Origin of the sequence: Nonomuraea sp. NPDC059007 (genome assembly GCF_042740555.1) — a bacterium.
Classification (GTDB): Bacteria; Actinomycetota; Actinomycetes; order Streptosporangiales; family Streptosporangiaceae; genus Nonomuraea.
On record NZ_JBHYJD010000012.1, the window covers coordinates 187565 to 245235 of the forward strand.

48 protein-coding genes and 1 riboswitch (2 of these 49 running past the window's edge) are annotated in these 57671 nt (G+C 70.4%); of the genes, 27 read left to right on the plus strand and 21 right to left on the minus strand.

The features are described 5' to 3' along the window. From ACFWY5_RS22065 to ACFWY5_RS22075, 3 genes are all read left to right on the plus strand, one after another. Positions 1-648 carry the 3' portion of an alpha-L-fucosidase gene (locus ACFWY5_RS22065; RefSeq protein ID WP_379633936.1) on the plus strand. The gene continues 771 nt to the left of window position 1, outside the view, so the window shows 648 of its 1419 coding nt (coding positions 772-1419); the start codon falls outside the window, past its left edge; its stop codon occupies positions 646-648. Next, the gene (locus ACFWY5_RS22070; protein WP_379633937.1) at positions 645-2045 is read left to right on the plus strand and encodes an alpha-L-fucosidase; all 1401 of its coding nucleotides are present in this window, start codon (positions 645-647) and stop codon (positions 2043-2045) included. Before ACFWY5_RS22065 ends, ACFWY5_RS22070 begins: the two co-directional genes overlap by 4 nt. Positions 2046-2111: 66 nt before the next feature. Next, positions 2112-2453 (plus strand): hypothetical protein, encoded by a 342-nt coding sequence (locus ACFWY5_RS22075; protein ID WP_379633939.1) that lies wholly within the window; start codon positions 2112-2114, stop codon positions 2451-2453. A 415-nt stretch (positions 2454-2868) separates the two neighbouring features. Here the strand turns inward: ACFWY5_RS22075 and ACFWY5_RS22080 are convergent, their stop codons facing one another. The 5 genes from ACFWY5_RS22080 to ACFWY5_RS22100 form a co-directional block, all read right to left on the minus strand. Continuing rightward, positions 2869-3798, minus strand: coding sequence for an RNA polymerase sigma factor RpoD/SigA (locus tag ACFWY5_RS22080; RefSeq protein WP_379609264.1), 930 nt, complete (start codon positions 3796-3798; stop codon positions 2869-2871). A gap of 109 nt (positions 3799-3907) precedes the next feature. Next, positions 3908-5038, minus strand: coding sequence for an imidazolonepropionase (gene hutI, locus ACFWY5_RS22085; RefSeq protein ID WP_379633941.1), 1131 nt, complete (start codon positions 5036-5038; stop codon positions 3908-3910). Continuing rightward, entirely contained in the window at positions 5035-6360 is a 1326-nt protein-coding gene (locus tag ACFWY5_RS22090; protein WP_379633943.1) for a formimidoylglutamate deiminase, read from the minus strand. Before ACFWY5_RS22090 ends, hutI begins: the two co-directional genes overlap by 4 nt. Next, the gene (locus ACFWY5_RS22095; RefSeq protein ID WP_379633945.1) at positions 6351-7505 is read right to left on the minus strand and encodes an allantoate amidohydrolase; all 1155 of its coding nucleotides are present in this window, start codon (positions 7503-7505) and stop codon (positions 6351-6353) included. Before ACFWY5_RS22095 ends, ACFWY5_RS22090 begins: the two co-directional genes overlap by 10 nt. Before the next feature lie 26 nt (positions 7506-7531). Then, positions 7532-8218, minus strand: a complete 687-nt coding sequence (locus ACFWY5_RS22100; RefSeq protein ID WP_379633947.1) for an SDR family oxidoreductase — start codon at positions 8216-8218, stop codon at positions 7532-7534. A 55-nt stretch (positions 8219-8273) separates the two neighbouring features. Between ACFWY5_RS22100 and ACFWY5_RS22105 the strand changes: the two genes are divergently transcribed. From ACFWY5_RS22105 to ACFWY5_RS22115, 3 genes are read left to right on the plus strand one after another with little or no spacing between them, the layout of a single operon-like run. Further along, a complete protein-coding gene (locus ACFWY5_RS22105; RefSeq protein ID WP_379633949.1) occupies positions 8274-8804 on the plus strand; it encodes a PadR family transcriptional regulator in 531 nt (176 codons plus the stop codon). Between the two features lie 8 nt (positions 8805-8812). Beyond that, positions 8813-9766 carry an ATP-binding cassette domain-containing protein gene (locus ACFWY5_RS22110; RefSeq protein WP_379633951.1) on the plus strand — a complete coding sequence of 318 codons (954 nt, stop codon included), beginning with the start codon at positions 8813-8815 and terminating at the stop codon, positions 9764-9766. Next, positions 9763-10512: an ABC transporter permease gene (locus tag ACFWY5_RS22115; RefSeq protein ID WP_379633953.1), complete on the plus strand. Its 750-nt coding sequence runs from the start codon at positions 9763-9765 to the stop codon at positions 10510-10512. The genes ACFWY5_RS22110 and ACFWY5_RS22115 overlap by 4 nt, the downstream gene beginning before the upstream one ends. Here ACFWY5_RS22115 and ACFWY5_RS22120 read toward each other — a convergent pair whose 3' ends face one another. From ACFWY5_RS22120 to ACFWY5_RS22135, 4 genes are all read right to left on the minus strand, one after another. Next, positions 10513-11328, minus strand: a complete 816-nt coding sequence (locus ACFWY5_RS22120) for a MurR/RpiR family transcriptional regulator (protein WP_379609256.1) — start codon at positions 11326-11328, stop codon at positions 10513-10515. A gap of 244 nt (positions 11329-11572) precedes the next feature. After that, complete coding sequence (gene hutU / locus ACFWY5_RS22125; protein ID WP_379633955.1) at positions 11573-13222, minus strand: urocanate hydratase; 1650 nt, start codon at positions 13220-13222, stop codon at positions 11573-11575. Between the two features lie 62 nt (positions 13223-13284). Continuing rightward, a complete protein-coding gene (locus ACFWY5_RS22130; RefSeq protein WP_379609254.1) occupies positions 13285-13710 on the minus strand; it encodes a hypothetical protein in 426 nt (141 codons plus the stop codon). Positions 13711-13756: 46 nt separating this feature from the next. Next, positions 13757-15490: an ABC transporter ATP-binding protein gene (locus tag ACFWY5_RS22135; RefSeq protein WP_379633956.1), complete on the minus strand. Its 1734-nt coding sequence runs from the start codon at positions 15488-15490 to the stop codon at positions 13757-13759. A 189-nt stretch (positions 15491-15679) separates the two neighbouring features. Between ACFWY5_RS22135 and ACFWY5_RS22140 the strand changes: the two genes are divergently transcribed. The 3 genes from ACFWY5_RS22140 to ACFWY5_RS22150 all read left to right on the plus strand — a co-directional run bounded on the left by ACFWY5_RS22140 (position 15680) and on the right by ACFWY5_RS22150 (position 19965). Further along, positions 15680-17053, plus strand: coding sequence for a DUF4331 domain-containing protein (locus ACFWY5_RS22140; RefSeq protein ID WP_379609252.1), 1374 nt, complete (start codon positions 15680-15682; stop codon positions 17051-17053). Positions 17054-17197: 144 nt separating this feature from the next. Beyond that, complete coding sequence (locus tag ACFWY5_RS22145) at positions 17198-18406, plus strand: tetratricopeptide repeat protein (RefSeq protein ID WP_379633958.1); 1209 nt, start codon at positions 17198-17200, stop codon at positions 18404-18406. Positions 18407-18408: 2 nt separating this feature from the next. After that, positions 18409-19965, plus strand: a complete 1557-nt coding sequence (locus ACFWY5_RS22150) for a High-affinity nickel-transporter (RefSeq protein WP_379634031.1) — start codon at positions 18409-18411, stop codon at positions 19963-19965. A 25-nt stretch (positions 19966-19990) separates the two neighbouring features. Here ACFWY5_RS22150 and ACFWY5_RS22155 read toward each other — a convergent pair whose 3' ends face one another. Continuing rightward, positions 19991-20575, minus strand: a complete 585-nt coding sequence (locus tag ACFWY5_RS22155; protein WP_379633960.1) for a TetR/AcrR family transcriptional regulator — start codon at positions 20573-20575, stop codon at positions 19991-19993. Positions 20576-20649: 74 nt separating this feature from the next. Between ACFWY5_RS22155 and ACFWY5_RS22160 the strand changes: the two genes are divergently transcribed. Continuing rightward, entirely contained in the window at positions 20650-22149 is a 1500-nt protein-coding gene (locus ACFWY5_RS22160) for an ABC-F family ATP-binding cassette domain-containing protein (protein ID WP_379634033.1), read from the plus strand. After that, positions 22143-23015 (plus strand): virginiamycin B lyase, encoded by an 873-nt coding sequence (locus ACFWY5_RS22165; protein WP_379633962.1) that lies wholly within the window; start codon positions 22143-22145, stop codon positions 23013-23015. Before ACFWY5_RS22160 ends, ACFWY5_RS22165 begins: the two co-directional genes overlap by 7 nt. On the opposite strand, the gene ACFWY5_RS22170 is transcribed toward ACFWY5_RS22165, so the two are convergent. Then, complete coding sequence (locus tag ACFWY5_RS22170; RefSeq protein ID WP_379633964.1) at positions 23012-25297, minus strand: hypothetical protein; 2286 nt, start codon at positions 25295-25297, stop codon at positions 23012-23014. The genes ACFWY5_RS22165 and ACFWY5_RS22170 overlap by 4 nt on opposite strands. A gap of 139 nt (positions 25298-25436) precedes the next feature. Between ACFWY5_RS22170 and ACFWY5_RS22175 the strand changes: the two genes are divergently transcribed. From ACFWY5_RS22175 to ACFWY5_RS22205, 7 genes are read left to right on the plus strand one after another with little or no spacing between them, the layout of a single operon-like run. After that, positions 25437-26804: an ABC transporter substrate-binding protein gene (locus ACFWY5_RS22175; protein ID WP_379633966.1), complete on the plus strand. Its 1368-nt coding sequence runs from the start codon at positions 25437-25439 to the stop codon at positions 26802-26804. Continuing rightward, the gene (locus ACFWY5_RS22180) at positions 26801-27667 is read left to right on the plus strand and encodes a carbohydrate ABC transporter permease (RefSeq protein ID WP_379633968.1); all 867 of its coding nucleotides are present in this window, start codon (positions 26801-26803) and stop codon (positions 27665-27667) included. The genes ACFWY5_RS22175 and ACFWY5_RS22180 overlap by 4 nt, the downstream gene beginning before the upstream one ends. After that, a complete protein-coding gene (locus ACFWY5_RS22185; RefSeq protein WP_379609245.1) occupies positions 27664-28503 on the plus strand; it encodes a carbohydrate ABC transporter permease in 840 nt (279 codons plus the stop codon). Before ACFWY5_RS22180 ends, ACFWY5_RS22185 begins: the two co-directional genes overlap by 4 nt. Next, positions 28500-29327: an NAD-dependent epimerase/dehydratase family protein gene (locus tag ACFWY5_RS22190; protein WP_379633970.1), complete on the plus strand. Its 828-nt coding sequence runs from the start codon at positions 28500-28502 to the stop codon at positions 29325-29327. The genes ACFWY5_RS22185 and ACFWY5_RS22190 overlap by 4 nt, the downstream gene beginning before the upstream one ends. Next, positions 29324-30580 (plus strand): enolase C-terminal domain-like protein, encoded by a 1257-nt coding sequence (locus ACFWY5_RS22195; RefSeq protein ID WP_379633972.1) that lies wholly within the window; start codon positions 29324-29326, stop codon positions 30578-30580. The genes ACFWY5_RS22190 and ACFWY5_RS22195 overlap by 4 nt, the downstream gene beginning before the upstream one ends. A gap of 25 nt (positions 30581-30605) precedes the next feature. Beyond that, positions 30606-31631 carry a LacI family DNA-binding transcriptional regulator gene (locus ACFWY5_RS22200; RefSeq protein ID WP_379633974.1) on the plus strand — a complete coding sequence of 342 codons (1026 nt, stop codon included), beginning with the start codon at positions 30606-30608 and terminating at the stop codon, positions 31629-31631. A 31-nt stretch (positions 31632-31662) separates the two neighbouring features. Beyond that, positions 31663-33276, plus strand: a complete 1614-nt coding sequence (locus ACFWY5_RS22205) for an FAD-dependent oxidoreductase (RefSeq protein WP_379609240.1) — start codon at positions 31663-31665, stop codon at positions 33274-33276. A 6-nt stretch (positions 33277-33282) separates the two neighbouring features. On the opposite strand, the gene ACFWY5_RS22210 is transcribed toward ACFWY5_RS22205, so the two are convergent. The 8 genes from ACFWY5_RS22210 to ACFWY5_RS22245 form a co-directional block, all read right to left on the minus strand. Further along, positions 33283-34038: a hypothetical protein gene (locus ACFWY5_RS22210; protein ID WP_379609238.1), complete on the minus strand. Its 756-nt coding sequence runs from the start codon at positions 34036-34038 to the stop codon at positions 33283-33285. Between the two features lie 27 nt (positions 34039-34065). Further along, positions 34066-34662, minus strand: a complete 597-nt coding sequence (locus tag ACFWY5_RS22215; protein WP_379633975.1) for a hypothetical protein — start codon at positions 34660-34662, stop codon at positions 34066-34068. 142 nt (positions 34663-34804) lie between these two features. Beyond that, positions 34805-36883, minus strand: coding sequence for a right-handed parallel beta-helix repeat-containing protein (locus tag ACFWY5_RS22220; RefSeq protein WP_379633977.1), 2079 nt, complete (start codon positions 36881-36883; stop codon positions 34805-34807). A gap of 24 nt (positions 36884-36907) precedes the next feature. After that, positions 36908-37891, minus strand: coding sequence for a hydroxyacid dehydrogenase (locus ACFWY5_RS22225; protein ID WP_379633979.1), 984 nt, complete (start codon positions 37889-37891; stop codon positions 36908-36910). 20 nt (positions 37892-37911) lie between these two features. After that, positions 37912-38745 (minus strand): carbohydrate ABC transporter permease, encoded by an 834-nt coding sequence (locus ACFWY5_RS22230; RefSeq protein WP_379609234.1) that lies wholly within the window; start codon positions 38743-38745, stop codon positions 37912-37914. After that, positions 38742-39614 (minus strand): carbohydrate ABC transporter permease, encoded by an 873-nt coding sequence (locus tag ACFWY5_RS22235; RefSeq protein ID WP_379609233.1) that lies wholly within the window; start codon positions 39612-39614, stop codon positions 38742-38744. Before ACFWY5_RS22235 ends, ACFWY5_RS22230 begins: the two co-directional genes overlap by 4 nt. Positions 39615-39968: 354 nt before the next feature. Continuing rightward, on the minus strand, positions 39969-41282 hold the full coding sequence (locus ACFWY5_RS22240; RefSeq protein WP_379633981.1) for an ABC transporter substrate-binding protein: 1314 nt from the start codon (positions 41280-41282) through the stop codon (positions 39969-39971). 748 nt (positions 41283-42030) lie between these two features. Next, positions 42031-43101, minus strand: a complete 1071-nt coding sequence (locus tag ACFWY5_RS22245) for a substrate-binding domain-containing protein (RefSeq protein WP_379633983.1) — start codon at positions 43099-43101, stop codon at positions 42031-42033. Between the two features lie 95 nt (positions 43102-43196). On the opposite strand from ACFWY5_RS22245, the gene ACFWY5_RS22250 reads away from it, so the two are divergent. Continuing rightward, complete coding sequence (locus tag ACFWY5_RS22250) at positions 43197-45005, plus strand: DUF2264 domain-containing protein (protein ID WP_379633984.1); 1809 nt, start codon at positions 43197-43199, stop codon at positions 45003-45005. Here the strand turns inward: ACFWY5_RS22250 and ACFWY5_RS22255 are convergent. Beyond that, a complete protein-coding gene (locus ACFWY5_RS22255; RefSeq protein WP_379609229.1) occupies positions 44968-45831 on the minus strand; it encodes a bifunctional 5,10-methylenetetrahydrofolate dehydrogenase/5,10-methenyltetrahydrofolate cyclohydrolase in 864 nt (287 codons plus the stop codon). The two genes, ACFWY5_RS22250 and ACFWY5_RS22255, sit on opposite strands and share 38 nt — an antisense overlap. A gap of 14 nt (positions 45832-45845) precedes the next feature. Beyond that, positions 45846-45929: riboswitch (ZMP/ZTP riboswitch) on the minus strand. Between the two features lie 14 nt (positions 45930-45943). Beyond that, positions 45944-46648, minus strand: a complete 705-nt coding sequence (locus tag ACFWY5_RS22260) for a FadR/GntR family transcriptional regulator (protein WP_379609354.1) — start codon at positions 46646-46648, stop codon at positions 45944-45946. Positions 46649-46773: 125 nt separating this feature from the next. Between ACFWY5_RS22260 and ACFWY5_RS22265 the strand changes: the two genes are divergently transcribed. The 8 genes from ACFWY5_RS22265 to ACFWY5_RS22300 all read left to right on the plus strand — a co-directional run. Then, complete coding sequence (locus tag ACFWY5_RS22265; RefSeq protein WP_379609228.1) at positions 46774-48132, plus strand: glutamine synthetase family protein; 1359 nt, start codon at positions 46774-46776, stop codon at positions 48130-48132. A gap of 9 nt (positions 48133-48141) precedes the next feature. Beyond that, positions 48142-49485 carry an aldehyde dehydrogenase family protein gene (locus ACFWY5_RS22270; RefSeq protein ID WP_379633986.1) on the plus strand — a complete coding sequence of 448 codons (1344 nt, stop codon included), beginning with the start codon at positions 48142-48144 and terminating at the stop codon, positions 49483-49485. 2 nt (positions 49486-49487) lie between these two features. Next, positions 49488-50252: a 3-oxoacyl-ACP reductase gene (locus tag ACFWY5_RS22275; protein WP_379609353.1), complete on the plus strand. Its 765-nt coding sequence runs from the start codon at positions 49488-49490 to the stop codon at positions 50250-50252. 574 nt (positions 50253-50826) lie between these two features. After that, complete coding sequence (locus ACFWY5_RS22280; RefSeq protein ID WP_379609226.1) at positions 50827-51534, plus strand: gamma-glutamyl-gamma-aminobutyrate hydrolase family protein; 708 nt, start codon at positions 50827-50829, stop codon at positions 51532-51534. Positions 51535-52079: 545 nt separating this feature from the next. Further along, positions 52080-53036, plus strand: coding sequence for a LysR family transcriptional regulator (locus ACFWY5_RS22285; RefSeq protein ID WP_379609224.1), 957 nt, complete (start codon positions 52080-52082; stop codon positions 53034-53036). 87 nt (positions 53037-53123) lie between these two features. Continuing rightward, positions 53124-55403, plus strand: coding sequence for a M4 family metallopeptidase (locus ACFWY5_RS22290; RefSeq protein WP_379633988.1), 2280 nt, complete (start codon positions 53124-53126; stop codon positions 55401-55403). Then, positions 55400-57070, plus strand: a complete 1671-nt coding sequence (locus ACFWY5_RS22295) for a M28 family peptidase (protein ID WP_379633990.1) — start codon at positions 55400-55402, stop codon at positions 57068-57070. Before ACFWY5_RS22290 ends, ACFWY5_RS22295 begins: the two co-directional genes overlap by 4 nt. 324 nt (positions 57071-57394) lie before the next feature. Next, a protein-coding gene (locus ACFWY5_RS22300; protein WP_379633992.1) for a cation:proton antiporter crosses the window boundary here: on the plus strand, positions 57395-57671 show its 5' end (the start). It continues 1157 nt past the right edge of the window; only the first 277 of its 1434 coding nucleotides appear in the window; the start codon lies at positions 57395-57397; its stop codon lies off the right edge, out of view.

The window sequence follows — 57671 nt, forward strand, 5'->3', positions numbered from 1 at the left end:
ACGCCGGCCGGCTCGGAGGAGGAACTCGCCGACTTCGCCACCCTGGAGTACCAGCGGGACTACGCCACCGACGCACCCGAGGGCCGCAAGTGGGAATCCTGCCGCGGGCTCGGCTCCTCCTTCGGCTACAACCGGCAGGAAACCGACGCCAGCATGCCCGACGCTGCCGAGCTGATCCACGAGTTCGTCGACTGCGTCGCGCACGGCGGCAACTTCCTGCCCGCCGTCGGCCCGACCGCCGCCGGGCAGGTGCCGTGGATCCAGGCCCAGCGACTGCTCGCACTGGGCTGGTGGCTCAAGACCAACGGGCCCGCCGTGTACGGCACGCGTCCCTGGACCCGCGTCACCGGCACCACCGGCGACGGCCTTGACATCCGCTACACCCAATCACCGGACGCGGTGCACGCCATCGTGCTGGGCGTCACCAACCGGCCGGAAGTGGAGTTGGACGTGCGCGCCGAACCCCGCGCCGAGATCACCCTGCTGGGCGGCGGCTCGGACCCGCTCACCTGGGAACCGGCCGCGCACGGCATCCGGGTCCGCCTGCCCGAGACACCCGACGCCCAGCCCGCTCTGACCTTGCGCATCAGCCCCGCCACCTCCGTCCAGCCTGCCTCTGTCCAGCCCGCCGTTCAGGAGGCCGAATGAACAGCCACCACACCGCCGCCCGCACCACCCCAGCCTGGTTCGACGAGGCCAAACTCGGCATCTTCATCCACTGGAACCCCGCCGTCGTACCCGCCTACGCGCCGGTCCCGTCGGTGCACCCGGTCGATGAGATGATGGCCTACGACGAGTCCGGCGTGCAGGCCATGCGCCGCAACCCGTACGCGGACATGTACTGGAACAGCATGAATATCCCGGGCAGCCCCACCGCCCGCCACCACGCCGAGCACTACCCCGGCCTCGACTACGACGACTTCGTCCGCGTCTTCCGCGAGCAGGTCCTGACCGCCTTCGACCCCCGGCCGTGGGCCGAGCTGTTCGCCCGCGCCGGCGCCCGCTACGTGGTGCTCACCACCAAGATGGACGACGGCTTCCTGCTGTGGCCCAGCGCCACCCCCAACCCGCACAGGAAGGACTGGCAGTCCACCCGCGACGTCGTCGGCGACCTCGCCGAGGCGGTACGCGAGCGCGGCCTGCGCTTCGCCACCTACTACTGCGGCGGCCAGGACTGGACCTTCACCGGCCTGCCCCTGGCCGACATCGAGGCGTTCATGAACGGCTGCCCACCCGGCCCCGCCTACGCCGCCTACGCCGACGCCCACATCCGCGAACTCACCGACCGCTACCAGCCCTCGGTGCTGTGGAACGACTACAGCTACCCCGCCGACTCCGACGTACCCGCCCTGTTCCGGCACTACTGGGACACCGTGCCCGACGGCCTGGTCAACAACCGCTTCGCCCCACCCGGCACCGACCCCGGCAACGACACCTCCGGCATCCACTACGACTTCCTCACCCCCGAACAGACCACCGCAGGCCACTTCCCCGGCAAATGGGAGGCGTGCATGACGCTCGGCACCGCATGGGGCTACAACCGGATGGAACCCGCCTCCACCCACCTGAGCGGTGAGCAACTCATCCGCACCTTCATCGACGTCGTCGCCCGCGGCGGCAACCTGCTCATCAACGTCGGCCCCACCGCCGCCGCGACCATTCCCTGGATGCAGGCCGAACCCCTCCTGGCCCTCGGCTGGTGGCTGGAAACCAACGGTGAGGCCATCTACGCCACCCGCCCCTGGACCAAGCCCAAGGGCTTGACCGGCGAAGCCCTCGACATCCGCTACACCCAATCCAACGACCCGTCCGGCGGCGCCGTACACGCCATCGTGCTCGGCACACCCACGCGACGCGACGTCGAACTCGACGTCCGCCTGGACGGCGGCGCCCGCGTCAGCCTGACCGGCCACGGCGCCGCCCTACCCTGGGAAGAGACCCCGATGGGCGTGCGCATCCAGCTACCCGACCAACTCGACCCAAGGCCCGCCCACAGCCTGCGCCTCGAGCCAGCCAACCACGTCCACCCCCACACCGAAACCTGACCCGGCCCCAACCTTGCTGTCGCGCCAAGCCGCGTCACCGACGGCCTCACCCACACCAGCCCCGCCGTGTTGCCGCTTGAGATCAACCGCGCGCTGCCGGACGCGGTGATCACCGTCTCCGGTACGGCGATCATCGAGGCGATGGCGGCCTGCTTCACCTATCCGAAGACCGTGGTCGAGCCGGGCGGCGCGTGCCGCGCTTGCAGCCTGCACACCGGACGGTTCATGACGCCATCGCGACCTGCACTCGGAGCGGATCGCCGCGATCGTCTAACAGGGGGCCGTCCCCGCCGGCGATCCGCTCCGGCGCGCTTCCGGCGCTCCCGTGAACAACCCTTCCGGCAGTCCGATCGCCTTGACCCGTTCCAGCTTGACGATCCCGGCCAGCAGCGTGTTTTCCTCCGGTGACATCTACCCGAGCGGTGCGCCGAATAGCTTGAGCGATGGCAGCACGGGCCCGATGCGGCCCATGGCATCGGAGATCCGGAAGTTCAATGGGCGGTACTCAATCCGCCCGGAGACAACCAGGTTGAGATGTGAGCACCCAAACGGCTCTAGATCTTGCTCAACCTCCGGGCATCGAGAGGCCGGGCGCCGCCCCAGAGCAACGAAAACCCCTTGCCCGGGGACACCCAGCCGGCCCACACCCCAAGCAGTGCGGGTGGGCAGGAGCTGGCCGGCCACCTAGCCGGGCAAGGGGTGGGGCCCAGAAAGCAGGGCGCCCGGAGCGAAGCGGAGGCCCGACAGGGGTCGAGCTTCAGCTCGACTGGAGAAACGCCTGAGCCCCAAAGCGCGAAGCGCGCCAAAGGCGATGACCTTGCCTTTAGGCGGCAGCCATCTTGCGGAGCCGGGCCAGCGCGTCCCGCTCGATCCGCCGGGCCCGGTCTCGTCCGATTCCGTAGCGCTCGCCGACCTCGGTCAGCGTGTGCTCGCGCCCGTCCACCAGCCCGTATCGCCACCGCAGCATCTCGGAGGTGTCGCCCTCAAGGTCGGTCAGCCACTGGTCCAGCCGCTCACGCTCAAGGATCTCGATCGCCTGCTGCTCCGGGTCCGCCCACGTCTCGTCCGCGATCATGTCGCCGAGCTCGGTCTCGTCCTCGTCACCGACGCCAAGCTGCAGGGAAACGGGGTCGGACGCCCACCGGCGCAGTTCGCGAACCCGCTCGATGGGCAGTTCAAGCACCTGAGCGAGGTCGTCATCAGTGGGCTCGGTGTCGAACTCGGCCAGCATGTCGCGCCGTACCCGCATCAGCCGGGTCATCTGCTCCCCGGCATGCGTGGGCAGCCGTACGGGGCGAGCCTGTTCGTGAATGGCCCGTCCCACCGACTGCCTGATCCACCACGTGGCATACGTCGAGAACTTGTACCCCCGCTGGTAGTCGAACTTCTCCACCGCTCGCACCAGTCCCAGGTTCCCCTCCTGGACCAGGTCGATCAGCGGCATCCCCCGCCCGGAGTACTTCCGGGCAACCGCCACGACCAGCCGGAGGTTGGCCTGGATGAACTCGTCCTTCGCCCGCTGTCCCGATATCGCCAGCCGTTCGAGCTCCTCGTCGGCGACGTCCCCGATGCGGGGCTCCGAGCCTCCGCTGTCGAGGAGTTGCTCGGCGAAAAGCCCCGCTTCGATCCGCTTGGCGAGCTCGACCTCCTCCTCGGCGGTGAGCAGCGGGACCCGGCCTATCTCCGCCAGATAGGTTCCGAGCAGGTCGCGTTCGGCGACCTCCTGCGTGCGACTCCCCGTAGGCCTTGCCATCCCCAGGCACCTCGTTCCCGCAGCTGCGTTCTATACCCGGCCAACGTGTGGTCCGAAGCAAAGATTCCCTAAACAGGTACGCCGCTGGGATGGTTCTGGTTGTCCTCCTTCAGGAGGAGACGGCCGCTACCAAGGGTACGCCCGGGCGGTATGCGAGGTGCACATACGAGGGTGCGTCGAGGGTCACGTAGTCCGCGCGCGACCCCGGACGCAGCACGCCGACGTCCTCTCGCCTGAGCGCGCGGGCGCCGCCGTACGTGGCCGCCCTGATGGCCTCCAGCGGCGTCATCCTCATCTCCCGTACGGCCAGCGCGACGCAGAACGGCATCGACGAGGTGAACGACGAGCCGGGGTTGCAGTCGGTCGCGATGGCCACGGTGGCCCCGGCGTCGATGAGCCGCCGCGCGTCCGGGTACGGCGAGCGCGTCGAGAACTCCGCCCCCGGCAGCAGCGTGGCCACCGTCCCGGACGAGGCCAGCGCGTCCACGTCCGCGTCCGACAGATGCGTGCAGTGGTCGGCGGAGGCCGCCCCGAGCTCGACGGCGATCCGCACGCCGGGCCCCTCGGTGAGCTGGTTGGCGTGGACTCTGGGCAGCAGCCCGGCCTTGATGCCCGCGGTGAGGATCTCCCGCGTCTGGTCGCCGTCGAACGCGCCGCGCTCGCAGAAGACGTCCACCCATTTCGCGTACGGCGCGCAGGCCGCCAGCATCTCCCCCGCCACGAGCCGCACGTAGTCGTCGGCGTCCACCCCGGCGGGCACCACGTGCGCGCCCAGATAGGTGGTCTCGTCGACGAGCCCGGAGGCGATCTCCAGCGAGCGCCGCTCGTCCTCGACGCTGAGCCCGTAGCCGCTCTTGATCTCGACGGTCGTGGTGCCCTGACGGCGCATCTCGGCGAGGAGCGCGGCGGCGTGCGTGGCCAGTTCGGCGTCACTGGCGGCGCGCGTGGCGGCGACGGTGGTGCGGATGCCCCCGGCCGTGTACGGCTGGCCGGACATGCGCGCGTCGAACTCGGCAGTACGGTCACCGGCGAAGACCAGGTGGGCGTGGCTGTCCACGAAGCCGGGGATGACGCAGCGCCCGGCGGCGTCCTCGCGCTCGTCGGCCACCGGCGCCTCGGCCGCGGGGCCGGTCCAGACGACGCGGCCGTCCTCGACGACCATGGCGGCGTCCGCGATCTCCTCGCGGGCGGGGTCGCCCGTGTAGAGGAGGCCGATGCCGTCGATCAGTTTCGCGCTCACCGCAGGGCTCCTATCGCCTCGGCCAACATCTGACCGACATTTCCGGAAATGTGGTGGCCGTCGGCCACGATCTGGCGGCCCGAGGAGACCACCGAGAGCACGTCCGCGGCCGTCGCGGCGAAGACCACCGCTTCGGCTCCCGTGGCGCCGGCCGTACGGACGGAATCGAGGCGGACCGTGACGAGGTCGGCCCACGCGCCCTCGGCCAGCACCCCCGCGTCCGGGAAGCCCAGCGAGGCGTGGCCGGCGGCCGTCGCGGCCGTCAGCAGTTCGGCGGCCCGCCAGTGGCCGCGCTTCTCGCTGGCCAGGCGCTCGTCGAGTTCGACCGCCCGCGCCTCCTCGAACAGGTCGATCACCGCGTGGCTGTCGGAGCCGAGGGTGATCGGCGCGCCCTTGTCGAAGAGCGTCCTGGCAGGGCCGATGCCGTCGGCCAGGTCGCGTTCGGTGGTCGGGCACATGCAGACGTGCGTGCGCGAGCCGCCGAGCAGTTCGACGTCGGCGTCGGTGAGGTGGGTGGCGTGCACGGCGGTCGAGCGCGGGCCCAGCGCGCCGTGCTCGTGCAGGACCTGCACCGGCGTGGCCGCGTACCTCTCGACGCAGGCGGCGTTCTCGGCCCGCTGCTCGGAGACGTGGGCGTGCAGCGGCGCGGCGTGCCGGTGGGCGAACTCCGCGACCAGCGGCATCTGCTCGGGCGGCACCGCGCGTACCGAGTGGATCGCGGCCCCGGCCACCACGTCGGGCTGACCGGCGTAGTGCGCGGCCAGGTCCTCGGCCCGCCGGGCCCACCGCTCGGCGTCGCCGTCGCCGAAGCGGACCTGCGCGCCGGCCAGCGGCGTGCCGATGCCGCCGGTCAGGTAGCAGGTGTCGAGCAGCGTGATGCGCAGCCCGGCCTCGCGGGCGGCCCGTACGAGCGCGTGTCCCATCGCGTTGGGGTCGGCGTACGGGCGCCCGCCGGGTGTGTGGTGCAGGTAGTGGAACTCGCCGACGCAGGTGATCCCGGCCATCGCCATCTCGGAGTAGACGGCGCGCGCGAGGGTCAGGTAGGAGTCGGGGTCGAGCCGGGCGGCGATCTCGTACATCTGGTCGCGCCAGGTCCAGAAGTCGCCCCTGCCGGTCTGGGTGGCGCCGCGCAGCGCCCGGTGGAAGGCGTGGGAGTGGGCGTTGGCCAGCCCCGGCACCGTGATCCCCGGTAGCCGCCGCGCGCCGGGCGGCGGCGGGCCCTGGGTGACGGCGGCGATGCGCTCGCCGGAAACCTCGACGATCACGCTCTCGGCCGCGCCGGTGGGCAGCCACGCCTGCTCGCACCAGTAGGTCAGCGGCACAGGTCCTCCAGGACATGGGCGAGCGCCTCGACGCCGGCCGCGCAGTCGGCCTCCTCGGCGTGCTCGGCGGGCGAGTGGGAGATGCCGGTCGGGTTGCGCACGAACAACATCGCCGACGGCACCCCGGCCGAGGCGAGGATGCCCGCGTCGTGCCCGGCCCCGGTCGCCAGGACCGGAACGTCTCCGGCCGCGGCGGCGACGCGCGCGCGCAGGGTCTCGTCGAAGTCGACCACCGGCGTCCAGGACTCCTCGCTGACCTGCTCGCCCGCGCTCAGTTCCGCCACCAGCGCCCGTACCGCGCGCTCCCAGGCGCCCCTCGCATCCAGCCACGCCGAGACCTGCCCCGGGATGGCGTTGGCGTTGTTGGGCGAGACGCGCACCTTCCCGAACGTCGCGACCACGCCGTAGCGGCGCGCCGCCTCACGGGCGGCCAGCACCTTGGCCGCGTAGGCGAGCATCGGGTCGTCGCGATCCTCCAGGCGCGTGGTGCCCGCGTGGTTGGCCTGGCCGCGGAAGTCGAAGCGCCAGCGTCCGTGCGGCCAGATCGCGCTGGCCACGCCGACCGGCCGGCCGCGGTCGACCAGCCCTCTGCCCTGCTCGACGTGCAGCTCGACGAAGACGCCGACATGCCCGAGCGTCTCCTCGTCCTTCCCCAGCCCGTACGGCTTGCGCCCCGCCGCGGCCAGCACCTCGGCCAGCGTGCGCCCGTCGTCGTCGGCCAGCCCCCTGGCCCGGTCGGGATCGAGGACACCGGTCAGCAGGCGCGAACCCATGCACGGCACCCCGAACCTGGCGCCCTCCTCGTCGGTGAAGCAGGCGATGCCAAGTGGCCGGCCCGGCTGGAATCCCCGCTCCTTGACCAGGTCGAGTGCCTGGAAGGCCGACACGACTCCGAGGGGGCCGTCGTAGGCGCCGCCCTGCCGTACCGAGTCGAGGTGGCTGCCCGTGACCACGCCCGGCGTCACCGACGGGTCGCCCCACCACGCCCAGAGGTTGCCGTTGCGGTCCTCGCGCAGATCGAGGCCGCGCCGGCCCGCCTCCCCGGCGAACCATTCCCGCAGCTCCAGGTCCGCGGCCGACCAGGCGTCCCGGACATAGCCGTTGGTCGCGGGATCCCGCCCGATGTGCGCAAGTTCTCCAAGCATGGGGTCACTCTAGTGAATGAATCCATTCATAGGACAGGGCCGCTCCGGGGACGGAGAATGAGATCGGTCAGGTGGGCGTCGGCGCCCGCGGTGACGGCGCCGAGAACCGCCCCGGCCACGGTCTCCGCGGCCAGGTACTTGTCCGGCTCGAACGCGCCGCTCTCCTGCTCGCGGACCGAGCGCTGCATGTCGGTGGCCACCCGGCCGGGATAGAGGCTGGTGACGCGGAGCGCGGGCTCCTCCTGGCGCAGGGCGTCGGCGAAGGCGCGCAGCGCGAACTTGCTGGCGGCGTAGGAGGCCCAGCCGGGGTTGGCCCGCTGGCCGGCGCCGGAGTTGACGCACACGACGTGGCCTTCGGCGGCGCGCAGGGCGGGCAGCAACAGGCGGGTCAGCTCGGCGACGGCCACCACGTTGATCTCGTAGGTGTCGCGCCAGACGCTCGCCGGGGTCTCGGCGATGCGGGACAGCTCCGCCACGCCCGCGCTGTGCACGAGCACGTCCAGGCGCTCGACGTCCGGCAGGTCCGCGGCCCGCAGGCCGGTCAGCTCCACCGGCCACACCCGGGCGCCGGGAAGGTCCGCGGCCACCTCGGCCAGGGCCTTCTCGTCGCGTCCGCCGAGGATCAGTCGGTGGGTCGGCGCCAAGGCCCGCGCGACGGCCGCGCCCACCCCGCGAGAAGCCCCCGTCACCAGCGCGATCGGTCGTTCACTCATGCCCGTCACCCTAGCCACCCTTGACACGCACTCAAATTTGAACTCAAACTTGAGCATGTCTTCGACGCGTGTACTCATCCTCGGCACCCTGCTCGACGGCCCGCGCAACGGCTACCAGGTCAGAAGGCAGCTGGAGATGATGGGCGCCGACTTCTGGGCCAACGTGGCCTACGGGTCGATCTACCACGGGCTGTCGAAGATGGCCGACGAGGGCCTGCTGGACGTCGTGGAGAGCGGCAAGGGCGGCAAGACCGTCTACGCGCTCAGCGACGACGGCCGCTACCAGTTCTTCCATCTGCTCATGTCGTTCTGGAGCGAGATCAAGCCCATCGTGGACCCGTTCCAGGTCGCGATGACGTTCATGGACCGGCTCAGCAAGCCCGAGCTGCTCGGCGCCCTGCGCGGCAGGAAAGAGCAGCTCACGATGGCGATCGCGATGACCGAGCGGGCCCTGGGCACCAAGCGGGGCGCGGGCGCGCCCCGGCACATCGACGAGAACCTCAAGCTCAACATCGGCATGCTCAAGGCCCAGCTCGCCTGGTGCGAGGAAGCCGTGAAAAAGGTGGAAGCCGACGAGCTTCCCTGAGGAGAACAATGATCATTCAAGCTACGGACTTAAGGAAGACCTTCACCACGAAGAGCAGAAAGGGCGTCCAGACGGTCGAGGCCGTCAAGGGCGTGGACCTCGCGGTGAAGAAGGGCGAGATCTTCGGCGTGCTCGGCCCCAACGGGGCGGGCAAGACGACCACGATCAGAATGCTCGCCACGTTGATCGTCCCCGACGCCGGCCAGGCCGTCGTCGCCGGTCACGACCTGCTCAAGGACCCCGCGGGCGTACGGCGCAACCTCGGCTACGTCTCCCAGGCCGGTGGCGTGGAGGAGGGCAACAGCCCGCGCGCGCAGATCGTCTTCGCGGCCAAGATCTACGGCGTGGCCGACCCCGGCCGGGCGGCCGAGGACGTGCTGCGCCGGTTCGACCTGCTGGAACTGGCCGACCGGCCGGGCCGTACCCTGTCGGGAGGCCAGAAGCGGCGGGTGGCCATCGCGCTCGGGCTGGTGCACGCGCCCCCGCTGCTCTTCCTCGACGAGCCCACCACCGGCCTGGACCCGCAGAACCGCGCCAACCTCTGGGACCGCATCCGCGAGCTGCGCGAGATGGGCACCAGCGTGCTGCTCAGCACCCACTACCTCGACGAGGCCGACGCCCTGTGCGACCGGCTGGCGATCGTGGACCACGGCGTGGTCGTGGCCGATGGCACCCCGTCCGATCTCAAGCGCGAGGTCTCCGGCGACGTGGTCACCCTGCGCCTGGACGAGCTCGACCGCGCGGCCGAGGCCCTGGGCCCGCTGGCCCGCGCCGCCCGCGTGGACGAGGACGTGCTGCGCGTCTACCTCGACGACGGCGAGCACATGCTGCCCGCCCTGCTCAGGCGGCTCGAAGAGGAGCGGCTGGAGCTGCGCTCGATCGCGCTGGACCGCTCGACGCTCGACGACGTCTTCCTCGCCAAGACCGGACGCTCGCTCAGGGACACGGGAGCCGCCGTATGATCCGCGACACCTCGCTCTTCTTCGCCTACGAGGTCAAGAACACGCTGCGCAACCCGATCTGGCCGTTGTTCGGCATCATGCAGCCGGTCATGTACCTGCTGCTGTTCGCCCCGCTGTTCGCCGGCATGGGGTTCGCCGGTGATCTCGGGCAGGCACTGACCAGCTTCGCCCCCGGCATGCTGGTGATCACCGCGCTGTTCGGCTCGATGGGCGTCGCGTACGGCACGATCTACGAGATGCGCAGCGGCGTCCTGGAGCGCATCGCGGTCAGCCCGACCCGGCGTCCGGCGATCGTCCTGGGCCGGATGCTGCGCGACGTGGTCGTGCTGGTGATCCAGTCGGTCATCGTCATGGTGGTGGCCGTGATCATGGGCATGCGGGTCGGCCCCGCCGGTCTGCTGCTCATGGTGCTGCTGCTGGCGCTCACCGGGCTGTTCTCCTCCGGCGTGGCCTACGGCCTTGCCCTGAGCCTGCGCGACGAGAACGCCATGGGACAGATCATGCAGTTCTTCGCGCTGCCGCTGATGCTGCTGTCGGGCGCGCTGCTGCCGATGGCCTTCGGGCCGGGCTGGCTGGAGAAGGTCGCCTGGTTCACGCCCTTCTACCACCCGGTCGAGGCGGGCCGCGCGCTGTTCGCCGGGAACTTCGGCGACGTCAACGTGCCGCTGGCCTTCGCCATCATGCTCGGTCTCGCGCTGCTGACCGTGACCTGGTCCGTCCGCTCGCTCAGGCGCATAGCCGGGTAGTCACGACTCGGCGAATGTCCCGGTCTCCTCGGTCATCTTCTCGTACTCCTCCAGCCGTGCCTGGGTGCGCAGCGGCGCCGCGTCGGCCATGGCCTCGACCAGGGCCATGGCCAGCGCGAGCGGCGCGGCGTGGGAGTCGAAGACGAGCCGGTCGCCGACCGGGGCGTCGAGCACGACCTCGGCGGGAAAGTCCGGCCGGTCGGTGATGACCGCCGTCCGCAGCCCCGCCTTCTCGGCATATTCCAGAGCCTGTACGGCTTCCGCCGGATACCTGGGCAGCACGACCGCCAGCACCCACCCCGCGCCCGCGCGGCGCGCCGCGTGCAGCCCGTCGATCAGCTCGGAACCGCCGTGGACCAGCAGCCGCACGTCGGGATGGATGCGGCGGGCGTAGTAGCCGAACGTGGTGGCGAGGCCCGACGACACCCGCAGCCCCAGCACCGGCAGCGGCTCGGTCGCGGCCAGCGCCTCGCCCAGCTCCTTGATCGGCAGAGCGCTCAGCCGCTCGCGCACGGCCGACAGGTTGCGGATCTCGTCGTCGAGGGCGGTGCGGATCAGCGTGTCCTCGGCGGGGCGCGGCGGCCCGCCCAGCACGAGCGGCCGCAGGGCCTGCTTGAGCTCGGGGTATCCGGCGAAACCCAGAACCATCGCGAACCTGGTGACCGACGGCTGGCTGACCCCGGAGCGCTCGGCCAGTTCGACGCTGGACAGGAAGATCGCGTCATCGAGGTGCTCGGACAGGTAATGCGCGATCCGGCGCTGCACAGGCGACAGGCGCCGCCCGTCGAGCAGCGCCTCAAGCCCGGAATGCGTCACGCCACCTCCAACGCCGTCACTCATGCGATCCCATCCCGCGTATCCCGAAATGTGGGCACCACTTGGCCGGTCAGGCGGGCCTTGTGGCGGCGGGCGCCACGTCCGGCGTGAGAAGCGCCCGGCGATCGGGCGCGACCCACGGCGGCGGGAGGCGGTGGTGCGGCGGAGCCGTAACGGATAAGAGACCCGCACATCAAGCGACGAGACCCCCGCACCAAGAGACGAGACTCTCGCATGGGGAGATTTACGACTCGCGCATCGGGATGCGGACGCCGCGCTCGTCGGCGACCGCGGCCGCCTCCTCGTAGCCCGCGTCGACGTGCCGCATCACGCCGGTGCCCGGGTCGTTGGTGAGCACGCGGCTGACCTTCTCCCTGGCCAGCGCGGTGCCGTCGGCCACGGTCACCTGGCCGGAGTGGATGGAGCGGCCGATGCCGACGCCGCCGCCGTGGTGGATCGAGACCCACGCGGCGCCGGAGGCGGTGTTCAGCATGGCGTTGAGCAGCGGCCAGTCGGCGATGGCGTCCGAGCCGTCGGCCATGGCCTCGGTCTCCCGGTACGGCGAGGCCACCGACCCGCTGTCGAGGTGGTCGCGCCCGATGACGATGGGCGCCTGAAGTTCGCCGCTGGCCACCATGTCGTTGAAGCGTTCGCCGGCCAGGTTCCGCTCGCCGTACCCGAGCCAGCAGATGCGCGCGGGCAGGCCCTGGAAGTGGACCTTCTCCCCGGCCTTGCGGATCCAGCGGGCGAGCTGCTCGTTCTCGGGGAAGAGTTCCAGGATGGCCTGGTCGGTCTTGTGGATGTCCTCGGGCGAGCCGGACAGCGCCGCCCAGCGGAACGGGCCCTTGCCCTCGCAGAACAGCGGCCGGATGTAGGCGGGCACGAAGCCGGGGAAGTCGAAGGCGCGGGAGTAGCCGGCGAGCTGGGCCTCGCCGCGGATGGAGTTGCCGTAGTCGAAGACCTCGGCGCCGGCGTCCTTGAAGCCGACCATGGCCTCGACGTGCTTGGCCATGGACTCGCGGGCCTTCTGCGTGAACCCCGCGGGGTCCTTCTCGCGGGCCGCCGACATGTCCTCGAAGGCGATCCCCTGCGGCAGGTACATCAGCGGGTCGTGCGCCGAGGTCTGGTCGGTGACGATGTCGATCTCGGCGCCGCGGGCCAGCAGGTCGGGCAGGGCGTCGGCGGCGTTGGCGACGACGCCGATGGACAGCGGGCGGCGCTCGTCGCGGGCCTGGTAGGCCAGGCGCAGCGCCTCGTCCAGGGAGGACGCCTCGACGTCGAGGTAGCGGTGCTCGATGCGCCGGGAGACGCTGCGCGGGTCGCAGTCGACGCAGATGGCCACGCCGCCGTTCATGGTGACCGCGAGGGGCTGGGCGCCGCCCATGCCGCCGAGCCCGGCGGTGAGCGTGATCGTCCCGGCGAGCGTGCCGCCGAAACGCTTGGCGGCCACGGCGGCGAACGTCTCGTAGGTGCCCTGAAGGATGCCCTGGGTGCCGATGTAGATCCAGGATCCGGCGGTCATCTGGCCGTACATGGTGAGGCCGGCGGCCTCCAGCCTGCGGAACTCCTCCCAGTTGGCCCAGTCGGGCACCAGGTTGGAGTTGGCGATGAGGACGCGGGGCGCCCACTCGTGCGTGCGGAACACCCCGACCGGGCGGCCCGACTGCACCAGCAGCGTCTCGTCGCCCTCAAGCGTGGTCAGCGTGCGGACCATCGCGTCGAACGAGGGCCAGTCGCGTGCGGCCTTCCCGGAACCGCCGTAGACGACCAGTTGCTCGGGGTGTTCGGCGACCTCCGGATCCAGGTTGTTCTGGAGCATCCGGAACGCCGCCTCTTGCGGCCATCCTTTGGCGGTCAGCGTGGTACCTCTGGGCGCGCGCACGACCCGGCTCATGAAGCTCTCCTCTGAGTGACACTGAATGAACATATTCACCTATGTCACTCGAAGAGTACAGGTCAGCAGTGATAGCTGGGAGTCACCTTGACGGCCTCGTTCCGCCCGGCGTCGATCACGGCGGAGGCGGCGATGCAGCGGCCCTTGCCGTACACCTTCACCGGACCGGCGTACTTGGCGTAATGGCCGTCGTCGTTGGCGATCTGGATGGACTTGCAGGAGAAGTAGTCGGAGGTCTTGTTCTTGCAGGTGTGCAGGGTGACCGACATCTGCTTGGTACGGCCCCAGTGGCTGCCGTAGGAGTCCAGGCGGGCGCAGTTGTAGCCGCTGGAGGGGTTGTAATAGATGTTCAGGTGGCCCTTGGTCGTGCCGCCTGAGGTCTTGACCGCGAGGTGCTCGATACGGTTGCCCGCGCACTGACCGGTCGCGGCCTGGGCCGGGGCGGACCCGAGGACGGCGGCCGAACCGGCCAGCAGCAGGGCGGTCATTGCCAATCTCTTTACTCGCATAACGGACAAACGTACCAATAACGGACTAGCTCACCAGGAACTGGGTCGCGGCCAGCTCGCGGTAGAGCTCGTCGGCGCCCACCAGTTCGTCGTGCGTGCCCATGGCCCGCACCGTGCCCGCCTCCATGACCACGATGCGGTCGGCGTTGGTGACGGTCGACAGCCGGTGGGCGATGACCAGCACGGTCGTCTCCCTGGCCACCTCGGCGATGACCTCGCGCAGCCGCAGCTCGTTGACCGCGTCCAGTTGCGAGGTGGCCTCGTCGAGCAGCAGCAGCCGGGGCTTGCGCAGCAGCGCGCGGGCGATGGCCACCCGCTGCCGCTCACCGCCCGACAGCAGGACGCCCCGGTGCCCGACCGGCGTCTCCAGCCCCTCCGGCAGCCGGGAGACCAGGTCGTCGAGGCGCGTACGCCGCACCGCCCGCCACAGGTCGTCGTCGGTGGCGTCCTCGGCGGCGAACAACAGGTTCTCCCGCAGCGTCCCGGCCAGCACGGGCGCGTCCTGCTCCACGTAGCCGAGCGTGGCGCGCAGGTCGCCGAGCGGCCAGTCGCGGATCTCCCTGCCGCCGACGGTGATCGTCCCGCCCTGGTGGTCGTAGAAGCGCTCCAGCAGCGCGAAGACCGTCGACTTGCCCGCTCCCGACGGGCCCACGAGCGCGGTCAGGCCGCCGGGCGGCACTTCGAAGGTGACGCCGTGGTGCACCTGTTCGCGGTCCTCGCCGTACTGGAAGGTGACATCCTCGAAGGTCACGCCGACCGGCGCGCCCTCGCGGACCGTCGGGGCCGAGGCGGGCTCGGCCGGCAGGTCCTCGATCTCGCGGATGCGCTTCAGCGCGGCCAGGCCGTTCTGCAGTTGCACCGCGCCCTCGACGAGCTGGCCGATCGGCGCCACCAGGTAGAAGAGGTAGAGCAGGAACGCGATCAGCGCCGAGACCTCCAGCGTGCCCGAGGCCACCCGGGCGCCGCCGACCGCCAGCACGCACAGGAACGCGATCTGGACCGCCATCCAGGTGGCGACTCCGGCCAGCGAGGTCCAGCCCGCCACCTGCAGGCCGCGGTCGCGGGCGCGTACCGCCGCCTCGCCGACGACCTCGACCTCGCGCTCCTCCGCGCCGCTGGCCTTGACCGTGCGGTACGCCTGCAGTGCCCGGTCGAGCACCGCGCCCATCTCGCCCACGGCCTCCTGCGCCTGGTGCTGGGCCTTCTGGATCTTCGGCATGACCAGCGCCACGAGCCCGCCGATGACGACGATGACCAGCAGCGTCACCAGCAGCAGGATGCCGTCCATCGCGGCCATCATGACGATCGCGCCGACGAGCATGAAGACGGAGCCGATGGAGTCGACGATGCCGTTGGTCAGCACCGAGCGCAGCAGCGTCGTGTCGCCGGTCACCCGCGACAGCAGGTCGCCGGGCTTGAGCCGGTCCACGTCGGCCACGCGCAGCCTGAGCAGGCGGTCGACGAGCTTGCGCCGCGCCCCGAGGACGATGCCCTCACCGGTGCGCTCCATCAGGTAGCTGCCCCCGGCCGAGACGACCGCGCCGACCAGCACCGCGATCGTGAGCCCGATCAGCGGCGCGGCCATGGACTGCTTGGCGCCGAACGCGTCGACCACGTACTTGGCCAGCAGCGGCATGGCCAGGCCCGCGATCGAGCCGATCAGGCTGAGTACGCCGCCCAGTACCAGGATCCCCCGATGCGGCCTGAGGTACCCGATCAGCACCTTGAACGGCGCCCTGCCCCCTGCGTCCTCGTCCATAGTTCCCCTTTCCGGTATTTCCGATAGCTCCAACGAACGAACGGCGCAATCCGTACCCGTCAACCTAAATTGACGACCTAAGTATGTCAACTTTGATTGACTTCTCATCCCCGAGGAGGAGTCGCGCGAATAGGGCGTCGAGGAACCCGGCCGGAACCTCAGCCAGGACCATGACTGAAAGGACCGAACATGGAGCTCCGGATCAACCGGCGCGCCCTTGTCGGACTGGGCGTTGCGGCGGCGCTGACCGCCTCCTCGTTCGCCCTGCTCCGTACCGACACCGGCACGGCTTCCTCGCACCGCGAGGCACCGGCGATCTCGGGCGACCCGCGTAACGACAACACCGACGTCTACGCGTTCGTCAGCCCCGACAAGCCCGACACCGTCACCCTGCTCGCCAACTGGATCCCGTTCGAGGAGCCCCAGGGCGGCCCCAACTTCTACTTCTTCGACACCAAGTCCCGTTACAACATCAAGATCGACAACGACGGCGACGCCAAGCCCGACATCACCTACCAGTGGACCTTCCGCGACGAGGACAAGCGCGGAAACACCACGTTCCTGTACAACAACGGGCCCGTCACCTCGCTGAACGACCAGAACCTGCTCTTCCGCCAGCGCTACACGCTCAAGCGGATCACCGAGAGCGGCACCAGCACCCTCGTCGCCAACGGCGTCGTCGCCCCCAGCAACGTCGGGCCCGCCTCGATGCCCGACTACGGCACGCTGCGCTCGCAGGCGATCACCAACATCCCCGGCGGCAAGACCTTCGCCGGGCAGTCCGACGAGGCCTTCTTCCTCGACCTGCGCGTCTTCGACCTGCTGTACGGCGGCAACCTGTCCGAGGTCGGCCAGGACACGCTCAAGGGCTACAACGTCCACACACTGGGCCTGCAGGTCGCGGCCAAGGACCTGGCGCTCAAGGCCGACGCCAAGCGCAACCCGGTCATCGGCGTGTGGTCCACCACCGACAAGTGGGGCCCCAACGGCTACAAGCAGGTCTCGCGCCTGGGCGAGCCGCTGGTTAACGAGCTCGTGGTGCCCGCCGGGCTGAAGGACGCGTTCAACGCCCTGCCCCCGGAGAAGGACGCCGACGTCCCGGCCGTGGTCAAGCGGGTCACCGACCCCGAACTGGCCAGGCTCCTCGAGTCCATCTACGGCATCAAGGCCCCGGCCACGCCGCGCAACGACCTGGTCCAGATCTTCCTGACCGGCATCGCCAAGGGCAACGGCCCGATCATGGCCGACCTGAACTCGCAGTCGCTCAACAAGGACGCGGGCAAGCTGCGTCCCGCCGAGATGATGCGGCTCAACATGTCGATCCCGCCCACGAAGGACCCGAACCGGCTCGGCGTGCTCGCCGGTGACCTCCAGGGCTTCCCGAACGGCCGGCGGCTCAGCGACGACGTCGTCGACATCGAACTCCAGGCCGTGGCCGGCGCGGCGGTGACGGGCAAGCTCATCCCGGCGCTGACCGACAAGGTCGACCAGAACGACAAGACGTTCGGCGCCACGTTCCCGTACATCCCGCTGCCCAGCAATGTCGCGGTGAACCAGCGATAAGCCACCACCCGGCCGCTCCTCCTCTCCGGGAGCGACCGGTCCCCCCCGGCGGGCGACACTCCCGAACGCCCGCCGTCCGACCGGCCGGCCGCACCCCGTCGCGGCCGGCCGGTCATCTCCACCCCCTGAACGGAGCCATACGCCATGCGCTGGATCGTCGCGCTCGCCCTGGCCGGAGCCCTGGCGCTGACCGCCTACGCGGTGCTCGCGCCGCCGGCGCCCTCGGCCGAACAGCCCGCCGTGTTCACCGAGACGCTGCAGGCGCGCCTGGCCCGGCTGCCCGGCGACTACCGCTCCTGGGCCCAGCTCGCCATGGAGCAGATCGAACAGGCCAGGATCACCGGCGACCCCGCCCATTACCCGAAGGCCGAGGGCGCGCTGGCCAAGGCCGCCGCGCTCGCGCCGCGCGACGACGCCGTCCTGACCGGCCGCGCGGCCCTCGCCGCCGGCCGCCACGAGTTCAAGCAGGCGGTACGGCTGGCCGAGCAGGCCATCTCCGTCAACGCCTACAGCTCGACCGCCCACGGCATCCTGGCCGACGCCCGCACCCAGCTCGGCGACCTGCCCGGCGCCCAGCGCGCCGTGGACAAGATGCTCGCCCTGCGCCCCGGGGTGCCGTCGTTCACCCGCGCCTCGTATGCGGCCGAGTTGCGCGGTGACACCGCCGCGGCGACCGCGTTGATGCGGCTCGCGCACGAGGACGCGTACCTGCCGGCTGACCTCGCCTTCACCCGCTACTACCTGGGCGAGCTGTCACTGCGTTCCGGCGCGCTGCGGGAGGCCGAGCACTGGTACACGCGGGCGCAGGAGGCCATGCCCGCCTACGTGCCCGCGATGGCCGGGCGCGCCCGGGTCGCCGCGCTCTCCGGCCGCCTCCCCGAGGCGCTGGATCTCTACCAGACGGTCGTGAACCGGCTGCCCCTCCCCCAATACCTGCTCGAACAGGGCGAGACCCGCATCAAGGCCGGGCTGCCCGCCGACTGGACGCTCCTGAAGGCCCAGCGGCGCCTCTACGAGGATGCCGGCGTGCGCGACGCCCTGACCTGGGCGGAGTTCGAGGCCTACCACGGCTCGCCCGCCGCCGCCGTCCGCCTCGCCCGCGCCGAGTACGCCGACAACCGCAACCCGGTCGCCGCCGACGCGCTGGCCTGGGCGCTGCACCGGGCGGGGCGGTCGCGGGAGGCGCTGCCGTACGCGGAGAAGGCGACGGCGGGCGGGTGGCGCAACGCGATCCTGTACCACCACCGCGCCGAGATCGAACGCGCCCTCGGCCGCAGCCCCTCCTCCATCCCGGCCAAGCGCCTGAACCCGGCCTTCGACCCGTCCCTGCCCGCCCTTGCGAGGTTCTCGTGAGCATGATCGCGTCGCTGGTGCTGTCCGGCGCCCTCCTGGCCCATCCGCTGGGCAACTTCACCGTCAACCACCACAACGGGCTGCGGGTTCTTCCCGATCGGGTCGAGAACACCGCCGTGGTGGACCTGGCCGAACTGCCCACGCTGCAGGCGGGCGACGGGGTGTCGGCCGCCGCGGAGTGTGCCGCGCTGGCTCGGGCACAACGCCTGGTCATCGACGGTACGGCGGTGCCGTGGCGGGTCACCTCCGCGGCCTTCGCGTTCACCCCCGGGCAGGGTGGGTTGCGAACCAGCCGGTTGACGTGCGAGCTGACGGCCAACCCTGGCGACATTTCCGGCGGCGTCACCTTTGAGGACCTTTATCAGCAGGAAAGGATCGGCTGGCGGGAGATCACCGCCGTGGGGGACGGTGTCCGGCTCTCGGGCTCGACCGTCGGCACGGCCAGCGTGAGCGACGAACTCCGCCGTTACCCGGACGATCTCCTGTCCAACCCCCTGAACCAGACCACCGCCACCTTCACCGCCACCCCCGGCTCCTCCCCCACGATCGGCAAGCCGATCCCCGGTGGGCCGGGTACCAGCGGCGGGCTCGCGGCGCCCGCGATCGGCGGGCCCATCGGGGAGGCGCTCGCCTTCGTGGACCGGACCTTCACCGATCTGATCGGCACCGACGGCCTCACCCTGCCGCTCGGGCTGCTCGCGGTGTTACTGGCGGTACTGCTCGGCGCTGGGCACGCGCTGATCCCCGGACACGGCAAGACCATCATGGCCGCCTACCTGGCCGGTCGCAGGGGCCGCCCGCGCGACGCGCTCGTGGTGGGCGCCACGGTGACGGCCACCCACACGGCAGCCGTGCTGGTGGTGGGGTTGTTGCTGAGCGTGTTCACCGCTTTGGCCGGGGAGTCGGTGCTGTCCTGGCTCGGCGTGGCCAGCGGGGTGCTCATCGCCGCCATCGGCATCAAACTCCTCACCTCCCGAAACCCCACCCACGGCCACGGCCACGGTCATGGGCACGGTCACGGGCATGGGCATGGGCACGGCCACGGTCATGGCCATGGGCATGGGCATGGGCATGGGCACATGGCCGCACCGGGGCAGGAACACGAGGGTGAGCCTGGCCAGCGGCACGGCGTCGGCACTCTCGTGGCCACGCGCGGCGAGCATGGCGACGCCGATGTGGCCAGGCACGGTGGCGAGCATTCCGGCCCCGATGAGGGCGGGCACGGGCGGGGGTATCGGAGGCGGGGGTTGGTGGGGCTGGGGGTGGCCGGTGGGCTGGTGCCGAGTCCGTCGGCGCTGATCGTGCTGCTGGGGGCGATCGGGCTGGGCCGTACCTGGTTCGGCATCGCGCTCGTCGCCGCCTACGGCCTGGGCATGGCGGCCACCCTCACCGTCACCGGCCTGCTCCTGGTCAAGCTGGCCGACCGCCTCGAACGCCGCGCCGCGACCGGTCATCGCATCGCCGCCCGCCTGTCCGGCCTGGCCCCGGTGGGCACCGCCGCGATGGTCGTCCTCCTGGGCGCCGGCCTGGCCATCCGCTCAGCGACCGGCGTCCTCTGACGGCGGCCCGCCCCTGGAGACGCGGCTAGATGACGCCCTCGCGGGCGGCCGTGGCGGCGGCGTCGGCCGCGCGTTCGGCGTCGCGTTCGGTGACCGGCTCGTGGGTGACGAACAGCCGGTAGTAGATGGGGGCGACGGCCATCCTGACCACGTCGGCGGCGTCGGTGCCCGGTGGCAGTTCGCCGCGCTCGACGGCTCGTTCGACCACCTTGGCCGCCTGTTCGTGGCGGGCCACGAAAAAGTCGTGCAGCGACCGCGCGGCGCCGCCGCTCTGCACGGCCGCCGCCACGAACGCGGCGGCGATCGGCCCGGCCACCGGGTCGGCGAACCCGCTGCGCACCAGCCGGGCGATCTCCCGCAGATCCTCCCGGAGCGAGCCGGTGTCGGGCACCGGCCACGGCTCCCCCCGCGCGAGCTCCAGCGCGTCCGCGATCAGCCCGTCGGCGTTTCCCCACCGGCGGTACACGGTCGTCTTGTGAACGCCCGACCGCAGCGCCACGTTCTCCACCGTCAGCCCGGTATAGCCGTGTTCTGCCAGTTCGGTGAGCGTGGCCTGCCGTACGGCATCGCGTACGCGAGCACTGCGACCCCCGGGACGTGTCGTCGTCAAAGTCTACTCCAGTTGCATTAGCCGACCGAGCCATGCTATCTTAACGCTACACAAGTTGCGATTGGAGTTCCACTCTGACCACACAGCTCACCCTCAAGGGAGTCTCGAAGGCGTACGGCGAACGCCGCGTCCTCCACCAGATCACCTTCAGCGTCCGCCCCGGCGAGCGGATGGGGATCGTGGGCGAGAACGGTTCCGGCAAGTCCACGCTGCTCCGGCTGATCGCCGGGGTGGAGACGCCGGACGACGGCGAGGTGACGGTGTCGGCGGCCGGTGGCGTCGGTTACCTGGGCCAGACCCTCGACCTGCCGGGCCACCACACCGTCCAGCAGGCCATCGACGCCGCCCTCGCCGAGCTGCGCGCCCTGGAACACGGCATGCAGGAGGCCGCGCAGACGCAGGAGATGGACAGGTACGGCGACCTGCTCACCGCCTTCGAGGCCAGAGGCGGCTACGAGGCCGACGCCCGCGTCGACAAGGCGATCCACGGGCTCGGCCTGGCGCGGATCGAGCGTTCACGCGTGCTGTCGAGCCTGTCCGGCGGCGAGCAGGCGCGGCTGGGGCTGGCCTGCGCGCTGGCGGCCGCGCCGGAGATCCTGCTGCTCGACGAGCCCACCAACCACCTCGACGAGCAGGCGATGGCCTGGCTGGAGGACCGGCTGCGCGAGCACAAGGGCACGGTGGTGACGGTCTCGCACGACCGGATCTTCCTCGACCGGGTGGCCACGGCGATCCTGGAGGTCGAGGACGGCACGCTGACCAGGTTCGGCGGCGGCTACACCGGATTCCTGGCCGCCAAGGCGGCCGCCCGGCTGCGCTGGGAGCAGGCCCACGCCGAGTGGCTGGAGGAGATCCGGCAGGTCAGGGAGTTCGCCGCGACCACCGCGCACCGCGTCGCCGTGGGCCGGGCGATGAAGGACAACAACAAGATGGCCTACGACCGCAACGCCGGCCGCGTCCAGAGCTCGGTGGCCTCGCGCGTAAGGCAGGCCCAGGAGCGCCTGCGCCGCCTGGAGGACCACCCGGTCCCCCGCCCGCCGCGACCGCTGCGCTTCCACGGCACGTTCGCGCCCGCCGAGAAGCGTACGGGCACGCTCGTACAACTCGGCCACCTGCGAATCGAGGCCGGCGACCGGTTCCTGATCCACGGCCCCAACGGCGCGGGCAAGTCGACGCTGCTCGCCGCGATCGCGGCCGAAGCGGGCGCGCGCGCCGGATACCTCCCTCAGGAGGTGACGTTCAACCCCGACAAAACCGTCATCGAGACGTACGGCGCCGCCGCGACAACCCTGATGTCCACCGGCCTGTTCCGCCAGGAGGCGCTCCAGCTCACGACCGGAGTCCTGTCGACAGGCCAGCGGCGGCGGCTCGCCCTGGCCATCCTGCTGGCCGGCGAGTACGACCTGCTCCTGCTCGACGAGCCCACCAACCACCTTTCCCTCACCCTCGTCGAGGAGCTCGAACAGGCGCTCGACGGCTACGGCGGAGCGCTCGTGGTGGTCACCCACGACCGGGCACTGCGACGCCGCTTCACCGGCACCGAGATCTCCCTTCAGGAAGGCCACCCATGTTGATCGACGGTTCTCCCTACGGCGTCACCACCGGCCCCGATGACGCCCTGTGGTTCACGCTGGTCCATGAGGGCCGGATCGGCCGGGTCACGCCGGGCGAGGACCCCGCGATCTTCCGGCTGGACCCCGCCGACGGCCGCCCCACGGTGATCACCACGGGCGTCGACGGCGCGCTGTGGTTCACCGAGTTCACCGGCGACCGGATCGGGCGGATCACCGTGGACGGCACGATCACCGCCTTCGAGACGGCCTCGCCGTACGGCATCACCGCGGGCCCCGACGGGGCCATGTGGTTCACGCAACTGCAGGGCGACCAGATCGGCCGCATCACCCCGACCGGCGAGATCACCCGCTACCCGCTCGCGACCGAAGGCGCGATGCCGTCGATGATCGTGACCGGGCCGGACGGCGCGCTCTGGTTCACCCTCAACCAGGGCAACGCGATCGGCCGCATCACCGTGGACGGCGAGGCGACCCGGTACGCGCTGCCCACGGCGGACGCCGCCCCGGTGGGCATCTGCGCCGGTCCGGACGGGGCGTTGTGGTTCGTGGAGATCGGCGCCGGCCAGGTGGGCCGGATCGGCACCTCCGGCACGATCACCGAGTTCCCGCTCCCCGACCGCGCCGCCCGGCCGCACGCCATCGTGACCGGCCGGGACGGTGCGCTCTGGTTCACGCAGTGGGGATCCGGCACGCTGGGCCGTATCACGACCGAGGGCGAGATCGAGGAGTATCCCCTGGAGGGCGCCGAACCCCACGGCCTCACGGCCGGGCCCGACGGCCTGATCTGGGTCGCGATGGAATCCGGCGCTCTGGTGCGTCACCCACCCGGGCTCTTCCCGGGGTCCCAGGGGCCGGGCGTGTTCTAACGAGCATCGATGTGTTCGGTCAGGCCGTAGTAGACGCGGGGCGCGCCGTCCAGCCGGATCTTGACCTTGCCGTCGCACGGGGTGAGCCGTCGTTCCCTGCCGATGCAGTCCAGCACCCGGACGGGGCCGCCGGCCGCGGCCACGTGCACGTCGGTCTTGGTCGGCCACCCGTCGACCCACGGTTCCGGCGCGGCGAACCACCCCGAACCGGGCTCGTGGTCGGTGTTGAGCAGGTAGCCGTCCTTGCGGCTCCACAGGATCGAGACCGGCCCTTCCGGGGTGGCGAACAGGAGCCCCTTGAGGTCGGGGTCGGCGAAGGTCAGCCGGCGGGTGAACGTCGCCTGGTCCAGGACCTTGGCCGCGGTGGCGTAGGCGAGCATCGAGGGCTTGGCGCTGGTGTCGCGGTTCATGAGCCCGTAGTGGTACTCGGGGTTGGCCGGGTCGGCCATCTGCGGCTTGCCGAGGACGCTGTCGTGTAGCTGGTACCAGTTCACGCAGCTCACCCCCTCGGCCATGGCCAGCGCGAGGCTGAGCAGGATGTTCTCGGCGGCCTGCCGGTAGGTGTCGTGCCACCAGCTGTTCGGCTTGGTGCAGGCGTAGGCCTCGGTCAGCCACAGCTCCTTGTCGCCGTAGTCGGTGATCACTTCACGGGCCTTGCGCAGGCTTCCGAGGAAGTTCCAGTACGAGCCGTTGTTCCCCTGCGTCCACTCCTCCGGCGGCGGCGCGTAGTCGGGGGTGAAGTTGCCCCGGCCGGGGTGGAAGGCGAAGCCGTCGATGAGGTCCCAGCCGCCGGCGTCGCGGAAGTTCTTGGTCCAGACGTAGTCCATGCCGGCCAGGCCCGCGTTGAGCACCTTGGTCGGAGCCCCGGCGGCGGTCAGGCGCTCGCGGACCGGGCGTAAGCCGTCCCGCACGTACGCGGCGGCGGTCTCCCCGCTCATCCACGGCTTGTTCACCTCGTTGGCGACCTCGAAGTAGTCGGCCCGCGAGCCGATCGCCTTCTGGGTGTTGGTGTCGGCCCAGGCGGCGACCTGGGCGGGGGTGCCGCCGAGCGGGATGCCCGCGAGCTCGATGTTGTGCTCGATCCCCGCGGCGTCCAGGGTGGCGGGCGGCAGGCCGGGCCCGCCGTCGTAGGAGATGCGCACCCGCTTGATGCCGATCCGCCGCATCAGGCCCACGACCGCGGCGGCGTCGGGCTTGAGCAGCCAGGGGTAGTTGGCGATGCCGAACATGCTGTCGCGGCCCGCCCGGTAGGTGTGCGGCGGCAGGACGGTGAGGTTGGTGCGGGCGAACGCGCTGTCGGCGCCGGCGGTGGCCTTCACCTCGGTGAACACGATCCCGTGCGACGGGGAGGTGACGGTGAAGGTCTGCTGCCACGCCGATCCGGCCGCGACGGTGCCGGTGACGCTGCCCGAGCCGAGCGTCCGGCCGTCGAAGTCACGGGCCCACCACGACAACTTCACGGTACGCGCGGCGCCGCCCCCGTTGGCCACCTCCGCGTGCAAGGCCATGGGCCGGCCGCCGCCGTCCCACAGGCTGAAGGGCTGGTCGGTCCAGACCTCCACGCCCAGCGGCAGTCCCGCGCCCATGGTGCCGCCCGCAGCCGGCCGGATCGAACCGAGCACCAGATCGGCCTCCGTCACCGCCCCGCCGGCCGCCGCGGTGCCCGGCGCGTGGATCCAGGTGGCGTTGGTCCAGGCCGGGGTGGTGCCGCCGAGCCGGAAGTAGCCGCGGGTGCCGGCCCAGGTCTCCTGGTAGACGACCCCGGCGTTGGTCTCGTAGGGCACGCCGCCCCCGGCGTCGCGGTTCCATCGGGTGAGCGCGGTGAAGGACTCGGGCTCGGTGGGGGCGATGACCGTACGGCCGAGCATGAAGCCGGCCGGGATGAGCGTGGCCGGGCCCGCGACCTCCCAGCGCAACCGCGCCCGGTTCGGCGCGACCCGGAAGACGCCGCGGACGGTGATCCCCTGCGCCGCGGCGGGAAGGGTGTAGTCGACCTGGATGGCCTGGGCGCCGTCCGGGAGCGTGACGAGCGACGGGGTCCCGCCGGTGGTTCGCTGGATGCCGGTGACGGAGTCCTTCGCCATGAATCCGGTGAGCCGGATCCGTTCGACGCCGGCGCCGTCCTTGACGGTGATCGTGCCGTCGGCAGCGGCGGCGAGCGTGATGCCGTCGGCGGCGATCGAGGGGGTGCCGGCCTCGGCCGCGGTCGCGGGAAGCAGGGCTCCGGCGAGCCCTGCGGCAACGGCTCCGCCGAGGAATCGGCGTCGGGGGATGTCGGCCATGAGGATCCCTTCCAGTCACCTAATGCGGATTAGGTGAGAGGTGTACTCCTGCCGTAACCGGAGTGTCAAGCGTTTGACATCAGCCCGCGATACCGGCTTAGATGCCGCCTAATACGCATTAGGCGAAGGGAAGTTGCCCATGGATGTCTCCACGAGGTGGCGTCTGGGGATGGCCGGAGCGCTCGTGCTCGCCGCCGCGACGTCAGGCTGCTCGTCCGGCACCACGGAAGGCGACCCCGGCAAGACCACGATCACCGTGGCGGGCATGCCGCCCACGACCGCGGCGAAGACCCGCAAGCAGTTCCTGGACGCGGTCGCCGCGTTCGAGAAGGCCAACCCCGACATCAAGCTCAAGCCGACCGACACGCAATGGGACGCCAGGACGTTCGCGACCAGGCTGGCCGGAGGCAACGCCGAGACGGTGCTGACCGTACCGCTGACCGAGCCGCCCGGACTCATCGCGCGGCGGCAGATCGCCGACCTCAGCGCCGAGATCAAGACCCTGCCGCACGCGACCGACTTCGACCCCCGGGCGCTGGCCCCCGCGACCGGCGCCGACGGAAAGATCTACGGCCTGCCCGTCACCGAGTACGCGCTGGGCCTGGTCTACAACCGCGCCCTGTTCACCAAGGCCGGGCTCGACCCGGACAAGCCGCCCGCCACGTGGGACGAGGTCAGGACGGCGGCGAAGAAGCTCGCCGGTTCCGGTGTCGCGGGCTACACCCAGATGACGGTCAAGAACACCGGCGGCTGGATCCTCACCGCGATGACCTACTCCTTCGGCGGCCAGATGGAGAAGAAACAGGGCGAGAAGTACGTCCCGTCACTCCTGGACGGCCCGGCCGAGCAGGCGCTGCGCCACCTGGCCGCGATGCGCTGGCAGGACGACTCCATGGGCGCCAACCAGCTGCGTACCCAGCAGGACGCCGAACGCGACTTCGCCGCGGGCAAGATCGGCATGATGATCGGCACCGTCAACAGCTACAACCGCTACACCACCCTGTACTCCGGCAAGCCGGACGACTTCGGCATCACGGCACTGCCGCAGCAGGCCGGAGCGAAGGCGACGCTGCTGGGCGGCCTGGTGGCGGCGGTCAACGCCAAGGCGACCCCAGAACAGCGCGCCGCCGCGGTGAAGTGGATCGACTTCTACTACCTGAAGCCCAACTACGACCCGGCGGCGGCCGAGCAACTGGCCATCGCCAACGCGGCGGACAAGTTGGCCGTCGGCCTGCCCACGCTGCCGTTCTACGGCACCACGGTGTCCGGTCCCGTGAACGCCGCGATCGCCAAGCACTCCAACATCCCGGTGTCCAACTTCACCCCGTACGTGAAGGACACCGACAAGCTGGAGTACCTGGTGGAGCCCCCGATCGCCGCCCAGGACCTGTACGGCGCGCTCGACACCGCCGTGCAGGCCGTGCTGACCCGCAGGGACGCCGACCCCCGCGACGAACTGACCAAGGCGGCGGCGCGGGTCGCGCCCCTGCTCGAGAAAGCACAGTGACCCGGCGTCCCGGCCTCGCGGCGGCGCTGTTCCTCATCCCGACGGTGCTGGTGTTCGGCCTCTTCTCCTGGTGGCCGATCGTCCGCAGCGTGGTGCTCGGATTCCAGCGGACCAACCTGGTCGAGGCGGCGGCGTTCGCCGGTCTGGACAACTTCCGCACCCTGCTGGCCGATCCGCTGCTGGGCACGGCGGCGGGCAACACGCTGCTGTTCACCGGGCTGGCCCTGGTGATCGGCTTCCCGGCGCCGATCGTCCTCGCGGTGCTGATGTCGGAGCTGCGCCGTGGCTCCGGCCTCATGCGGGTGCTGGTCTACCTGCCGGTGGTGGTGCCGCCGGTGGTGGCCGTCCTGATGTGGAAGTGGTTCTACGACCCGGACTCCGGGCTGTTCAACCAGTTGCTCGGGCTGGTCGGGCTGGGGCCGTACCCGTGGCTGCAGTCCACGGGCATGGCGATGCCGAGCCTCGTCCTGGAGGCGACCTGGGCGGGCGCGGGCGGCGCGGTGCTCATCTATCTGGCCGCGCTGTCGAGCGTGCCGGTCGAGCTGTACGAGGCCGCCCAGCTGGACGGGGCCTCGATCGCGCGCAGGATTTGGCACGTGACGCTGCCGCAGCTCCGGCCCGTCCTGCTGATCATGCTGCTCCTGCAGGTGATCAACACCTTCCAGGTGTTCACCGAGCCGTTCGTGCTGACCGACGGCGGGCCGGAGGACTCGACGGTCACGGTGCTGCTGCTGATCTACAGATACGCGTTCGTCAACGGCGACTACGGGGCCGCCGCGGCGCTGAGCGTGAGCCTGGCCGTGGTGCTGGCCCTGCTGTCCGCCGTGTACCTGCGGCTGACCAGAACCTGGGGGACCAAGTGATCTCGGAGGCGGAACGGCGAAGCCTGCGCGGGCGGCTGTCCACCGTCCAGGTGCTGCTGATCGTCGTCCTTCTGCTCGAAGGCGCGGGCCCGATCTACTGGATCTTCAAGGGCGCGATCTCCTCCACGCAGGAGTCGCTGCGCGATCCGCTGGCCCTGTGGCCCGCCGAAGCGCGCTGGTCGAACCTGGCGGAGGCGTGGACGACGCTGGAGGTCGGCCACTACCTGACCAACACCGTCGTGCTCGTCGCCGGTTCGTGGTTCACACAGCTTTTCGTCGCGGCGACCGGGGCGTACGCGCTGTCGATCCTGCGGCCCTCCTACGGCAGGTACGTCTACGGCGCGGTCCTGGCCACCCTGTTCCTGCCCGCGACGGTCTCGATGGTCTCGCTCTACCTGACCGTCCTCGACCTGGGTATCGCCAACACCCCGCTGTCGGTGTGGCTGCCCGCCGGCGCGCACGCCTTCAACGTCCTGCTGGTCAAGCAGTTCTTCGACGGCATCCCCCGCGAGTTGTTCGAGGCCGCCCGCCTCGACGGCGCCGGGCCATGGCGGATCTTCACCAGCGTGGTGCTGCCCATGTCCCGGCCGATCCTGGCCGTGGTCTCCCTGCTGGCCGTCATGAACGCGTGGAAGGACTTTCTCTGGCCCATGATCGCCATCACCGACACCGAGAGCCAGCCGCTGGCCGTGGCGCTGCCCCGCCTGGCCGACACCTCGGACCAGGCCCTGCTGATCGCCGGGATGCTGATCGCCATCATCCCGCCCGTCGCGGTGTTCCTGGTCTTCCAGCGGCAGATCATCCGCGGCATCGCCTTCACCGGGCTGAAGGGATGAGGGTCCTGGTCACCGGCGCGGCCGGCCGGCTCGGCTCCGCCGTACTCGCGGAGCTGGCGGAACATCACGTGACCGCGCTCGTCGAGCGGGACTCCGGCCCGATCGCGGCCGAGCGGGTGGTCGTGGGTGACGCGCGCGACCCCGCCGCCGTGCGCGCGGCGCTGGAGGGGGCCGACGCCGTCGTGCACACCGCGGCGCTCGCCTCTCCCGAGGTCGCCGCGCCCGAGGTGGTGTTCGCCGCCAACACTCAGGCCACGTTCGTGGTGCTGAACGAGGCGGGCGAGCAAGGGGTACGGCGGGCGGTCATCGCCAGTAGCCTGTCGATCACCGGGCTGCCGTTCGCCCGATCGCGCCGGAGCCCGGCGTACCTGCCGCTCGACGTGCGCGTGCCACCGCTGATCGAGGACCCGTACGCGCTGTCCAAGCAGGTGGACGAGGCCACCGCGGCGATGATGGGCCGGCGGCACGGCATGACCGTCGCCGCGCTGCGCTTCCCCTTCCTCGGCGACCGGGCCAGACTGGCCGCGCGCGCCGCCATGCTGGCCGGGAACCCGGCGGCGGGGGCGGCGGACCTGTGGAGCTATCTGGACCTGCGCGACGCCGCCCGCGCCTGCCTGCTCGGGCTGACCGCCCCGCTGGAGGGCACGCCCGCCTTCTACCTCGCCGCCCCGGAGACGCTCATGTCCACTCCCACGCGGGAGCTGATCGCGACCTACCACCCCGGCGTCCCGTGCCGGGCGGACCTGCCCGGCAGAACCGTGGCCATCGACCTGGAACCCGCCGGACGGGTGCTTGGATTCACCGCCGAGGAGCTCCTTCCATGATCATGCCGGAGACACAGGCGCCGTGGCCGGCCAGGGACGGGCTGCGCGTCACCGGTGTACGCACGATCGTCACCGCGCCCGGCGGCGTACCTCTCGTCGTCGTCCGCGTCGACACCTCAGAGCCCGGACTGTTCGGCCTGGGCTGCGCCACCTTCACCCAGCGCTTCCACGCCGTGGTGGCCGCGATCGAGCAGCACGTGGCGCCCATGGTCATCGGGCGGCATCCGGCCGACATCGAGGACATCTGGCGCATGCTGCACTACTCGTCGTACTGGCGGGGCGGGCCGGTGCACAACAACGCGCTGTCCGGCATCGACCAGGCGCTCTGGGACATCGCCGGCAAACGGTTCGGCGTCCCGGTCTACGAACTCCTGGGCGGCCGGGTCCGTACGGCTGCCGCCGCCTACACCGGCGCCAGGGGCGGCGAGGTGGAGGAGTCGATCGAGCGGGCCGCGGCGCTCGCCGAGCAGGGCTACCGGTACGTGCGGCTGCAGTTCGGCGGGCCCGGAATCGGTACCTACGGAGCCACCGGCACGCCCGGCGGATACCCGGGCAGCCCCCATCCGGACGGCTGGGATGTCGGCCGGTACCTGCGCGACACGCCCCGCTTCTTCGAGCGTGCCCGTTCGGTCCTGGGCGAGGAACTCGGCCTGCTGCACGACGCGCACAACCGGCTGACGCCGAAGGAGGCCGTGGTGCTCGCCCGGTCGCTGGAGCCGTACCGGCTGTTCTTCCTGGAGGACCCGCTCGCGCCCGAGCACTTCGACCGGCTGCCCGAGGTGCGCGCGGCCGCGCCGATGCCGATCGCGTCGGGGGAGCTCGTCTCCTCGGTGACCGGCGCGGCGCGCCTCGTCACCTCCGGCGGCGTCGACTATCTGCGCGCGCACGTCTCGACCGTCGGCGGGCTGACCCCGGCGCGCAAGCTCGCGGCGCTGTGCGAGCTGAGCGGGGTGCGCACCGCCTGGCACGGACCGCCGGACGTGTCGCCCGTGGGCGCGGCGGCCAACGTCACCCTGGACGTGACCAGCCCGGCGTTCGGAATCCAGGAGGCGCACGTCTACCCGGAGGCGGTGCACGAGGTGTTCCCGGGAACGCTCAGAACGGTCAACGGGTACCTGACGCCGTCGGACCGGCCCGGCTGGGGCATCGACCTCGACGAGCGGGCCGCCCTGCGCCATCCGCCGCGGACCCATCTGCACGAGCGCTGGGCCGCGCGGGTCCGGCGACCCGACGGCGGGATCGAGGCTCCGTGATCTACTATTTCGTGGGGGGTATGTCATGAGATCGAGCGGTCGCCCTCGTCAGGCGGACATCGCTCGGCTGGCCGGCGTCTCACAACCGACCGTGTCGCTGATCCTGAACGGCGGCGCCGCCGCCGTCGGCATCGCCGAGGAGACCCAGCGCAAGGTCATGGAGGCCGCCGAGCGGCTCGGCTACGTGCCCGACCCGATCGCCACCCGCCTGGCCGCCGGGCAGAACAACCTCCTCGGCCTCTACACCTTCACCTCGACCTTCCCCACCGAGATGTCCCACGCCTACTACCCGTTCCTGGTGGGCATCGAGGAGGAGTCGGCGGTCCAGGGCTACGACCTGCTGATGTTCATCGCCTCCAGCGTCACCGGCGAGCGCCCGCACGCCCAGGTGCTCAACCGGGTACGCCTGGCCGACGGCTGCCTGTTCCTCGGCCGGCACCTGCCCGTGCCGGAGATGGACCGCCTGCTGGCGACCAACCTGCCGATCGTCTACATAGGGCGGCACGACGACTTCGGCGACCGCCTGCCCTACGTCGGCGCCGACTACGTGCCGGCGAGCGCGGCCGTGGTGCGGCACCTGGCCGGGCTCGGCCACGAACGCATCCTGTACGTACGCGAACCCGACGAGGCGATCACCTCGATCGACAGGGAGGCGGGTTTCCGCGCCGGCATGGACGCGTGCGGGCTGCCCGCCACGGTGGTGCGCACGGACGGCGCCGACCTGACCGCCGACCGGCTGCGGACCTGGCACGACCAGGGCATCACCGCGATCGTCACCGAGGCCACCGACACCGACGCCGCCCACCTCGCGCTGCTGGCCGCAGCGGGCGAAGCGGGGTACCGGTTCCCCGACGACTTCTCTCTGGCCACGCTCGGCGACCCCGCCGCCGGTCCCGGCGGGCTCACCGGCTTCGCCGTACCGCGTCGTGAGATGGGCGCGGCGGCCGTCCGGCTGCTCGCCCAGCTCATCGCGGGAGACCGGGCCGTCTCCCGGCACCAGCTCCTGGCCTGCGAGCTTGAGCCCGGCCAGACCGCGGCGTCCCCGCGCTGACACCCCTTTTACCCCTTTGAAAGGCCGCACCATGCCCGAAATCAGAACGGACATCCTTGTCGTCGGCGGCGGGCTCGGCGGTGTCGCCGCGGCCCTGGCCGCCTGCCGCGCCGGGCAGAACGTCGTTCTCACCGAGGAGAGCGACTGGATCGGCGGACAGCTCACCGCACAGGCCGTGCCACCGGACGAACACCCCTGGATCGAGAGTTACGGCGCCACCGCGACCTACCGCGACCTGCGCGCCTCCATCCGCGACCACTACCGCCAGTGGTACCCGATGACCGGCGGCGCGCGGAGCTGGCGCCACCTCAACCCGGGCGCCGGTTATGTCAGCAAGTTGTGCCACGAGCCGGGCGTCTCGCTGGCCGTCCTGCGGGCCATGCTCGCCCCGCACCAGTCCGCCGGGCGGCTGCGCGTCCTGCTCGAACACCGTCCGCTCGGCGTGGACGTGGACGGCGACCGCGTCACGGCCGTCACGCTCCAGGACACCCGCTCGGGCGACTCGCTCACCGTCACCGCCGCGTACGTCCTCGACGCGACCGAGACCGGCGAACTGCTGCCGCTGGCCAAGACCGAATACGTCACGGGCGCCGAGGCCGGGAGCGAGCACGACGAGCCGCACGCGCCGGACGAGCACCAGCCGCTGAACATGCAGGGCATCACGTACTGCTTCGCCGTGTCCCACCACGACGGCGAGAACCATGTCATCGACCGCCCGGCGGACTACGCGTTCTGGCGTGACTACCGGCCGGACTTCTGGCCCGGCCCGTTGCTGGGTTTCAGCGCGCCCGACCCGCGTACCCTGGAGGCGGAGGATCGCTGGTTCGACCCCAACCCGGCGGGCGACCCGCGCGAGGTGCTCGCCGACCAGAGTGCCCAGTCGGGGGACAAGGACCTGTGGATGTTCCGCCGGATCCTCGCCCGCGACCTGTTCGAGCCCGGTTTCGCCGCCTCCGACATCACGCTGGTCAACTGGCCGCTCAACGACTACTGGCTCAAGCCGATCATCGAGGTCGACCCCGGCACGGCCGCGCGCGCCCACGCCGAGGCGAAGCAGTTGTCGTTGTCCCTGCTCTACTGGTTGCAGACCGAGGCGCCACGGCTCGACGGCGGCACCGGCTTCCCCGGGCTCCGGCTCCGCCACGACGTCGTCGGCACCGCGGACGGCCTGGCCAAGTCCGCCTATGTCCGGGAGTCGCGGCGTATCCGCGCCCGCACCACCGTGACCGAGCACCACGTCTCGCGCGCCATCGTCGGCGAACGGGGCGCGCTACGCCACCACGACTCCGTCGGCGTCGGCGCCTACCGCATCGACCTGCACCCCTCGACCGGAGGCGACAACTACATCGACATCGCCAGCGTGCCCTTCGAGATCCCGCTGGGCGCGCTGCTGCCGGTCAGGATGCGCAACCTGCTGCCCGCCGCCAAGAACCTCGGCACGACCCACATCTCCAACGGCTGCTTCCGGCTGCATCCCGTGGAGTGGAACATCGGCGAGGTCGCCGGGCATCTCGCCGCGTACTGCCTGCGCCGGGGCACCGAACCCCACGAGGTCGGGGAAAACCCGACACACCTGAGCGACTTCACCGCCGACCTGGACGCCGCCGGAGTCGAACGCCACTGGCCCGCCCCCACCGGGTACTAGCCGGGATCACACCTGTCCGCGGCGCTTCCTGGTGGAGGGCAGGTCGTGCCGTCCCGAGACGAACTCCTGGAACGCGATCTTCGCGCGGATCACCGGGCGGCGCCAGCGGTCCTCGCGGTGGATGGCCCTGGCGAGCTTGCGCGGGTTGCGCCCGGCGAAGAACCAGTGCGCCCAGGGGGAGCCGGGACGCGCCAGCCGTACCGCGCTGACGACCAGGACGAGCGGCACGAACAGGCCCACGAGACCCGTCCAGATCTTGCCTTTGAGCAGGGTCACCACCGCGAGCACGAGGTTGCAGACGATCACCAGCGTGGTGTCGGCGAGGCCCCAGAGGTCCACGACCAGGGGCCGTAGCCCGATCAGCAGCAGTCCGGTCACGGCGATGGCGATGAAGACGGCGTCGACGGAGGTTCGTCCCTCTTCCTCCCAGTACACGTCGTGCAGGTGCAGGATCAGCGCGAACTCGTCCAGCACCAGCGCCGAACCCACCCCGAAGATCGAGGCCGCCACCGCGAACCACAGCTGCGACGCCGCCGCCACGACCAGCCCGGTGACGCCGCCGATCAGCATCAGCACGACCCCGAACACCACGTGGTGGATGTGCATCTCGCCGACGCTGACGTTGCGGAACCATCCGATCTTGGCTCGGATCAGCCGGACGTTGATGCGCACGAAAACGAAGGCGCCGATGAGCGCGACGAAGAAACAGAACAGCGGTAGCCGCCCCGTCGCAATGATGCTGTGCTCGAACCAATACCCCATAGCCCTGAAACCGATGGTACGAGCAGTTCATTGCACCTTGCGCGACGGCTGGGTCACTTGGGCGGTTTGGAGGCGTTTGGCAAGCTCTTTGGTGACTTCGCGGTCGGCGAGCGAGAGCCGTACCCGCTGCTCGGACTCCGCGAACGTGGGCGGCTCGCCCGTGAGGTCCTTCACCAGCTCGTCGTAGTGGGCGCGGACCCGCTCGCGCGGCAGGTCCAGGCGGTCGGCCAGCGCCTTCCTGAGCTCGGCCGCCCGCAGACCGGCGAAGGTGTACTCGTCGTAGGACGGCACACCGGGCAGCGGGCGGCCGGACGCGCGGGCCTGCTCGCGGCGGCGGTTCTCCGCCGCCAGCGCCGCCGCGAACCCCGCCTCGCTGACGTCGGCGAGCAGCCCTTCCTCGCGCGCCCACAACCTCAGCACCTTGTCCTGTACGGCCAGCGCCAGCCCCTCGGCCCGCAGCCGGTCGGGCGGGACGGCGCCCCCGTTGGCCGCGGCGACGCCGGCCCGGGCGGTGTTCATGCCCCGCTCCAGCTCCGCCCGCACCACCGGCTCCCCGTCGACCAGCACCACCACCTCGTCCTTCGGTGGTGGTGCTTGGGTGAGGGAGCAGGCGGTGGCGAGCATGGCGGCGACGGCCAGGACAAGAACCCACCACCAGGAGCGACCGGCCTGCCCTGGCCGCTCAAGGTTCTGCCCTTGGTGCGCGGCTCGCTCATGGTGCCGTGTCTCGCCGCGGGATGGCGCTCTGGTGGTGGGTGTCATGGGGTCAGCCGGTGACCTTCATGTCGAAGACGTGCAGACCGGCGTCGGCGAGCGGGCTCCCCTCGGGCAGCGTGACCGAGGCGACCGTCTTGCCCGGGTCCAAGGGGACCGAGTAGCCGAAGAGCGCGACGCCCGATTCGCGGGTCTGCCCGGTGGCCGGGTTCTTGTGGCTGGTCTGGGTGATGTTGTGATAGTCCGTGCGAGCGACCACGACTCCCCCGGAAGGTGCCGCGGAATCCCAGAAGTCCCCGAACCGCACCGTCTTCGACTCGGCACTGCCATCGGTGTAGGTAACGGTGAATTCGCCCTCCCGCACCTTGAACACCCCGGTCCCCAGCAACACGAGGTTCGTCCCCTTCCCGGACACCCGGATGGTCTGACCGGCCGCCTTCACGTTGTCGGCCCAGCCGTACGGACGCGGATGCCACACGAACGACGCGCCGAGCACGCTCACCGGCCGCCCGGGAACGAGCCCGGCCTTCTCCAGCCCCTGCCCCGGATAGCTGCGTCCGCTGGTGGACAGCCCGCCGGTGTTCGGGTTGAGGTCGGAGCTGACGCCGACGTTGTTGTAGGCGTCCTCGATCCTCCGGTACGGCTCCGCCGCAACAGGAGCCCCCGAGTAGGCGCCCCTGCTGAGCGTCGTCAGCGGGTTGCCGAAGTAGTCGCGGGCGCCCAGCCCGTCCACGGCCACCCCGGTGCCCAGGGCGGGCGATCCGGCGAGCAGCTTGTAGCCGTTCACGTCACCGGCGCCCGTGGCGGTGCCGGGCGCGGCCAGGCCGGGGTCGGCGGTGATGCCGCGGGCGTCACCGGCGGGCGGGGTGATGCCGCCGTGGTAGACGTTGGCGTCGTAGGTGATGCCGGTGCCGGTCGGGAAGGCGCCGTGGGCGGCGTAGAAGATGTTGTTGACCAGGCGCGTGTCCTGGTTGAGCCGCATGTCCACCTTCTGGCTGGAGCAGAAGAAGGTGTTGTTGTAGACGCGGAAGGGCGCGTTGTCGGTGTTGGCGATGCGGCAGTCGTCCTGGGCGATGTTGAAGCGCAGGACGGCGGTCGCCTTGTAGTTGGGGAACTCGGTGCAACCCTGGCAGCCGAGGAAGAAGCCTCCGGCGTTGTCGTGCGAGTAGTTGTACTGGTAGAGGCAGGTGCCCTTGATGCCGCCGTCGCAGTCCCAGGCGGTGGAGTCGTAGATGGTGGGCCGCTGGCGGGTCACCTCGTTGTACTGAAATACCGGGTCAACCGAGTTGATGGGCCACATGCCCGCGAAATTTCCGTCGACGTACGGGTATTTCCCGGCTCCGCCCTCGTCGAACAGGTTGTGCTCCACCAGCGGCCGGTCCGAGGCGTGCACCACGATGCCGTCGCCGCCGACCGCCCTGATCGTGTTCCGGGCGATGAGCACGTTGCGGTGGTAGTCGTTGCCCTTCCGGCTGATCTTGATCCCGCCACCGCCGGTGTCGTGGATGTAGTTGCCGGTGATCGTGATGCCGTCGATCGGGCCCGGCACGCCGTCGGGCAGCGCCTGGATGCTGATGCCAGCGGAGTAGGAGAACCAGGAGCTGTTCGCGCCGGTCTTGTTGCCCCATCCGGCGACGTCGGAGATCTCCAGGTCGCGCAGCACCAGCCCGGCCTTGGGCGCGGCCGTCGTGGAGTTGTACTGGACGCCGGTCCGCTTGCCCGTCGTCGGCGCCGGGTTGGTGATGTGCAGCTTCTCGATGGTGACGTGGCTGTTGTCGACCAGGTGAACGGCCCACTCGCCGCCGTCGCCCTGGATGATCGGCTTCGGGCCGGTGCCGTGGGAGGTGAAGGTGACGGGGCGGCCCGCCGTACCGGATCCGAGTGGTTCGAGGCGGCCGGTGCAGACGGTGCCCGCGCGGAACTTGACCGTGTCCTTCGCGCGGAACACGATCGCGTTGACCTGCGCCAGCGCGGTGAGTGGCCGGGCGGCGTCACGGCCGGAGCCGCCGGGGGCGGCCTGGCAGTCGACGAAGAAGTTACGTGCGGCGGCGGCCTGGGCCGGGGCGGCGGTCAGCCCGGCGCAGGCCGCGACGAGCGCGGTCAGGAGCGCCAGGCGGGGGGTTAAGCGCATCGGTTGCTCTCCAGAAGGTCGGGATCAGGCGGAGCGGGACAGGCTCGCGGGCTCCACTCCGTGCGCGAAGGGCAGGCCGCGGGCGTAGCGGACCAGCTCGTCCACGGCGAGATCGGCCATGCGGGCCAGCTCGCCGCCGAGCGAACCGGCGATGTGCGGGGTGACCAGCACGTTCGGCAGGTCGTAGAGGACGGAACCGGACGGCAGGATCTCCGGGGCGGTGTGGTCGAGCACGGCGTGCAGGCGGCCCGAGGCCAGTTCGGCGGTGAGCGCGTCCTGGTCGACCAGGGCCGCGCGGGCGGTGTTGATCAGCGTGGCGCCGTCGCGCATGGCCGCGAGTCGCTCCTTGTCGATCATGTGACGGGTCTCCGGCAGGTCCGGGGCGTGGACGCTGACGACGTCGCTCCGGGAGACCAGTTCGTCGAGGCTCACCCGCTCGGCGCCCAGGTCCTCGCGCAGGTACGGGTCGCTGACCAGAACGTCCAGGTCGAACGGCTTCAGCAGTTCGATCACCCGCCGCCCGATCCTGGAGGCGCCCACGACGCCGACCGTGCGGCGGTAGTTGCCGAAGCCGGGATAGCGGGCGTCCCAGTCGCCGTCGGCCCGGTTCGCGCGGTAGTCGCGGGCGATGTCGAACACCCGCTTGTTCGCGAACAGGATCGCGGCCAGCGTGAACTCCGCCACCGGCTCCGCGTTGGCCGCCGCGGCGGTGGAGACCTTGATGCCGCGCTGCCAGCAGGCCTCGCTCACGTGGTGCTTGACCGAACCCGCCGCGTGCACGATCGCGCGCAGCCTCGGCGCCCTGGCCAGCACCTCGGCGGTGACCATCGGGCAGCCCCACGAGGTGTAGAGCACCTCCACCTCGGCCAGGTCGGCGCCGGCGAAGTCGGTCACCACCAGATCCGGGTCCACGTCGGCGACCAGCGCCAGGCGGCTTCTGACCGGTTCGCGCAGCAGCCGCCGCGCGACCTGTGCGCCCATGGCGACCAGCGTCCTGGGCCTCTTCATGACATCCCCCGAGAAATCGCTCACTTGACGCTGCCCGCCGTCATCCCGGCCTTCCAGAACCGCTGCAGCGACATGAACACGATCAACAGCGGCACCACCGACAGCAGCGAGCCCGTGATCACCAGCGTGTGGAACTCGGGGAAGGCGTTGCCCTGCTTCTCCCACGTGAACAACCCCAGGCTGAGCGGGTAGAGATGCTGGTCGTTGAGCATGACCAGCGGCAGGAAGAAGTTGTTCCAGATCGCCGTGAACTGGAACAGGAAGATCGTCACGAACGCGGGCAGCAGCATCGGCAGCGCCACCTTCACGAACGCCCGCACCTCCCCCGCACCGTCCGAACGCGCCGCTTCAAGCACCTCATTGGGTACGTAACCGGCCGACAGCACGCGGGACAGATAGACCCCGAACGGATGCACCAGCGCCGGGACGAACACCGCCCAGAACGTGTTGACCACACCCACCTTCGAGGCCAGCAGATACAGCGGCAGCGCCGTCGCCGTGGTCGGCACCAGCACGCCGAGCAGCACCAGGCCGAACATCTTCTCCTTGCCGAACCAGGCGTACTTGTCGAAGGCGAAGCCGCACATCACCGAGATCAGCGCGCTCACCGCCGCTCCGGCCCCCGCGTACAGGACGCTGTTGAGGTACCAGCGGAAGAAGATGCCGCCGTTCTCGCTGCTCACGGCCCGGATGTTGTCGATCAGGCTGAAGTCGGCGAAGGCGAAGCCCGGCGTGCCGTACAGGTCGTCGAGGGTCTTCGTCGAGGCGAACAGCAGCCACGTCAGCGGCAGCAGCGTGTAGAGAGCGGCGATCACCAGGAAGAGGTTGACCGTCGCCCGGGACATCCACTTCATCGGCGGTTGCTCCACTTGGTGACGACGTACGACATCACGGCGGCCAGCAGCGCCAGCAGGATCGAGGCGGCGCCCGCCTGGCCGTAGTCGTTGTTGCCGAACGCCTCGTTGTAGGCGTACATGTTCGGGGTCCAGGTGCTGACCACGCCGTCACTGGAGTTGTCGAACACCATGGGCTCGGTGAACAACTGCAGCGAGCCGATGATCGTGAACAGCAGCGTCGTGACGACCGCGCCGCGAATGAGCGGCAGCTTCACGCGGAAGGCGGTCCGCAACCGGCCCGCGCCGTCCATCCGCGCCGCCTCCAGCACCTCGGCCGGGATGGCCTGCAGCGCCGCGAAGTAGATGATCATGTTGTAGCCGATCCACTCCCAGAGCGCGACGTTGACGATGGACCCGAGCACCGTCCCACCGCCGAGAAAGTCGACCCCGCCCAGAAGATCCACGATCGGGCTGATCCCCGGCAGGTAGAGGTAGAGCCAGATCAGCCCCGCGATCACGCCCGGGACGACGTGCGGCATGAACAACGCCAGCTGAAAGAACCTCCGCAGCCGCGCCAGCCCCGAATCGAGCAGCAGCGCCAGCCCGAGCGCCCCGCCGATCATCAGCGGGATGTAGAGCAGGCAGTACCCGGCGATCACCAGGAACCCGTCCGTGAAGGCCTTGTCCTTGAGTGTGTCCAGGTAGTTCCCAAGCCCGACGAACACCGTCTCGGTACCACCGAACCCGAGCCCCGAGGACTTCTCACTGAACAAGCTCAGGTAGACCGCGTAAGCCAGCGGCGCCACGATCACCGCGGCGAAGAGCACGAAGAACGGCCCCACGAAGAGCACAACCGCTCCCCGCCGCCGCGCCGCCTCACTGCGCATGCTGCTCCTTTGTCATCGATCATTTCCGATACGTCGCGGCCCCTTCCGGGGTCGGTCGCGAACCCCTTCCGGGGAGATCGCGGACCCTTCCGGGGAGGTCGCGGCCCCGTCCAGGGTGGGTCGCGGACTTTCCGGATGGGTCACGGACCCTTTCGGGGTGGGTCGCAGACCCCTCTGGCGCGGCGGGATCCTCTTTGTCCGGCGGGATCTTTTCGACGCGGCGAGATCCTCTTGGTCCGGCGCGGATCTTTCCGACGTAGCGCGGATCTTTCCGGCCCGGCGCGATCTTTTGGTCCGGCGCGATCTGTTGGTACGACGCGATCTGTTGGTACGACGCGGCGCGCCGTACCAGCGTCACTGCTGGGCGGCGACGTTCAGCCCGCGGGCCTTGATCTCGTTGACCGTCGCGGTCTGCACGGTGTCCAGGACCGACGGGATCGTGGTCTCACCGGTGCTCACCTTGCCGAGCGAGTCCTTGAAGGCGGTGAGGGTCTGCACCATGCTCGGCCCCCACGTCCAGCCCGGCTGAATGGTCTTGTACGACTCCGAGAACAGCGCGTAGATGTCCTGGCCGCCGTAGAACGAGCCGTCGAAGCTCTTGGCCGCGACCGGCACCAGGTCGGCGATGGCAGGAAAGCCACTGGAGGTCCCGGAGGCCAGACGGGCCGTCCAAGCCTGCTCAGAACCGGTCAACCACTTAATGACCTCGATCGCTTGCTTACTGTTCTTACTGTTCTTGGATACACCGAAAGTGGTGCCGCCGAGCATGCCACTGGACGGGGTCCCCCAGTGCGGCACCGGCGCGATCGCCCACTTGCCGGACTGGCCCGCGTGGCCGCTCTTCATGACGCCCGCGCCCCAGTTGGCGCCGACGTAGCCCCAGAGGGTGTCGTCCTCGAAGGCGGCGTTCCACGGCTGCGAGAACGAGGCCTGCACGTGCACGAGGTCGTCCTTGACCAGGTCCTGCCAGTAGCCGGCGACCTTCTTGGTGGCCTCGTCCGCGACCGACACCTTCCAAGTGTCGCCCTCGGTCCCGAACCACTTACCCCCCGCCTGCCAGGCCAGCGCGGCCAGCACACTGGGATCATCAGGGAAGAACGTGGCGATCCGCGCCTTGCCGTCCGCCTTCTTCACCTTGGCCGCGGCAGTCTTGAAGTCGTCCCAGGTGGCGGGCACTTCGATCTTGTTCTTCTCGAACAGATCCTTGCGATAGAAGAACACCTGCGGAGCCGCGTCCATAGGCACCCCCCAGGTCTTCCCTCCCAGCTCGACCAGACTGAAGACCGAGCCCGGATACTTCCCCTTGACGTCAGCGGTAGCAGCGGTGATGTCCTGCAAAGCGCCCTGATTAACAAAGTCGGGCAGCTGTGGATACTCGATCGACATGACATCAGGCGCGTTACCGGCCTTGACGGCGTTGGCGAACTTCGCATAGCCGCCCGCGTTGCCCGAGGGGATCTCCTCGAACTTGATCTGAACGTCCTTGTGCGACTTGTTGAAGGCGTCCACGACCTGCTGAGTGCCCTTGGCCCAGCCCCAGAACGTGACGGTAACCGGCTGCCCACCCGCCCCGGCCCCGCCACCCTCCTGACCCCCACCGCAGGCCGCGAGCATAGTGATCCCGGCCAGCAGCCCAGCAAGACCGGCGGCGGCGCGCTTACGCTCCATCGATGCTCCTTCTCGCAATCGATCGAAATCCGATCGTTCTGGAGCATCATTCGCTCACAACCGAACACATGTCCACCATTCGATCATAACAACTCCATCTCGAAACCCCCGACAGCCCCGTGGGCCAAAGCCCCCGACACCACGACAACCGGGTGGGAACCCGCAGATCGGGACGCGGTCGGTGGCTGACTGGGACGCCGGACGCGCAGGTCGGGACGCGCAGATCGGGACGCGCAGGTCGGGACGCGCAGGTCGGGACGCGCAGGTCGGGACGCGCAGGTCGGGACGCGCAGGTCGGGACGCGCAGGTCGGGACGCGCAGGTCGGGACGCGGTCGGTGGCGGGCCACCTGCGCTTTTCGGCGCCGGCCGGTGGGAGGGTGGTCGGTGGCGTTCGGCGCCGTTGTGCGGCGCGGACGTGGGGCACGGCGGCTGGGCAAGAGCGGAGTTGTTGCGGCGAGCGACCCCGTGAGCCCTCACGACCAGCGCTCGACAGGCGGCAACCCACGACGGCGGGGCGGGCAGGGTGGCTTGCCGTAACGGAAAGGGCGCAGTACGAAGGCGGGCGCAACACGCGCGGGAGTGGCACCACACACGGGGCACCACAAAGGGGCAGCTCAAAGGCGAAACGCAAGGGGGCAAGCGCAGGGGGAGCGCAAGAGCTGCGCAGCAGGCGCAGCGCTGTGGAGAGGGAAAGCACAGGGTGCGGAAAGAGAAGGTGCGGACAGTAAGCGAAAAGCCGACAGGGGATCAGCGCGGGCGGGTGGAGGCGCGGGGGCGGAGTTCGGGGAGGAGGGCGATGTGCTGGCGGGGGGTCTCGGGGCCGGTCAGGCGGCGGATCAGGAGGTCTACGGCGTGGGCGCCCACTGCGCTCTTCGGTGGGGCCACGGCGGTCAGCGGTGGGTCGCTCAGGGCGGCCACCTCGTCGTCGTAGGCGACGATGGAGACCTCGTCCGGGATCGTGACGCCCGCTGAGCGCAGGTGCTGGACCAGGAGCAACGCGTCCTCGTCGTTGTGGACGAGCAACGCCGTCACGCCGTCGGCGCGGACCGCGCGCACGACGTCGCCCACCTGGTGGTGGGACGGGCCCTCCTGGTCTATGCCGAGGTCGGCGTAGCCGGACAGGTCGAGGTCGCGCAGGGCCGCCTCGAAGCCCTGGCGTACGCGCGGGGCCGTGGGGCTTTCTCGGGTGACCATGGCGACGCGTCTGTGGCCCAGGTCGGCGAGGTGGCGGACGCCGAGGAAGGCGCCGTGGGCGTGGTGGGAGGCGACGGCGTCCAGCAGGGAGGCGGGGCCGCCCAAACCCGCTCGGCGCTCTACCAGGACCGTGGGCACCTTCAGACCGGCGAGCCAGTTTCCGTGGGACTCGTCGGGCTGGCGGGTCGTGGTGAGCAGCAGGCCCTCCACCCCGCCTCCGGCGACGAGCTGGGCGACCTGGAGGCGTTCCTCGGCCTCGTCGTAGCGGGAGACGCCGAGCACCAGCCTTGCCCCGAGTTTGGCGGCCTGTTCGCGGGCGCCTTTGATGACGGCCGGGTAGTAGTAGGTGGCCGAGGGTACGAGCATGCCGATGGTCAGGCCTGTGTCGCCGGTGGCGGGGGCCGTGGGGGTTTCGGCGCTGGCGGGTGAGCCCGGCAGGTCGGTGCGGACCCTGGTCACGCCGCCGTGGACCCGCTTGAGCAACCCCTGTGCGGCCAGGTTCTCCACGTCCCTGCGCAGGGTGACCATGGAGACGCCGACGCGCTCGACCAGGTCGGTGAGCCGCACGGATCCGCGCTCGCTCACCTCGCGCAGGATGAGTTCATGGCGTTGCTCGACGAACACGGTGGCCCCTTCGACTCGGTCGTTGCTGATCCTAGCGTGCGGATGTGAACGTATGCTTTCGTTCGATCACAGTCGGAGATTCCTTGGAGTGGTGCATGTTTCCCCTTCCGCCGGAGGACCGTTCGCTCAGCCCGCTCACGGGGTGGACCCGTGCCCATTGGGAGGCGGTGGCCGACGGGCTGCTGGGCGCGGTGGAACCGTATCGCTCCGCGGACGGTGCTGTGATCACCTTGCCCGGACGGGAGAGCGCGTCGCGATGCGATGGTCTGGAGGGGTATGCGAGGACGTTCCTGCTCGCCGCCTTCCGGGTGGCCGGTGGAGGGCCGGTCGAGCTGCTCGAACCTTATGGGCGCGGGCTGCTGGCCGGGCCTGACGTCTGGGAGCCTGTCGGGGACCGTACTCAGCCCATGGTCGAGGCGGCGTCGATCGCCATCGGGCTGTGGCTCACCCGCGAACAGCTCTGGGACCGCCTGCCCGGCGACGTCCAGGAACGCGTGGCCGGATACCTCGCCGGTGCGCTCCGGCATGAGCCGGTGGACAACAACTGGTGGCTGTTTCCCGTCATGGCGGGCGGTTTCCTGGCGTGCGCCGGGTTCCACACCGAGGAGGCCGAGGCGGCCGTGCGGCGCGGCCTGGAGCGCATCGAGCCCTGGTACACCGGCGACGGCTGGTACTCCGACGGCGCCAACCGCTCCTTCGACCACTACAACGGCTGGGCGATGCACCTGTATCCGGTCCTGCTCGCGCTGCTGTCCAAAGCCCCCGTCGGGAGGTACGGCGAGCGGCTCAAGGAGTTCCTGACCGGTTATGCGCTGATGTTCGACAGCGAAGGCGGCATGCTCTATCACGGCCGATCGCTCACCTACCGTTTCGCTTCGGCCGCCTCGCTCTTCGCCGGTGCGCTGGCCGAGTCCACCCCGCTGGCACCCGGCCAGACCAGAGGCATCGCCTCGGCGACGCTCCGCCGTTTCCTTGAACACGACGCCCTGTCACCGGAGGGCATCCTCACGCTTGGCTGGCACGGGCCGCACGAGCCTTCGCTGCAGCGGTATTCGGGGTTCGCCTCGCCGTATTGGGCGGCGAAGGCGTTCACCGGCCTCCTCCTGCCCGCCGACCACCCCGTCTGGACGGCCACCGAGGAGCCGGGGCCGCAAGGAGTCCGGGCGTTGGCCGGTCCCGGCCTCATCGTCCAGAACACCGGCGGCCTGGCCCGAGTCGTCAACCACGGCAGCCAGCACCACCCCGGCGACCCGCTCTACGACCGCTACGCCTACTCCACCCGCACCGGCCCCACCACCGCCACCGACATCCCGGACAACCACGCGGGCTCCGGTCCCCGCGGGCGCATCGTCCCCCGGGGTGCCGGTTCGCTGGGCGATGGAGCCTGGGCGGCCTCGTTCAGCGAGGGAAGCGGGGTGGCCAGTGTGAGCGTGGTGCGCGGGGAGGTGGAGGTGCGGCTGCACTATGGCGAGGTGGGCAGGGAGACGGGCTGGGCACTGGCCCACGCCACACCAGAGGGCCGCACGGTGGGGACGGCGGGCGAAACCGCCGCAACAGCCACGGACACAGCGGGCGAAGCGGGTCGCTCCGACGGGAGGGCCGTGGGTGGGGCTGTTGTGTGGGCGGTGGACGGGCTGGGGTCCTGGTTGATTCCGTTGACCGGGGCGGTGACGCCTTCGGTGCTGGAGGCGCCCGAGGGCACGGCGTTCGGCAGGCCGGCCCTGGTCCCGGCGCTCATCGGCGCTGACGCTACCGGCTGGCGGGTGAGCGCCGCCGTCCTGGCCCACGAACTGCCCGACCTCCCCTCGGCCGAGGTGAACGGGCTGGAGGTCACGCTCACCTGGCCGGACGGGATCGTCCACGTGATCACCCCGGAAGGCCCACGGCCCTCTCCGCGGCCATGATCGCGTTGCGGAACAGCATCGCCACCGTCGTCGGTCCCACGCCGCCCACCCGAGGCGTGATCGCCCCCGCCACCGCCTCAACCGACTCGTCCACGTCGGGCAGCAACCGCCGGCCCTCGTACCGAACGCCCCCGCCGACGACGACAGCCCCGGGCTTCACGTGCTCGGGCTGGATGATCCCCGGCACCCCGGCGGCGGCGATGAGGATGTCGGCCCGCTGCGTGTAGCGGGCCCAGTCGGGTACGCCGGTGTGGACCACGGTCACCGCCGCGTTGGCCGTGGGCCGCTTCTGGCTGAGCAGCGTGGCCAGCGGCCGGCCGAGGGTGGCGCCACGGCCGAGGATCACGACCTCCCGCCCCGCCACCGGGATCTCGTAGAAGGCCAGCAGCGCCTCGATCCCGGCGGGCGTGCAGGGCAGCGGCCCGGGCATGCCGAGGGACAGCCGGCCCATGTTGAGGGGGTGCATGCCGTCCACGTCCTTGTCGGGGTCCATGGACTGCAGCGCCGCGTCGTAGTCGAGGTGGCCGGGCACCGGGTACTGCACCAGCAGCCCGTGCACCGCCGGGTCGTCGTTGTAGGCGGCGATGGCGGCGTGGAGGTCGGCCTGGGTGGCGTCGGACGGCAGGTGGGTGTGCGGTGAGTCGAAGCCGAGCTCGGCCGCCTGCCGCTGCTTGATCCTGATATATCCGGCACTGGCGTCGTCGTCACCGACCAGGATCGTGGCCAGCGACGGCGTCACACCCTTGGCAGTCAGTACGGCGGCGCGCGCGGCGACGTCCTCCAGGACACTCTGCGCCACCGGACCGCCGGGAAGCATGCGGGTCATGGCTCTCCTCGCAACGTGGTCGCCCAGGCGGTCGGCTTCCACGACGAGCTCCCCGATGGTCGATTCCATCCTCTGTGCCGCCAGTCGCGCTCCTTCTAGGATGCCAGAAGGCTCAGGACAGGAAGCCGCGCAGGAGTGCCGCGGTGCCCTCCAGATGCTCTGACACGGCACGCCGCGCCGCCTCCGGATCTCCGGACAGGATCGCCGCCACAATGGCCTCGTGCTGGGTGGCCGCGTGATCGATGTTGACCTGGAGCATCGGGATGGCGTTGAGCAGGTCGCTGACCCGCAGCCGGGCGTCGGCGCAGGCGGCGGCCAGCAGCGGGGAGCCGGTCAGCTCGGCGATCGCCAGGTGGAAGGCGGTGTCGAGGCGGCGGTACTCCCCGGGCCTGGCGGCGTTGAGGTCGTCCAGGCGGGCGCGCAGGATCCGGCGGCGATCCTCGTCGAGCGAGGTCGTGGCCAGCACCTGCGCCGCGCCGCACTCCACGGCCATGCGGAAGGTGAGGGCGTCGGAGAGGTCGTCGTTGCCCATGTCGGCGACGACCTTGCGCAGGGCTCCGGTGCCGGGTTGCGGCGGGACATAGGTGACGAAGGCGCCGCCGTAACGGCCGCGCCGTACATCGAGAAAACCGGAGTCCTGCAGGGCGCGGATGGCCTCGCGCAGCGTCACCCGGCTGATGCCGAGCTGGACGGCGAGCTCGCGTTCCGGCGGGAGCTTCTCGCCGGGCGCGACGACGCCCAGCTTGATGGCCTGGAGCAACCGCTCCACGGTCTCCTCGAACGCATTGCCAGCGCGCACGGGGCGCAGCACCGTCAACGGGTTCACGCTTCGCTCCCCCCACCGCCACAGGGCCTTGACAATCGATCCCGCCATGGACCTCAATGGTCTAACACTAGCCCAATCAACGGGAAACCGCCGTGGCCAGATCGGAGCATCCTCACGTGAGCACCGGATTGTTGTCCGTTTCCGACCTGCGGGACGAAGTTGCTGCTGGGCGCATAGACACCGTATTGCTCGCCGTCGCCGACATGCAGGGCAGATTGCAGGGAAAGCGGCTGTCGGCGCGGTTCTTCCTGGAGGAGGTGCTGCGGCACGGCTCCGAGGGCTGCAACTACCTGCTCGCGGTGGACGTGGACATGAACACCGTCGAGGGCTACGCGATGTCGTCGTGGGAACGCGGGTATGGCGACTTCGTCATGAAACCGGATCTCTCGACACTCAGACGGATCCCCTGGCAGGAGGGCACCGCTCTGCTCATGGCCGATCTGACCTGGGAGGACGACACCGATGTGACCGCCTCCCCCCGGCAGATCCTGCGCAGGCAGCTCGCCCGCCTGGACGAGCGCGGCCTGCGCGCGTTCGTCGGCACCGAGCTGGAGTTCTGCGTCTATGAGGACTCCTATGAGCAGGCGTGGAAGCGCGGATATCGCGACATGTCCCCCGCGAACCTCTATAACGTCGACTACTCCCTGCTCGGCACCGCCCGCATCGAGCCGCTCCTGCGCCGGATCCGGCGCGAGATGGAGGGCGCGGGGCTGTATGTGGAGTCGGCCAAGGGCGAGTGCAACCTCGGCCAGCACGAGATCGCGTTCCGCTTCGACGAGGCGCTGAAGACCTGCGACAACCACTCGATCTACAAGACCGGCTCCAAGGAGATCGCCGCCCAGGAGGGCCGCTCGATCACCTTCATGGCCAAGCCGAACCAGCGCGAGGGCAACTCCTGCCACATCCACATCAGCCTGCGTGGCAGCGCCGACGAGCCGGTGATGGCCGGAGACGGACCCCATGGCATGTCCGAGCTGGGCGCCCGCTTCATCGCCGGCCAGCTCGCCTTCATGCGCGAGCTCACGCTCTTCTACGCGCCGAACATCAACTCCTACAAGCGGTACGTGCCCGGCAGCTTCGCCCCGACCGCCGTCAAATGGGGCGTGGACAACCGCACCTGCTCGTTGCGCCTGGTCGGCCACGGCCACTCGCTGCGCGTGGAGAACCGGGTGCCCGGCGGCGACGTCAACCCCTACCTGGCCGTCTCCGCGCTGATCGCGGCCGGTCTGCACGGCATCGACCATGAGCTCGAACTCGAGGACGCCTTCACCGGCAACGCCTACACCTCCGGCGCCGAGACCGTGCCACACACGCTGCGCGACGCGCTCGCCCTGTTCGAGGGCTCGAAGCTGGCCAGGGAGTCCTTCGGCGAGGACGTCGTGGCCCACTACGCCAACAACGCGCGCGTCGAGCTGGCCGCCTTCGACGCGGCGGTCACCGACTGGGAAATGTTCCGCGGCTTCGAACGTTTGTAAGGGACCAGCATGAAGATCATCAATCCGGCCTCCGAAGCCGTGGTGGCCGAGGTCGACCTCGCCGACGCGGCCGAGATCGACCGGGCCGTGGAGCGTGCCAAGCGGGCGTACGCGAGCTGGCGCGAGGTGGCGCCGGGCGACCGGGCCAGGCTGCTGCGCCGGTTCGCCGGCCTGGTGGACCGCCATGGCGAGGAACTGGCCCAGCTGGAGGTCGCCAACGCCGGCCACACGATCGGCAACGCCCGCTGGGAGGCCGGCAACGTCCGCGACGTGCTGCACTTCTACGCGGGCGCCCCGGAACGCCACCACGGCCTGCAGATCCCCGTGCCGGGCGGCGTGGACGTCACCTTCCACGAGCCGCTGGGCGTCGTGGGCGTGATCGTGCCGTGGAACTTCCCCATGGTCGTCATGACCTGGGGCGTCGCGCCCGCGCTCGCGGCCGGGAACACCGTGATCGTGAAGCCGGCCGAGTGGACGCCGATGACGGCGCTGCGGCTGGCCGAGCTGGCTCTGGAGGCGGGCCTGCCGGAGGGCGTGCTGCAGGTGCTGCCCGGGGCCGGGGAGGTCGCCGGCGCCCGGCTGGTCGAGCATCCGGACGTCGCCAAAATCGTTTTTACCGGCTCGACCGAGGTGGGCAAGGAGATCGCCGCCAAGGCGGCGGGCCAGGTGAAGCGGCTGACGCTGGAGCTGGGTGGCAAGTCCGCAAATATCGTCTTCCAGGACTCCGATCTCGAAAAAGCGGCGAAAACCGCGCCGTATGCCGTCTTCGATAACTCCGGGCAGGACTGCTGCGCCCGATCGCGCATCCTGGTCGAGCACACCGTGTATGAGGAGTTCCTGGAGAGGCTGGGCGCCGCCGTACTGGATGTGAAGGTCGGCGACCCCCTCGACGAGAGCACCGAGATGGGCCCGCTGATCAGCGCAGAGCATCTGGAGCGGGTACGCGGGTTCGTCGCCGAGCCGCACTTGCAGGGCGCCTGTCCGGACGGGCCCGGCTACTGGTTCCCGCCCACCGTGCTCACCTCGCGGGTCACCGACCGCGCGTTCACCGAGGAGATCTTCGGGCCCGTGGTGTCGGTGGTGGCCTTCCGGGACGAGGCGGACGCCGTACGTATCGCCAATGACACCCCCTACGGCCTGAGCGGGTCCATCTGGACCCGCGACGTCGGCCGCGCGCTGCGGGTGGCGCGCGCGGTCGAGGCGGGCAACCTGTCGGTCAACTCGCACTCGTCGGTGCGCTACTGGACCCCGTTCGGCGGCTTCAAGCAGTCGGGCCTGGGCCGCGAACTCGGCCCCGACGCCCTCAGCGCCTTCACCGAGACCAAAAACGTTTTCATCTCCTGGGAGTCATGAACATGCAGCGTTTGCAGGACCGCGTCGCCGTCATCACCGGTGCGGGCAGCGGGATCGGGCTGGCCACGGCGCGCAGGTTCGCCGAGGAGGGCGCCCGGGTGGTCTGCGTCGACATCGACGAGGAGGCCGGCAAGAAGGCCGCGGAGGAGGTCGGCGGGATCTTCGTCAAGGCCGACGTGACCAGCGACGAGGACGTCGCCCGCATGTACCGGACCGCCTTCGACACCTACGGCAGCGTGGACATCGCCTTCAACAACGCCGGCATCTCCCCGCCGGACGACGACTCCATCCTGGAGACCGGCATCGACGCCTGGCGGCGCGTGCAGGAGGTCAACCTCACCAGCGTGTACCTCTGTTGCAAGCACGTCATCCCCTACATGCGGCGGCAGGGCAAGGGCTCCATCGTCAACACCGCCTCGTTCGTGGCCGTGATGGGCTCGGCGACCTCGCAGATCTCGTATACCGCCTCCAAGGGCGGCGTGCTGGCGATGTCGCGCGAACTCGGGGTGCAGTTCGCCCGCGAGGGCATCCGCGTCAACGCCCTGTGCCCCGGGCCGGTCAACACCCCACTGCTGCAGGAACTGTTCGCGAAGGACCCCGAGCGCGCCCAGCGCCGCCTGGTCCACATCCCGGTCGGCCGCTTCGCCGAGGCCACCGAGATCGCCGCCGCGGTCGCTTTCCTGGCCAGCGACGACGCCAGCTTCATCACGGGCTCGGAGTTCCTCGTCGACGGCGGCATCTCCGGCGCGTATGTTACCCCGTTCTGATCTCTTTCGTTGATGTCTCGATCCGTTACGGACCTCTCGATCGCTTAAGGACTTTTGATCTCTCAAGGGCTTTTGATCTCTTAGGGGCCTTTGATCCGTTACGGCAAGCCACCGCCCCCGCCGCCCGCCGCACGGGGCGGGCGGCACTCCAGGGCCACGGCAGGCGGCCGCGCGGGGCGGGCCGCCGCGACGACCCACGCCGACCCACTCCCACGGCCAGCCGGCCACACGCGCGACACGCCGCGCCCCGACCCCGTGGCCCGCTGACCACACACGACCCGCCCGGCCCGGGGGTGTCGCACCACACGCGCTACACAAATCACCCGCCCCGGGGTCGGCGGGCCACACACGACACACCTCGCCCACCGACCACCGGGGGCGAGGGGCCACACGCGCGACCGGCCTCGCTCGCCTCGGGGGCGAGAGGCCACGCGTGTGACCTGCCTAGCCCGCCGTGGGGTTGGCAGGCCACACGCGTGACACACACCTCGCCCCGCTCCCGGAGCGAGATGCCGCTCGCGCGGTGTGTTGACCGGCTTCCCGGGTGGGCAGGCGGATGGATGAGGATGGAGGTATGAGCATGCGGCCCGTCATCGGGATCACCTGTTACGTGGAGCCCGCGCGGTTCACCGTGTGGGAGATGGACACGGCGCTGCTGCCGTACATGTACGTGGAGCAGGTGGCGGCGGCCGGTGGTCAGCCTGTCATCCTGCCCCCGGCCGGCGACCCCGCCGAGCTCGTCACCCGCCTGGACGGCCTCATCGTGGCCGGAGGCGGCGACATCGACCCCGCCCGATACGACGAGCCCGCCCACGACCGCGTCGGCTACATCCGGAAATTTCGTGATGAAGCGGAGTTCGCCCTGATGTCCACAGCCCTGGAGGCCGGGCTGCCCTTCCTCGGCATATGCCGGGGGCTCCAGGTTCTCAACGTCAGCCTCGGCGGTTCCCTCCACCAGCACCTGCCCGACGTGACCGGCCACGAGGGCCACTCCCCCGCGCCGGGCACGTTCGGACACCTGCCCGTCCACACCGAACCCGGCACCCGCCTGGCCAAGATCCTCGGCCAGGACCCGCTCAACGTCCCCCACTACCACCACCAGGCCGTCAACCGCCTGGGCACCGGCCTGACCGTGAGCGCCCGCGCGGAGGACAACACCATCGAGGCCATCGAACTGGACGCCCACCCCTTCGCCGTGGCCGTCCAATGGCACCCCGAGGCCGGCACCGACCCCGCCCTCTTCCACGCCCTGACCACCGCCGCCACCCACCCCACCCCCTGACCCCACCACCCAACACGCCAACCCGATCACCGACCCCACACCCACACCCACACCCACACCCAGCCACGAGCCGACCAGCACCCATGTCGGCAACCCGGTCTCGGGCGGGGCCGGGTAGCACTGTGAGGGGCGGCGCCGGAGGGATGTCTGCGATGGCGAGCCGTGTTGCCAGAGACAGGGGCGTGAGGGTGAGCGGTGCAGCCGTAGACCCGACCGGAACGGTGAGCGGCGCTGCCGGAGACCCGCCCCTCGGCACCACCCCTTGCGGGCGCCACCGGTCCAGGGAATCCCGGGGTCGCGATCCCGTCTCGGGCCGCCCCGGCCGTACCCCCTCGGCGTCTTCACCCGCCCCTGTCCGGTCCGCAGAGCGTGGCTGTCAAGTCGGCCGTCACGATCCACCGCAAAAGCCGCGATCGACCCCATCCCGATAGACCACGAGGTAGAACACCCCACGGCACGGTCATGTCGGGCCCATGAACGCCAGGTCAGCAGCGAATTCCGAATTGGGTCTTACTGGAAAGCTTCTTTACTTTTACTCTCAGAGTGTGGAGCTCGAGGTCCGGCATCTCAGAGTCGTATGTGCGATCGCGGACACCGGGAGCATCTCCAAGGCGGCGACGTCGCTCGGGATGTCCCAGCCCGCGCTCGCAGCGCAGCTGCGCCGCATCGAGCGGCAGTTCGGCGGCCCGCTGTTCGAGCGGGGCCGCGAAGGGACGACGCCCACTCCCTTAGGCCGCTGGCTGCTGTTGAGGTCGCGTTCCGTCTTACCCGCCTTCGACGACCTAGCGCGTGACGCCCGGCGCCACGCGCGGGACGAGCGCGACACCATCCGCGTCGGCTGCGCCCTCACCCGGCTGGCCATCTACGCGGCCAAGGCGTTACGCCGCCTGTTACCAGAGGCCGAGATCAGCCTTCGTACCGAAGAGACGACCGAGGTGTTGCCCGGACTGCTGGAGTCGGAACGCATCGAGCTGGCCACCCTGGACGACTATCCCGGTCACGAACTGCAACCGCCCCAGGGCGCCGTCTACGCCGAGATCGCGATCGAGCCGGTCTTCGTGGGGTTGACGGCCAGTCACCCTCTGGCGGCACACGACGAGATCGATCTGGCGGATCTCGCCAAGGAGCAGTGGGCGCAGCACGCGCTGCTGGAGTCGGGGCCGCGCGAGCATTTCTGGACCGCGTGCGCCGATCACGGGTTCTCGCCGATGGTCGGGTTCAAGGTGGACCTGAGCGTCGCGCTGGACCTGATCGCGGAGGGCCGCTGCGTCGGATTGTTCCAGGCCACGAGCCCGGCGCGGGACGGCATCGTGATCCGGCCGCTGGTCGGGTCGCCGATGAAGATGCGTCACCTGATCGGCTGGACCGAGCACGGAGCGCTGGCTCCGCACGCCAAGGACCTCGTCCAGGCGGTCACCAAGACCTATTGGTCGGAGGCCATGCGCAACCCCACATACAACGCGTGGCTGCGGCGACATGGCGCCCATAGTGTGACGTTATGACAAATTGTGGGGTTACGGTCCGTGAGCCCCCGATGTCAGCTTGGGGTTGACTCCAGCCAGATTCACACCCCCCAAGGAGCCACGAGAGTGAACCCCAAGCTCAAACTGTCGGCCGCCGCGTTAGTCGCGCTGGCGCTGGCCCTGGTACCCCAGGCGGCGCAGGCCGGACAAGATCCCCCAACTCCAAGTGAGGCCAAGAGCGCCGTCACCTCGGCGCAGGGCGCGCTTGCTGCTTACGCCCCCTCCCTGCGTACCGCGCAGGACGACGCATACCACCTCCAGGCCAACACCCCCGGCGCGAACGGTCTGCAGTTCCTGACCTACTCGCGCACCCACAAGGGCCTGCCCGTCTACGGCGGCGAGGTCGTCGTCACCACGGACGCCTCCGGCCAGTCGGTCAGCGACATCACCACCGGCCAGCAAGCCGTCATCAACGTCGGCACCAAGGCCAAGGTGAGCGCGGCCACCGCCGCCGCCACGTCGCAGGCACGGATCAAGAAGGTGGACAGCGTCAGCGCGCCGTCGCTGGTCGTCCACGCCGCGAGCAAGACCCCGCGGCTGGCGTACGCGACCACCGTCACCGGCCCGTCCAACAACCGGACCGTCTACGTCGACGCGCTGACCGGCGCGGTCATCGACGAGGTCGAGCTGTTCAAGGCCGCCGAGGGCCGGTCCCACTACGTCGGGACCGTCACCATCGACACCCAGGCCACCTCGATGGTCGACCCCAACCGCCGCGGCATCCAGTGCGGCGGCCAGAACGGCTCCGCCTTCACCGGCTCCAGCCCCTGGGGCAACGGCGGCGCCACCGACCTGCCGACCGCCTGCGTCGACGTCCTCTACGGAGTCCAGAAGGAATGGGACATGCTCCGGGAGTGGGTCGGCCGCAACGGCATCAACGGCTCCGGCGGCGGCTTCCCGGCCCGGGTCGGCCTGGCCCAGGCCAACGCCTTCTGGAACGGCTCGTACACCAACTACGGCCACAACGGCGCCAGCGGCGCCGCGCGCAAGAACCTGGTCTCGATGGACGTCGTCGGCCACGAGTACGGCCACGCCATCTTCCAGACCACGCCCGGCGGCGCGGGCTCCGGCAACGAGGCCGGCGGCCTGAACGAGTCCACCGGTGACATCTTCGGCGCCGTGACCGAGCACTACGCCAACAACCCGAACGACCCGCCGGACTACCTGGTCGGCGAGGAGCCCGCGCTCGGCGGCGGCCCGATCCGCAACATGTACAACCCGTCGGCTCTCGGCCACCCGAACTGCTACACCCCGGGGTCCTTCCCCGAGGTGCACGCCGGAGCCGGCCCGCAGAACCACTGGTTCTACCTGATGTCCGAGGGCACCAACCCGCAGGGCAAGCCCGCCAGCACCCGCTGCGACAACGGCCCGGCGATCGTCGGCATCGGCATCCGCAAGGCCGCCCAGGTCTTCATGACCACGCTGAACAAGAAGACGTCCCCGTGGACGCACACCAAGGTCCGGGTGGCCGCGCTGCAGGCCGCCAAGGAGCTGTGGCCCGGTAGCTGCGCCGAGTTCAACGTGGTGAAGGCCGCCTTCGACGGCATCCGCCTGGGCGCCCAGTCCGGCGAGCCGACGTGCACCGCCCCGACCGACGACTTCTCGCTCTCCCTCGACCCGGCCGCCGGCCAGGCCGACCCGGGCGACAGCGTGACCACCACGGTCAGGACCACGGTGACCAGCGGCAACGCCCAGCAGATCACGCTGCGCGCCGGCACGCTGCCCAGTGGTGTGACGGCCCAGTTCAACCCGGCCACGATCACCGCCGGCCAGACCTCGACGCTGACCCTGTCGACCTCGGCGGGCAGCCCCGTGGGCGGCCACGCCGTACAGGTGACCGCTGACGGCACCGCCGTCGACAAGAACGCCACCTACAACCTCACGATCGGGCAGGTCCAGGACGACTTCTCGTTCGCGGTCAGCCCGGCGTCCGGCTCGACTCAGCCGGGCGGTTCCGCTCAGACCACCATCAACACGACGGTGACCAGCGGCTCCGCTCAGCAGGTCGCGCTGTCGGCCAGCGGCCAGCCCTCGGGCGTGACGGTGACCTTCAGCCCGGCCACCGTCACCGCCGGCCAGAGCTCTCAGGTGACCGTCGCCACGACCTCCAGTGTCGCGGCGGGGTCCTACCCGATCACGCTCACCGGCGCCGGCACCAGTGGCAGCAAGACGGCCACCTACACGCTGACCGTGGGTAGCACCGGCACCGAATGGGCGCCGTACACCTCCTACACGGTCGGCCAGGTCGTCACCTACCAGGGCGCCAGCTACCGCTGCCGGCAGAGCCACACCAGCCTGCCCGGCTGGGAGCCGCCGAACGTGCTCGCACTCTGGCAGCCGCTGTGAAGAAACTCCTAGTGTCAGGGCTGGTCACCATCGTGGTGGCCGCCCTGGCCCCCCTCGCCGGCGCCACGAGCGCTCAGGCTGTCGCGCCGCCCAACATCCCGGTCGCGAACGTGACAGCCCACCTCAGCCAGCTCCAGTCGATCGCCACGGCCAACGGCGGTAACCGGGCCTCAGGACGGCCCGGGTACAACGCCTCGGTCAACTACATCAAGGGCAAGCTGGACGCGGCCGGATACACCACCCGGATCCAGACCTTCAGCGGCGGCAGCAATCTCATCGCCGACTGGCCGGGTGGCCCGACCAACCAGACCATCATGCTCGGCGCCCACCTGGACAGCGTCGCCGCCGGTCCGGGGATCAACGACAACGGCTCGGGCTCCTCGGCCCTGCTGGAGATCGCCCTGACCCTGGCCAGCCAGCGGCCGACGGTGACCAAGCACGTCCGGTTCGGCTGGTGGGGTGCCGAGGAGCAGGGATTGATCGGCTCCCGGTACTACGTGCAGAACGGGGGTGCGGCGGGCGTCGAGGCGTACCTCAACTTCGACATGACCGGCTCGCCCAACCCCGGCTACTTCGTCTATGACGACGACGTGGCCCTGCAGCGGCTGTTCAACGACTACTACACCTCGATCGGCGTGCAGACGGAGCCGGAGCGCATCGGCGACGGACGCAGCGACCACGCCTCGTTCAAGAACGCCGGCGTACGCGTCGGCGGCGTCTTCACCGGGGCGAGCGAGCGCAAGACGGCCGCCCAGGCCGCCAAGTGGGGCGGTCAGGCCAACCAGTCGTTCGACCGCTGCTACCACTCGGCCTGCGACACCTACCCGTCCAACATCAACACGACCGCGCTCGACCGCAACGCCGACGCGGCCGCGCACGCGCTGTGGACCCTGGCCGTCGGCCAGGCGCAGCCGAACGATTACTCCATCGCGGTGAGCCCGGCCTCGGCAACCCTCCAGCCCGGCCAGTCGGCGACGACGACGCTCACCACGACGGTCACCTCCGGCCAGGCGCAGCAGGTCAGCCTCTCCGCCGGCAGTGTCCCGGCCGGGGTGACCGTCTCCTTCAGCCCGCAGACGATCACGGCGGGCCAGTCCTCGACGGTCACGGTCGCGGCGTCAGCGGCGGCGGCGAACGGTAGCTACCAGATCGCCCTCAACGGTGACGGCGCCGACAGCGACCGTTCGACCGCCTTCAACCTGACGATCGGGCAGGTCCAGAACGACTACTCGTTCTCGGTCAGCCCGGCGTCCGCCTCTGTCCAGCCCGGCGGCAGCGCGAACGCCACCGTCAACACCCAGGTCACCTCCGGCCAGGCCCAGCAGATCGCGCTGACGGCCTCCGGAGCTCCCCAGGGCGTGACGGTGAGCTTCAACCCGGCCACCATCTCGGCGGGCCAGACCTCCGCGGTGTCGATCGCGACGACCTCCTCGGTCGCCGCCGGCACCTATCCGATCACGCTCAACGGCGACGGCACCAGCACGGACCGCTCGGCCACGTTCACCCTGACCGTGGGCAGCACCGGCAACGAATGGGCGCCGTACACCTCCTACACGGCCGGCACGACCGTGAGCTACCAGGGCACCAACTACCGGTGCCTGCAGAGCCACACGAGCCTGCCCGGCTGGGAGCCGCCCGGCACACCCGCGCTCTGGCAGCGCCTCTAGAGGAGCATGTACGGCCGGCGTCCCGCCAGGCGCCGGTCGTACAGACGTGGCCGGGAACCGCTGGGGTGTGCCAGGTTCCCGGCCACACCCCGTGGCCGGCCGTTCATCCGGGGGGACGGCCGGCCGCGCTATGCGTTGAGTCACACGCCCCGCAAAGTCCCGAAATATCCGGTTAAACACCCGGCAAGCGACACGCAGGGCCCCCGAACCTCTAGGCAAACACTGATCACCTCACGCACCAAGCTCGGATTTTTCCGGACATATCCCCCATAGGCTCGCCACCGTTGTCCGGATCCGATCCCCCTCAGGAGGGAGCCCGAGCTTTTGTCCAGCGACCTGGTGATCATCGCCGCGCTCGTCGCCGTCTCGATCGTGCTGGCCCGCTTTCTCAGCACGAGATGGAGGCTGCCGCCCCTGCCGTTCCTGGTCCTGCTCGGCATGCTCGTGGGAATCCTGCCCTGGGTGCCGGTCGTGTCGATGGACCCGTACGTCGTGCTGACCGTGCTCATCCCGCCCCTGCTCTACCACCACGCCACCACGCGCAGCGCGCCCCGCGAGTCGCGCGCCGCCTGGCGGCCGATCATGTTCCTCGGCGTCGGGC

Bases quoted from the DNA above. Each gene is read 5' to 3' on its own strand.
- ACFWY5_RS22105 (WP_379633949.1), top strand. From the start codon at position 8,274: ATGTCTTCGACGCGTGTACTCATCCTCGGCACCCTGCTCGACGGCCCG.
- ACFWY5_RS22190 (WP_379633970.1), top strand. From the start codon at position 28,500: ATGAGGGTCCTGGTCACCGGCGCGGCCGGCCGGCTCGGCTCCGCCGTA.
- ACFWY5_RS22115 (WP_379633953.1), top strand. From the start codon at position 9,763: ATGATCCGCGACACCTCGCTCTTCTTCGCCTACGAGGTCAAGAACACG.
- ACFWY5_RS22240 (WP_379633981.1), bottom strand. From the start codon at position 41,282: ATGGAGCGTAAGCGCGCCGCCGCCGGTCTTGCTGGGCTGCTGGCCGGG.
- ACFWY5_RS22255 (WP_379609229.1), bottom strand. From the start codon at position 45,831: ATGACCCGCATGCTTCCCGGCGGTCCGGTGGCGCAGAGTGTCCTGGAG.
- hutU (WP_379633955.1), bottom strand. From the start codon at position 13,222: ATGAGCCGGGTCGTGCGCGCGCCCAGAGGTACCACGCTGACCGCCAAA.
- ACFWY5_RS22220 (WP_379633977.1), bottom strand. From the start codon at position 36,883: ATGCGCTTAACCCCCCGCCTGGCGCTCCTGACCGCGCTCGTCGCGGCC.
- ACFWY5_RS22140 (WP_379609252.1), top strand. From the start codon at position 15,680: ATGGAGCTCCGGATCAACCGGCGCGCCCTTGTCGGACTGGGCGTTGCG.
- ACFWY5_RS22275 (WP_379609353.1), top strand. From the start codon at position 49,488: ATGCAGCGTTTGCAGGACCGCGTCGCCGTCATCACCGGTGCGGGCAGC.
- ACFWY5_RS22135 (WP_379633956.1), bottom strand. From the start codon at position 15,490: ATGGACGAGGACGCAGGGGGCAGGGCGCCGTTCAAGGTGCTGATCGGG.
- ACFWY5_RS22195 (WP_379633972.1), top strand. From the start codon at position 29,324: ATGATCATGCCGGAGACACAGGCGCCGTGGCCGGCCAGGGACGGGCTG.
- ACFWY5_RS22170 (WP_379633964.1), bottom strand. From the start codon at position 25,297: ATGGCCGACATCCCCCGACGCCGATTCCTCGGCGGAGCCGTTGCCGCA.
- ACFWY5_RS22100 (WP_379633947.1), bottom strand. From the start codon at position 8,218: ATGAGTGAACGACCGATCGCGCTGGTGACGGGGGCTTCTCGCGGGGTG.
- ACFWY5_RS22095 (WP_379633945.1), bottom strand. From the start codon at position 7,505: ATGCTTGGAGAACTTGCGCACATCGGGCGGGATCCCGCGACCAACGGC.
- ACFWY5_RS22210 (WP_379609238.1), bottom strand. From the start codon at position 34,038: ATGGGGTATTGGTTCGAGCACAGCATCATTGCGACGGGGCGGCTACCG.
- ACFWY5_RS22270 (WP_379633986.1), top strand. From the start codon at position 48,142: ATGAAGATCATCAATCCGGCCTCCGAAGCCGTGGTGGCCGAGGTCGAC.
- ACFWY5_RS22145 (WP_379633958.1), top strand. From the start codon at position 17,198: ATGCGCTGGATCGTCGCGCTCGCCCTGGCCGGAGCCCTGGCGCTGACC.
- ACFWY5_RS22165 (WP_379633962.1), top strand. From the start codon at position 22,143: ATGTTGATCGACGGTTCTCCCTACGGCGTCACCACCGGCCCCGATGAC.
- ACFWY5_RS22150 (WP_379634031.1), top strand. From the start codon at position 18,409: ATGATCGCGTCGCTGGTGCTGTCCGGCGCCCTCCTGGCCCATCCGCTG.
- ACFWY5_RS22235 (WP_379609233.1), bottom strand. From the start codon at position 39,614: ATGCGCAGTGAGGCGGCGCGGCGGCGGGGAGCGGTTGTGCTCTTCGTG.
- ACFWY5_RS22280 (WP_379609226.1), top strand. From the start codon at position 50,827: ATGAGCATGCGGCCCGTCATCGGGATCACCTGTTACGTGGAGCCCGCG.
- ACFWY5_RS22130 (WP_379609254.1), bottom strand. From the start codon at position 13,710: ATGACCGCCCTGCTGCTGGCCGGTTCGGCCGCCGTCCTCGGGTCCGCC.
- ACFWY5_RS22225 (WP_379633979.1), bottom strand. From the start codon at position 37,891: ATGAAGAGGCCCAGGACGCTGGTCGCCATGGGCGCACAGGTCGCGCGG.
- ACFWY5_RS22080 (WP_379609264.1), bottom strand. From the start codon at position 3,798: ATGGCAAGGCCTACGGGGAGTCGCACGCAGGAGGTCGCCGAACGCGAC.
- ACFWY5_RS22110 (WP_379633951.1), top strand. From the start codon at position 8,813: ATGATCATTCAAGCTACGGACTTAAGGAAGACCTTCACCACGAAGAGC.
- ACFWY5_RS22175 (WP_379633966.1), top strand. From the start codon at position 25,437: ATGGATGTCTCCACGAGGTGGCGTCTGGGGATGGCCGGAGCGCTCGTG.
- ACFWY5_RS22215 (WP_379633975.1), bottom strand. From the start codon at position 34,662: ATGCTCGCCACCGCCTGCTCCCTCACCCAAGCACCACCACCGAAGGAC.
- ACFWY5_RS22250 (WP_379633984.1), top strand. From the start codon at position 43,197: ATGTTTCCCCTTCCGCCGGAGGACCGTTCGCTCAGCCCGCTCACGGGG.
- ACFWY5_RS22070 (WP_379633937.1), top strand. From the start codon at position 645: ATGAACAGCCACCACACCGCCGCCCGCACCACCCCAGCCTGGTTCGAC.
- ACFWY5_RS22200 (WP_379633974.1), top strand. From the start codon at position 30,606: ATGAGATCGAGCGGTCGCCCTCGTCAGGCGGACATCGCTCGGCTGGCC.
- ACFWY5_RS22205 (WP_379609240.1), top strand. From the start codon at position 31,663: ATGCCCGAAATCAGAACGGACATCCTTGTCGTCGGCGGCGGGCTCGGC.
- ACFWY5_RS22230 (WP_379609234.1), bottom strand. From the start codon at position 38,745: ATGAAGTGGATGTCCCGGGCGACGGTCAACCTCTTCCTGGTGATCGCC.